This is a genomic window from Algoriella sp., assembly GCF_036647415.1.
GTDB lineage: Bacteria > Bacteroidota > Bacteroidia > Flavobacteriales > Weeksellaceae > Empedobacter.
In genome coordinates this window covers 57,672-115,342 of record NZ_JAVXKG010000005.1, presented here as the reverse complement: position 1 = coordinate 115,342, position 57,671 = coordinate 57,672, and the positions used below count along the sequence as shown (strand labels likewise).

General features: G+C 30.0%; 54 protein-coding genes and 2 riboswitches (1 of these 56 only partly in view). Of the genes, 25 read left to right on the top strand and 29 right to left on the bottom strand.

The window, feature by feature from the left end; genetic code table 11:
- Positions 1–82: 82 nt before the first annotated feature.
- On the top strand, positions 83–853 hold the full coding sequence (locus RSC72_RS03700; RefSeq protein ID WP_332546553.1) for an NYN domain-containing protein: 771 nt from the start codon (positions 83–85) through the stop codon (positions 851–853).
- A gap of 67 nt (positions 854–920) precedes the next feature.
- Here the strand turns inward: RSC72_RS03700 and RSC72_RS03695 are convergent, their stop codons facing one another.
- Positions 921–1,136 carry a heavy-metal-associated domain-containing protein gene (locus RSC72_RS03695; protein WP_332546554.1) on the bottom strand — a complete coding sequence of 72 codons (216 nt, stop codon included), beginning with the start codon at positions 1,134–1,136 and terminating at the stop codon, positions 921–923.
- 147 nt (positions 1,137–1,283) lie between these two features.
- Here RSC72_RS03695 and RSC72_RS03690 point away from each other — a divergent pair, with 147 nt between their 5' ends.
- On the top strand, positions 1,284–2,603 hold the full coding sequence (locus RSC72_RS03690) for a solute carrier family 23 protein (protein ID WP_332546555.1): 1,320 nt from the start codon (positions 1,284–1,286) through the stop codon (positions 2,601–2,603).
- A gap of 173 nt (positions 2,604–2,776) precedes the next feature.
- Here the strand turns inward: RSC72_RS03690 and RSC72_RS03685 are convergent, their stop codons facing one another.
- The gene (locus RSC72_RS03685; protein WP_332546557.1) at positions 2,777–3,826 is read right to left on the bottom strand and encodes a 2Fe-2S iron-sulfur cluster-binding protein; all 1,050 of its coding nucleotides are present in this window, start codon (positions 3,824–3,826) and stop codon (positions 2,777–2,779) included.
- A 98-nt stretch (positions 3,827–3,924) separates the two neighbouring features.
- Here RSC72_RS03685 and RSC72_RS03680 point away from each other — a divergent pair, with 98 nt between their 5' ends.
- Positions 3,925–4,290, top strand: a complete 366-nt coding sequence (locus RSC72_RS03680; protein WP_092905514.1) for a methylglyoxal synthase — start codon at positions 3,925–3,927, stop codon at positions 4,288–4,290.
- A gap of 127 nt (positions 4,291–4,417) precedes the next feature.
- Positions 4,418–4,828, top strand: coding sequence for a hypothetical protein (locus tag RSC72_RS03675; protein ID WP_332546560.1), 411 nt, complete (start codon positions 4,418–4,420; stop codon positions 4,826–4,828).
- A 131-nt stretch (positions 4,829–4,959) separates the two neighbouring features.
- Here the strand turns inward: RSC72_RS03675 and RSC72_RS03670 are convergent, their stop codons facing one another.
- From RSC72_RS03670 to RSC72_RS03660, 3 genes are all read right to left on the bottom strand, one after another.
- A complete protein-coding gene (locus RSC72_RS03670; protein ID WP_332566181.1) occupies positions 4,960–5,391 on the bottom strand; it encodes a hypothetical protein in 432 nt (143 codons plus the stop codon).
- Positions 5,392–5,484: 93 nt separating this feature from the next.
- Positions 5,485–6,141 (bottom strand): NAD(P)-dependent oxidoreductase, encoded by a 657-nt coding sequence (locus tag RSC72_RS03665; protein WP_332566180.1) that lies wholly within the window; start codon positions 6,139–6,141, stop codon positions 5,485–5,487.
- 64 nt (positions 6,142–6,205) lie between these two features.
- On the bottom strand, positions 6,206–6,613 hold the full coding sequence (locus RSC72_RS03660; protein WP_332566179.1) for an RrF2 family transcriptional regulator: 408 nt from the start codon (positions 6,611–6,613) through the stop codon (positions 6,206–6,208).
- Positions 6,614–6,727: 114 nt separating this feature from the next.
- Here RSC72_RS03660 and RSC72_RS03655 point away from each other — a divergent pair, with 114 nt between their 5' ends.
- The 3 genes from RSC72_RS03655 to RSC72_RS03645 all read left to right on the top strand — a co-directional run bounded on the left by RSC72_RS03655 (position 6,728) and on the right by RSC72_RS03645 (position 8,736).
- The gene (locus RSC72_RS03655) at positions 6,728–7,303 is read left to right on the top strand and encodes a Crp/Fnr family transcriptional regulator (RefSeq protein ID WP_332546979.1); all 576 of its coding nucleotides are present in this window, start codon (positions 6,728–6,730) and stop codon (positions 7,301–7,303) included.
- Positions 7,296–7,904: a hypothetical protein gene (locus tag RSC72_RS03650; RefSeq protein WP_332546980.1), complete on the top strand. Its 609-nt coding sequence runs from the start codon at positions 7,296–7,298 to the stop codon at positions 7,902–7,904. The genes RSC72_RS03655 and RSC72_RS03650 overlap by 8 nt, the downstream gene beginning before the upstream one ends.
- Positions 7,905–7,977: 73 nt before the next feature.
- Positions 7,978–8,736: a DUF4241 domain-containing protein gene (locus RSC72_RS03645; protein ID WP_332566178.1), complete on the top strand. Its 759-nt coding sequence runs from the start codon at positions 7,978–7,980 to the stop codon at positions 8,734–8,736.
- Between the two features lie 133 nt (positions 8,737–8,869).
- On the opposite strand, the gene RSC72_RS03640 is transcribed toward RSC72_RS03645, so the two are convergent.
- Entirely contained in the window at positions 8,870–11,491 is a 2,622-nt protein-coding gene (locus tag RSC72_RS03640; RefSeq protein ID WP_332566177.1) for a valine--tRNA ligase, read from the bottom strand.
- 287 nt (positions 11,492–11,778) lie between these two features.
- On the opposite strand from RSC72_RS03640, the gene RSC72_RS03635 reads away from it, so the two are divergent.
- A complete protein-coding gene (locus RSC72_RS03635) occupies positions 11,779–12,144 on the top strand; it encodes a DUF1573 domain-containing protein (protein ID WP_332546208.1) in 366 nt (121 codons plus the stop codon).
- An 18-nt stretch (positions 12,145–12,162) separates the two neighbouring features.
- Here RSC72_RS03635 and RSC72_RS03630 read toward each other — a convergent pair whose 3' ends face one another.
- A complete protein-coding gene (locus tag RSC72_RS03630; RefSeq protein ID WP_332546206.1) occupies positions 12,163–13,830 on the bottom strand; it encodes an LIC_10190 family membrane protein in 1,668 nt (555 codons plus the stop codon).
- A gap of 3 nt (positions 13,831–13,833) precedes the next feature.
- Positions 13,834–14,493, bottom strand: a complete 660-nt coding sequence (locus RSC72_RS03625) for a metal-dependent transcriptional regulator (RefSeq protein WP_332546204.1) — start codon at positions 14,491–14,493, stop codon at positions 13,834–13,836.
- 96 nt (positions 14,494–14,589) lie between these two features.
- On the opposite strand from RSC72_RS03625, the gene RSC72_RS03620 reads away from it, so the two are divergent.
- On the top strand, positions 14,590–16,623 hold the full coding sequence (locus RSC72_RS03620; RefSeq protein ID WP_332546203.1) for a TonB-dependent receptor plug domain-containing protein: 2,034 nt from the start codon (positions 14,590–14,592) through the stop codon (positions 16,621–16,623).
- Position 16,624: 1 nt separating this feature from the next.
- On the top strand, positions 16,625–17,074 hold the full coding sequence (locus RSC72_RS03615; protein WP_332546201.1) for a thioredoxin family protein: 450 nt from the start codon (positions 16,625–16,627) through the stop codon (positions 17,072–17,074).
- Positions 17,075–17,101: 27 nt separating this feature from the next.
- On the opposite strand, the gene RSC72_RS03610 is transcribed toward RSC72_RS03615, so the two are convergent.
- Entirely contained in the window at positions 17,102–18,283 is a 1,182-nt protein-coding gene (locus RSC72_RS03610) for a homoserine dehydrogenase (protein ID WP_332546200.1), read from the bottom strand.
- A 124-nt stretch (positions 18,284–18,407) separates the two neighbouring features.
- Positions 18,408–18,505: riboswitch (SAM riboswitch) on the bottom strand.
- Positions 18,506–18,959: 454 nt separating this feature from the next.
- Positions 18,960–19,062: riboswitch (SAM riboswitch) on the top strand.
- A 43-nt stretch (positions 19,063–19,105) separates the two neighbouring features.
- Here RSC72_RS03610 and RSC72_RS03605 point away from each other — a divergent pair.
- The 8 genes from RSC72_RS03605 (at position 19,106) to RSC72_RS03570 (ending at position 27,233) form a co-directional block, all read left to right on the top strand.
- The gene (locus tag RSC72_RS03605) at positions 19,106–20,092 is read left to right on the top strand and encodes a homocysteine S-methyltransferase family protein (RefSeq protein ID WP_332546198.1); all 987 of its coding nucleotides are present in this window, start codon (positions 19,106–19,108) and stop codon (positions 20,090–20,092) included.
- Positions 20,092–22,755, top strand: a complete 2,664-nt coding sequence (gene metH / locus RSC72_RS03600; RefSeq protein ID WP_332546196.1) for a methionine synthase — start codon at positions 20,092–20,094, stop codon at positions 22,753–22,755. Before RSC72_RS03605 ends, metH begins: the two co-directional genes overlap by 1 nt.
- A gap of 264 nt (positions 22,756–23,019) precedes the next feature.
- The gene (metF, locus tag RSC72_RS03595) at positions 23,020–23,976 is read left to right on the top strand and encodes a methylenetetrahydrofolate reductase [NAD(P)H] (protein ID WP_332544788.1); all 957 of its coding nucleotides are present in this window, start codon (positions 23,020–23,022) and stop codon (positions 23,974–23,976) included.
- Positions 23,977–24,039: 63 nt separating this feature from the next.
- Positions 24,040–24,345 carry a hypothetical protein gene (locus tag RSC72_RS03590; protein WP_332544789.1) on the top strand — a complete coding sequence of 102 codons (306 nt, stop codon included), beginning with the start codon at positions 24,040–24,042 and terminating at the stop codon, positions 24,343–24,345.
- A 178-nt stretch (positions 24,346–24,523) separates the two neighbouring features.
- Positions 24,524–25,492, top strand: a complete 969-nt coding sequence (locus tag RSC72_RS03585) for a fumarylacetoacetate hydrolase family protein (protein ID WP_332544791.1) — start codon at positions 24,524–24,526, stop codon at positions 25,490–25,492.
- Between the two features lie 11 nt (positions 25,493–25,503).
- On the top strand, positions 25,504–26,382 hold the full coding sequence (locus RSC72_RS03580; protein WP_332544792.1) for a flavin reductase family protein: 879 nt from the start codon (positions 25,504–25,506) through the stop codon (positions 26,380–26,382).
- A gap of 1 nt (position 26,383) precedes the next feature.
- Complete coding sequence (locus RSC72_RS03575) at positions 26,384–27,046, top strand: NAD(P)H-binding protein (RefSeq protein ID WP_332544793.1); 663 nt, start codon at positions 26,384–26,386, stop codon at positions 27,044–27,046.
- A gap of 1 nt (position 27,047) precedes the next feature.
- Positions 27,048–27,233: a YqaE/Pmp3 family membrane protein gene (locus RSC72_RS03570; protein WP_332544794.1), complete on the top strand. Its 186-nt coding sequence runs from the start codon at positions 27,048–27,050 to the stop codon at positions 27,231–27,233.
- Positions 27,234–27,384: 151 nt separating this feature from the next.
- Here RSC72_RS03570 and RSC72_RS03565 read toward each other — a convergent pair whose 3' ends face one another.
- The 5 genes from RSC72_RS03565 to RSC72_RS03545 form a co-directional block, all read right to left on the bottom strand.
- On the bottom strand, positions 27,385–28,692 hold the full coding sequence (locus tag RSC72_RS03565) for a DEAD/DEAH box helicase (protein ID WP_332544795.1): 1,308 nt from the start codon (positions 28,690–28,692) through the stop codon (positions 27,385–27,387).
- Between the two features lie 27 nt (positions 28,693–28,719).
- Complete coding sequence (locus RSC72_RS03560; protein ID WP_332544796.1) at positions 28,720–29,253, bottom strand: STM3941 family protein; 534 nt, start codon at positions 29,251–29,253, stop codon at positions 28,720–28,722.
- Between the two features lie 100 nt (positions 29,254–29,353).
- The gene (locus RSC72_RS03555; RefSeq protein ID WP_332544797.1) at positions 29,354–31,117 is read right to left on the bottom strand and encodes an AMP-dependent synthetase/ligase; all 1,764 of its coding nucleotides are present in this window, start codon (positions 31,115–31,117) and stop codon (positions 29,354–29,356) included.
- 134 nt (positions 31,118–31,251) lie between these two features.
- On the bottom strand, positions 31,252–33,018 hold the full coding sequence (locus RSC72_RS03550) for an AMP-dependent synthetase/ligase (protein WP_332544798.1): 1,767 nt from the start codon (positions 33,016–33,018) through the stop codon (positions 31,252–31,254).
- Between the two features lie 126 nt (positions 33,019–33,144).
- On the bottom strand, positions 33,145–34,911 hold the full coding sequence (locus tag RSC72_RS03545) for an AMP-dependent synthetase/ligase (RefSeq protein ID WP_332544799.1): 1,767 nt from the start codon (positions 34,909–34,911) through the stop codon (positions 33,145–33,147).
- Between the two features lie 216 nt (positions 34,912–35,127).
- Between RSC72_RS03545 and RSC72_RS03540 the strand changes: the two genes are divergently transcribed.
- Complete coding sequence (locus RSC72_RS03540; protein WP_332544800.1) at positions 35,128–35,709, top strand: DUF6642 family protein; 582 nt, start codon at positions 35,128–35,130, stop codon at positions 35,707–35,709.
- Between the two features lie 50 nt (positions 35,710–35,759).
- Here the strand turns inward: RSC72_RS03540 and RSC72_RS03535 are convergent, their stop codons facing one another.
- From RSC72_RS03535 to RSC72_RS03515, 5 genes are all read right to left on the bottom strand, one after another.
- Entirely contained in the window at positions 35,760–36,200 is a 441-nt protein-coding gene (locus RSC72_RS03535; protein WP_332544801.1) for a VOC family protein, read from the bottom strand.
- A gap of 41 nt (positions 36,201–36,241) precedes the next feature.
- On the bottom strand, positions 36,242–36,898 hold the full coding sequence (locus RSC72_RS03530) for a DUF2461 domain-containing protein (RefSeq protein ID WP_332544802.1): 657 nt from the start codon (positions 36,896–36,898) through the stop codon (positions 36,242–36,244).
- A 5-nt stretch (positions 36,899–36,903) separates the two neighbouring features.
- Entirely contained in the window at positions 36,904–37,368 is a 465-nt protein-coding gene (locus RSC72_RS03525; RefSeq protein ID WP_332544803.1) for a DUF1801 domain-containing protein, read from the bottom strand.
- 165 nt (positions 37,369–37,533) lie between these two features.
- Complete coding sequence (locus RSC72_RS03520) at positions 37,534–37,989, bottom strand: SRPBCC domain-containing protein (RefSeq protein WP_332544804.1); 456 nt, start codon at positions 37,987–37,989, stop codon at positions 37,534–37,536.
- A gap of 35 nt (positions 37,990–38,024) precedes the next feature.
- Entirely contained in the window at positions 38,025–38,435 is a 411-nt protein-coding gene (locus tag RSC72_RS03515) for an SRPBCC family protein (protein WP_332544806.1), read from the bottom strand.
- Between the two features lie 223 nt (positions 38,436–38,658).
- On the opposite strand from RSC72_RS03515, the gene RSC72_RS03510 reads away from it, so the two are divergent.
- A complete protein-coding gene (locus RSC72_RS03510) occupies positions 38,659–40,512 on the top strand; it encodes a CocE/NonD family hydrolase (RefSeq protein ID WP_332544807.1) in 1,854 nt (617 codons plus the stop codon).
- A gap of 32 nt (positions 40,513–40,544) precedes the next feature.
- Here RSC72_RS03510 and RSC72_RS03505 read toward each other — a convergent pair whose 3' ends face one another.
- Complete coding sequence (locus tag RSC72_RS03505; protein WP_332544808.1) at positions 40,545–41,561, bottom strand: WD40/YVTN/BNR-like repeat-containing protein; 1,017 nt, start codon at positions 41,559–41,561, stop codon at positions 40,545–40,547.
- A gap of 111 nt (positions 41,562–41,672) precedes the next feature.
- Here RSC72_RS03505 and RSC72_RS03500 point away from each other — a divergent pair, with 111 nt between their 5' ends.
- The 3 genes from RSC72_RS03500 to RSC72_RS03490 all read left to right on the top strand — a co-directional run bounded on the left by RSC72_RS03500 (position 41,673) and on the right by RSC72_RS03490 (position 44,533).
- Positions 41,673–42,560: an aminoglycoside 6-adenylyltransferase gene (locus tag RSC72_RS03500; RefSeq protein WP_332544809.1), complete on the top strand. Its 888-nt coding sequence runs from the start codon at positions 41,673–41,675 to the stop codon at positions 42,558–42,560.
- Between the two features lie 48 nt (positions 42,561–42,608).
- The gene (locus RSC72_RS03495) at positions 42,609–43,502 is read left to right on the top strand and encodes a LysR family transcriptional regulator (protein WP_332544810.1); all 894 of its coding nucleotides are present in this window, start codon (positions 42,609–42,611) and stop codon (positions 43,500–43,502) included.
- 71 nt (positions 43,503–43,573) lie between these two features.
- Positions 43,574–44,533 (top strand): YeiH family protein, encoded by a 960-nt coding sequence (locus RSC72_RS03490; RefSeq protein WP_332544811.1) that lies wholly within the window; start codon positions 43,574–43,576, stop codon positions 44,531–44,533.
- Between the two features lie 51 nt (positions 44,534–44,584).
- Here RSC72_RS03490 and RSC72_RS03485 read toward each other — a convergent pair whose 3' ends face one another.
- Complete coding sequence (locus tag RSC72_RS03485) at positions 44,585–45,397, bottom strand: WG repeat-containing protein (protein WP_332544812.1); 813 nt, start codon at positions 45,395–45,397, stop codon at positions 44,585–44,587.
- A gap of 134 nt (positions 45,398–45,531) precedes the next feature.
- Here RSC72_RS03485 and RSC72_RS03480 point away from each other — a divergent pair, with 134 nt between their 5' ends.
- Positions 45,532–46,569 carry a hypothetical protein gene (locus RSC72_RS03480; protein WP_332544814.1) on the top strand — a complete coding sequence of 346 codons (1,038 nt, stop codon included), beginning with the start codon at positions 45,532–45,534 and terminating at the stop codon, positions 46,567–46,569.
- A gap of 32 nt (positions 46,570–46,601) precedes the next feature.
- Here the strand turns inward: RSC72_RS03480 and RSC72_RS03475 are convergent, their stop codons facing one another.
- Complete coding sequence (locus tag RSC72_RS03475; protein ID WP_332544815.1) at positions 46,602–47,690, bottom strand: DUF3810 family protein; 1,089 nt, start codon at positions 47,688–47,690, stop codon at positions 46,602–46,604.
- The gene (locus RSC72_RS03470) at positions 47,671–48,645 is read right to left on the bottom strand and encodes a bile acid:sodium symporter family protein (protein WP_332578413.1); all 975 of its coding nucleotides are present in this window, start codon (positions 48,643–48,645) and stop codon (positions 47,671–47,673) included. The genes RSC72_RS03475 and RSC72_RS03470 overlap by 20 nt, the downstream gene beginning before the upstream one ends.
- 169 nt (positions 48,646–48,814) lie before the next feature.
- On the opposite strand from RSC72_RS03470, the gene RSC72_RS03465 reads away from it, so the two are divergent.
- A complete protein-coding gene (locus RSC72_RS03465; RefSeq protein WP_332546471.1) occupies positions 48,815–49,153 on the top strand; it encodes a hypothetical protein in 339 nt (112 codons plus the stop codon).
- Positions 49,154–49,683: 530 nt separating this feature from the next.
- Here the strand turns inward: RSC72_RS03465 and RSC72_RS03460 are convergent.
- From RSC72_RS03460 to RSC72_RS03435, 6 genes are all read right to left on the bottom strand, one after another.
- Positions 49,684–51,126: an MFS transporter gene (locus RSC72_RS03460; RefSeq protein ID WP_332546472.1), complete on the bottom strand. Its 1,443-nt coding sequence runs from the start codon at positions 51,124–51,126 to the stop codon at positions 49,684–49,686.
- Between the two features lie 126 nt (positions 51,127–51,252).
- Positions 51,253–52,104 (bottom strand): alpha/beta hydrolase, encoded by an 852-nt coding sequence (locus RSC72_RS03455; protein ID WP_332546474.1) that lies wholly within the window; start codon positions 52,102–52,104, stop codon positions 51,253–51,255.
- Entirely contained in the window at positions 52,104–53,858 is a 1,755-nt protein-coding gene (locus RSC72_RS03450) for a discoidin domain-containing protein (protein WP_332546476.1), read from the bottom strand. Before RSC72_RS03450 ends, RSC72_RS03455 begins: the two co-directional genes overlap by 1 nt.
- Before the next feature lie 2 nt (positions 53,859–53,860).
- The gene (locus RSC72_RS03445; protein WP_332546477.1) at positions 53,861–55,315 is read right to left on the bottom strand and encodes a glycoside hydrolase family 30 protein; all 1,455 of its coding nucleotides are present in this window, start codon (positions 55,313–55,315) and stop codon (positions 53,861–53,863) included.
- Between the two features lie 4 nt (positions 55,316–55,319).
- Entirely contained in the window at positions 55,320–56,156 is an 837-nt protein-coding gene (locus RSC72_RS03440; RefSeq protein WP_332546478.1) for an endonuclease/exonuclease/phosphatase family protein, read from the bottom strand.
- A gap of 90 nt (positions 56,157–56,246) precedes the next feature.
- On the bottom strand, positions 56,247–57,671 hold the 3' portion of the coding sequence (locus tag RSC72_RS03435; protein ID WP_332566093.1) for a glycoside hydrolase family 3 N-terminal domain-containing protein. The gene runs 822 nt beyond the window's last position; only the last 1,425 of its 2,247 coding nucleotides appear in the window; its start codon lies beyond the right edge, outside the window — the gene reads right to left on this strand; the stop codon is at positions 56,247–56,249.

Here is a 57,671-nt window from a genome sequence, read left to right as displayed (position 1 = left end):
TATTCAGTTTAATTTCTTATAAATTCTGGTTATTATCTTTACCTTTATAAAAATTGTTTAAGATTAATAATCATCAGAACCAATGAGTGAAAAAAAATTTAATATTGCTATTCTAATTGATGGAGATAACGCGCAAGCCAAATTATTAAAAGAAACGATAGAGGAAGTTTCGAAATATGGTAAAGCAACAATTAGAAGAATTTATGGAGATTGGACTTCTACTACTATGAATTCTTGGAAAGATTTAATTAATCAATTTTCGATTAATCCAATTCAGAAATTTTCATACACAACGGGTAAAAATTCAACTGATGGTGCATTAATTATAGATGCTATGGATATTTTACATGGTAAAAATATAGAAGGTTTTTGTATTGTTTCTAGCGATAGTGATTATACTGGATTAGCAAAAAGAATAAGAGAAGAAGGTTTATTTGTAATGGGAATTGGAGAAAAAAAGACTCCCGAAGCGTTTGTGAAATCGTGTGATATTTTTACATATACCGAAAATATTTCGCCAAAACCACCTGTTAAGACACAAGTTATTCCTAAAAAAATAAATACAAAAGCTACTCCTAAAAAAGGAACTGTATCTAGAAAAACAAAAAATAAGAGTTTTCTATCAGAAAAAGATCAAGAGACTATTTTTAAAGCTTTTGAAATTTCTACAAATGATAATGATATTGCACATATTTCTAAAGTCGGAGCTAATATTCGAAAAATAGATCCAAGTTTTGATGCTAGAACATACGGTTTTACTTCGTTATCTAAATTATTTGATAATTTAACAGATTTTGAAATTATTAAAAATGAAGTTGGAGAATTAAATCATCCTTTAGTAAAACGAAAATAAACGTATAAAAAAATTCCTTGCCAAATTTTAGCAAGGAATCATTCAAAATTAACCAAAAATATCTAAATTATTGTATCAATTCGGCTTTAAAACCAACTCCTTCTATTGTATCGATAATATCTTCATCAGCAATTTTTGTTTTTACTGTTAAAATTTTATCGACATTATCAGTATCAACTTCCCACGCCTCTACTCCTTCTAAATTGTCTAAAAATGGTTTTACTTTACTTACACAACCACCACAATTTATATTTGTTTTAAACTTTAATTCGTTTGTTTCCATTTGTTCTATTTTCTTTTACAAATTTCTACTTTTTAATGGATTACTTTCTTATATAATTAGTGGAAAAACTTACAAAATTTCAATTAAAAACTCTCTGTTTTAAACTACTTTTGCAAAACAAACACGACACAATCAATTTCTTTTAAAATGAAGCAAAAAAATGACAATAATATTGTCTTAGCAATCAATCAAAAACCCAAATTAGGACAAGGAATATTACTGAGTATTCAGCATTTATTTGCAATGTTTGGCGCGACTGTTTTGGTCCCAGCTCTTACAGGAATGAGTCCTGCAATAGCCTTAATTTCTAGCGGAATAGGAACTTTAGTTTTCATCTTGATTACAAAAGGAAAAGTACCTTCATATTTAGGTTCATCTTTTGCTTTTATTAACCCAATTATCGCAATGAAAGCTTTAGAAGCAAATCCCACAAGTGGAATTGAGGTTGGAAGTTTTCTTGTCGGAAGTTTTCTTGTCGGAGTTACTTACTCTATTGTTGCATTGTTAATTGCAAAAGCGGGTACAAAATGGTTAATGAATCTTTTACCACCTATTGTTGTTGGTCCTGTAATAATGGTTATTGGACTAGGATTAGCATCTACGGCAATCAGTATGGTTACAAATAATCCGTCAGGAAAATACGATTTAACCTATGTTACGATTGGCTTTGTAACGTTAATCATTACCATTATCACAGCAATATTTAGCAAAGGTTTTTTAAGTGTTATTCCTATTTTAGTTGGTATAATTGGTGGATATCTTTTTTCTATAACAATGGGTGTTGTCGATTTAGAACCTGTAAAACAAGCAAGTTGGTTTATGGTTCCGCCATTTACTGTTCCATTTATAGATTATCAACCATCATTATCATGGTATGTTATTTTCTTAATGATTCCTGTAACAATAGTTCCAATTGCAGAACATATCGGACATCAATTAGTTTTAAGTAAAGTTGTAAATAAAGATTTGATTGAAGATCCAGGATTAGACAGATCAATGTTAGGAGATGGTATTGCAACAATGATTGCGGCTTGTATTGGAGGTCCGCCAAATACAACTTATGGTGAAAATATTGGTGTTCTAGCCATAACAAGAGCTTTTAGTATTTATGTTTTTATTGGTGCTGCTTGTTTTGCTATATTATTTGGATTTTGTGGTAAAATTTCGGCATTATTAAGTACAATTCCTTCACCTGTAATGGGCGGAGTTTCTATATTATTATTCGGAATAATTGCATCAAGTGGTTTAAGAATGTTAATCGAAAATAAAGTCGATTTTAAAATCAAAAGAAACCTTATTATTTCATCTGTTATTTTAATTATTGGAATTGGAGGTGCAGCAATACATATCGGAAATATGTTTTCATTAGAAGGAATGGCTTTAGCATCAATAATAGGTGTGGTACTAAATCTTATATTACCTGGACGAGAAGTTATCTCGTTCAAAGATATGTTTGATGAGGAATAAAAGTTTATATTAAGTTTACTCTTGTAAATTTTAAATAAAATTCATCAGTTCTAAAACCTTATTCTCGATACAAAATTGAAAAAAAATAGCTTTATTTTCAAAATTTGGCTTTTCATAAAAAAAGACAGAAAATATAAATTTTCTGTCTTTTTTTATTTATTTAAAACATGTCTTTAAACATCGTCAAAATCTATTGCTAAAGTGGCTGTTTTGGGACGAGATATACACGCCAATGTCATACCATCTTCGTAATCAGAATCTGTCAAAACAAAATTGTCTCCAACATGAACCTCACCTTCTGTAATCTTACACATACAAGACGAACAAACGCCTCCTTTACAAGAATATGGTGCGTCAACATCAGCTTCTAACATCGCATCGATCAAATTTTTTCCTCTATCCCACGTTATTTCAGTTGTTTCACCATCTAATGTTACAGAAACTTTTACGGTTTGTGGTCCATCATCATGTTTTGTGAAAATATTTTCTGATTTGATAGATGGATTAAACAATTCGAAATGAATTCTTTTCTCTATAATTCCAGCTTCATTAATTTTTTTCGCTAAAGTCAAAATCATTTCTTCTGGTCCACAAAGCATCGCTTCATCAACTTCGTTGATATCTATAATCTGATTTAAAATTAAATCAAATTTCTTTTCATCAATTCGTCCGTTGTAAATAAAGTTTTCTTGTTCTTGTCTTGTATAAAAATGATGAATAAAAACATTGTTTGGATAGCGTTGTTTCAACTCTGTTAAACGCTCTTTAAACATGATTGAATTTTCATCTTTATTCACATAAAAAATATGAAAATTCACCCATTCTTCTGTCTGTAAAGTATACTCTAACATACTCATAATTGGCGTAATTCCACTTCCTGCTGTAAAAGCAATTAGTGTACGCTTCTCATTGGGTTTTGTAGGTATTGTAAAACGTCCATTTGGTGTAGAAACTTCTAATTTATCACCAACTTTTACTTCATTGAAAAGATAATTAGAAATTTTACCATTTGGTTGAGATTTTACTCCAATACTCCACTTTTTATCATTTGGTGAAGTACATAGAGAATAATCTCTACGTTCTCCATTGATATTTAACGTTATATATTGTCCTGGTAAAAAATTATAGGCTGTATGTAATTCTTCTGGAACATCAAAACTAATTTGTACGGCATCATCCGTTAGTTTGATAATCTCTTTTACCGTTAGTAAATTAAAATTCATGGTTTAATCAGATTTATAATCTTAATCGTATCTATAAATTAAGATTGTTCTTTTAAATTTGTACAAAAGTAAGATTTATCAGTCAAATAGAAAAAAATATGGAAATAGCATTAATCGCACATGATGGAAAAAAAGCTGAAATGGTTAATTTTTTAATGAAACACAAAGATGCTTTAAACAATAATAAAATTACTTTTGTTGCCACAGGAACTACAGGTAAATATGCAGAACAAACTGGGTTAACAGTTACTCGATACCTTTCTGGTCCACTTGGTGGAGATGCCCAAATTGCTGCTCGCGTTGTGGAAGGAAAAACAAATATGGTTTTCTTTTTTCGTGATCCTATGGGAAAACATCCTCACGAACCCGATGTAAATATGTTATTGAGATTGTGTGATGTACATAATATTCCGCTTGCTACAAATCCTGCTACGGCAGAGATGTTATTGGATCATTTGAAATAGAAATTTGCCTTAAGCTAATCTTAAGTTTACTTTTATCTTTTATAGCATGCTTTGGCACATCAATTGTGTTGTAGTGTTTAATATTTAAAAATTTTTATCTAAACAATCAAAATTAAAACGAAAAGCTATGAATTTAATTAAAAAAACAGCAATCGCATTTAGCTTATTTGCATTTGTAGGATCAACTGCAGTTTTAGCTCAAACAAAAGAACCAGTTAAAACAACTGTAAAAAAAGATGCGAAAAAAGTAGAACAAAAAGCCAATGCAACAGCTAAAAAAATGGATGCGAAAGCAACTAAAGATGAAAAAGCTGTAAAAACGGAAACTACTAAAAAAACAGACGCAGCGAAGAAAGATGTAAAGGCAACTAAAAAAGACATAACTTCTAAAGCAAACACTACAAAAAAAGAAGTTAAAAATACTAATGTTGCAAAAACTTCTAAAGCAGGCACATACAATGGTCACAAGGTTTATGTTGGAGAAAGAGGAGGAAAATATTACATAAACAGCAACGGAAATAAAACATATATCAAATAATACAAAATTATAATTCATAAAAAACACTTCGTAATGAAGTGTTTTTTTATGAATTTTATAAATTGATTAAGAATAAAAAAAGATATTCGTCAAAATGATGAATATCTTTTTTTATACGACATTAAGAAACTCTATACCAGATTTTTAAAATAAATATTATTTGGATTTTGAGGATCGATAATAATATCTATTTCTTTTCCCTTTTTTATTGATACATCATTTTTTACATCTCCAAAATACTCAAATTCGGTATAATACATTTGATTGGTATTTGGATGTTTATAAAATACTTCCACAATATATTCTGGAATATGATTAACACTTAACAAAGTTCTCTTAATTTCTACAATGTGTGCTTTTACTTTTAGTCCTTTTTTTATGATACGATTGTAATCAAAAAAACTAAAAATTCTTCTAACTCCTAAATAAGCGGTTAATAAACTGCTTATTAGAATTACAAAACCTAATAATTTGTCAAATAATTGATTAAAATCTAAAAAGTTACAAAGTAAAATCAAACTCAGGCTTAAGATGACTAAGCCAACTCCTACATACAACTTCATTTTACTTACATTTGATACATAAAATTCATAAATCGTACCAAATAATGTAATCTTTAGATTTTAATTACTTAATCTTATTTATTTAACTCTAAATTAGTAAGCTGCTGTAAATCTTTGTTTTATAAACTTCGCATTTTCTATTTCATCTGCAATTACCACTGCAAGATCTTCTACAGATAAAATACTGCGTCCATTTTCATCAAAAACAGGTACATCTGTTCCCAATCTATACGTTCCTTTTCTTACGCCCGAAGTTCCTTGGTGCATTTCTGGTGCTGGAGAGAAAAATGTCCAATCCAAATCAGTATTATTTTTCAATAAATTATAATAATCTCTTGCTGCCGTTGCACCTGGTTTTATTTCTTCTGGAAAATCTGGAGCGTCTACCAATTGCAACTCTTTTTGCTCATTTACATACAAACTTCCCGCTCCTCCTACAACTATCAAACGTTTTACACCAGCGCGTTGCGTAGCTTCTTCTATGGCTTTTACACCTTTCAAGAAATCAGCATACAAATTAGGATTTGTCCAACCTGCATTAAAAGCACTTACCACAACATCTGCACCTTGCAAATCTGTCGCAAGCGCTTCAATATCATTCACATCAACTTGTACGGGAGCCACATTTTTACTCTCCAAAACATTGTCTGTATTTCTTGCAAATGCTTTGATAGATTGATTTCTACTTACTAATTCTTTTACAATTTCTGAGCCTACAAATCCTGTTGCTCCTATTACTGCTACTTTCATGTTTATTATTTTTTTTTTAATTTATAATGTAATAATTTTTGTTACAATTAAAGATAAAAAATTTTTACTGAAATTGATCAGAAAATTCTTTTAAAGTTTTATTATTTAACGTTTTGATTAATTCTGCTTCTGCGTTACTAAATAAACTATCTAAATTAGCATTCATCTCAAGACCAATCGGACAATTCGGATTAGTATGATTCATTTTACCAAATACATTTTCTTGATTTACCAACTTATATACATCTCCCAATAGAATATCGCTTGCATTTTTTATTAAAAAACAACCTCCTTCTTTGCCTTTTTTTGAATCAATAAAACCTGCGTCTTTCAAAAATTTAATTTCACGACGAACCACTACTGGATTTACATTTATACTTCCTGCAATAAAATCCGATGTAATTATCTCATTTTTAAATTTATCTGCTAATACCAAAATATGTATTGCTGTTGCAAATCTTAAATTATTCATCATAATCTATTTAATGATGCAAATATAAAAAACAAAATTTTAATTGTAATAACTTTTGTTACATTATTTTTATTCGATAAAATCTAGTAAATTTGTAGATATACAACCCTATGTATGGAAAATTATAAAAAACATTTATTGAGCATTGTCCATTTAACAGAAGAACAATGGAATAAAATAGAAAACGCTTTAGTTGTAAAAAAGTTTAAAAAGAATGAATTTATTTTAGTTCCAGGCGAATATTCTGAAGATTATTTTTTTGTTGAATCTGGCGTTATTCGTTCATACACAATAGATGAAAATGGAAAAGAACATGTTTTGCAATTTGGTACAGAAAACTGGATTGTAAGCGATAGAAATAGCTCTTTTTGTAAACAACAATCTAAATTCTATATACAAGCAATAGAGGATTCTACAGTTGTTTTATTAAATGAAAAAATCGTTAATTTAATTGTAAGTCTTAATCCTGATTATTTGATAGCGGAAAATAAATTGGTCCAAAATCATGTTCGTAGTCTACAAGACCGTATTAATTTACTTTTAAGCGCTACTGCAAAAAAACGTTATTTAGAATTTATACGCCTCTACCCTAACCAACTTTCACGAATTCCACAATGGATGATTGCATCCTATTTAGGTATAACACCAGAAAGTCTAAGTCGAGTTAGAAAAGAAATTGCACATGGATAAATATAGTTTTGACATTTTCGTCAAAGAAAAACCGAAAAAAAACCCGAAAAGTTTTATTAAATTAATTGTTTCATTTTTGGCGGTTTCGTTAATTAGTTATGTTTTTTTAGAGTTTAAAATTTTCAAGAATGATACATTTTATTACATTTTTATTGGAGTTTTAGCTACAATTGTTGCTTATTTGAATGGATATTTCAAAAAACCCGAAACTAAATTAGAAGGTCATTTTGATGGCAAATTAACTTTTTCTACAGAAGGAATAAAAATTAAAGACAATTTTCATCCAATAAATACTCTTCTTTCTATCGTTATTGATAACAATGATTACGAGGGTAAAAAAGTGAAAGATTTTGGAGAATTTGAATCTCAGAATGGTTCTCATGGTGTTAATAATCGATTAACTTTAAAAACAAAAGATGACCAATTTATTGAGGTTGATTTCAAACAAAAATCGTTAGACGAGTTTACTAAAATTCAGCCAATTTTAATTTCATATTACAAAAATAATCTCCTAACAGAGGATGATTTAATTTATATTATGAAATTTGAATATGATATTGATAAAAACGAATTAAGAAAAAAACTCCGAAAAATAATTTAACCAATCACTAACATTTAAACCTCAACTCCTATTATTATTTAGTGTATTTTTGTAACAATTAAAACGAAATATTATGCAACCAACAGCAGAATGGTTAAAAACTTGGGAAGCTAAAAGAGAATTAACTTTGGCACCAAACGATTTAGAAAAATATTTTACAGATAAAGAAATTGGAGGTGTAGAAATTGACCAAATTAACATGGGAGATGTTTCTTTACCATCAGGAAAAATTTTTGTTAATGATCCTCTAGGTGAATATCTTGCCGTAGATAAAGATCCTTATTTTTTAGAAACTCCAAAAGGTAATTTTCCTGTTACAGCAAGTATAGTAAAATACGAAGATGATGGTGAAGTAGAAAACCTTATTGGTTGTGTAAAAATCTCTTTTTCTAACGAAAAACCTGTTCGTTACGAAGAAGCAATGAAAGGTATCGAGCTAATTGAAGAATTACAAGAAGGAGAATATTTTGGTTTTTCAATAGAAAGTGGTTTGGCTACAATTGTTGATGCTGAGGTAAAAGATGATTTTGTGAAATTTATTGACGAATTCGAGAACAAAGGAAATGATGTAAATCTTTATGATGATTACTTTAATGCTTTGTTTATAGAAAACGCTAAAAATAACCCAAAATATCAGTCAGAAGAAGGAGATTGGATTAATTGGACGGTTCCTGGAACTGAGTCTAAAGCACCAATTTTTCAAGCTGGATTTGGCGAAGGAATTTACCCTGCTTATTTCGGATATAATGATAAAAATGAGATCATTGCATTCTACATTCAGTTTATTGATGCTGAATTAGAAGATTCTGAAGATGATGAAGAGTGGTTATAAGACTATTTTAATATAAAACATTATACAATACCCTCAAAAAGTTAAATCTATTTGAGGGTATTTTTATGAATGAAATAAAAAATCACTCCAAATTTGGAGTGATTTTTCTATATAAAATTTGATTAAATCTTATTTATAATGCTGCTAATTGCTCTTCTATTTGAGCTATTTTAGCCAAAGCATCTGCTTCTTTTTTACGTTCATTCGCGATTACTTGTTCTGGTGCACCAGCAACAAATTTTTCATTCGATAATTTTTTACGAACTGAATTTAAGAAACCTTGATTGTATTCAATTTCTTTTTGTAATTTTTCACGCTCAGCTTCAACATCAATATTATCTGACATCGGAATCATAAATTCTAACGTACCAACACGAAATGCAAAACCTTTTTCGGGCTTAGCTCCTACATTGAAATTAGAAACATTTCCTAATTTTGAGAATACATCTACAAAAATTTCATTACTAGCATTTGTATCAGCAAAAACTTCTAAAGCTTCTTTTGGCGACATTCCTTTTTCTGAACGTAAACCACGAATTGCAGTAGTTGCTTCTTTTGTATTTTCGAAATGTTGAATTAATACTTCATCAAATGCTTTAACTTCTGGATATTCTGCAATAATTAATGCATCTTTCTCTGTACGCTCAGCTATTAAATGCCAAATTTCTTCTGTTAAGAATGGCATAAATGGATGAAGAACTTTCAAAACATTTTCTAAATATCCGATTGTCGCATCAAATGTTTGACGATCTATTGGCTCTCCAAATGTTGGTTTGATTGCCTCTAAGTACCATGAACAGAAATCGTCCCAAACTAATTTATAAATTCCCATTAACGAATCTGACAAACGATATTTTTCGTAATTCGCTTCGATATCCGCTAATTGTGCATTAAATTTATTCTCGAACCATTCAACTGCCTTTGTTTGTGTAGTAGAAGGCTGTAAGTTTTCATCAATTTCCCAACCTTTAATCAAACGGAAAGCATTCCAGATTTTATTGGCAAAATTACGTCCTTGTAAACATAAATCTACATCAAAAGGCAAATCGTTTCCAGCTGGTGCAGTCAACAACATTCCCATACGTGTTGCATCAGCTCCATACTCGTTCATCAACTCGATTGGATCTGGTGAATTTCCTAAAGATTTCGACATTTTACGACCTTGTTTATCACGAACAATTCCTGTAAAATATACGTTCTCAAATGGTAATTCATTTCTATATTCATATCCAGCAACAATCATACGTGCAACCCAGAAGAAAATAATATCTGGACCTGTAACTAAATCTTGTGTTGGATAATAATAATTGATTTCTTCATTCTCTGGCTCATTTATTCCATTAAAAACTGAAATTGGCCATAACCATGACGAAAACCACGTATCTAAAGCATCTTCGTCTTGACGTAAATCCTCAATTGTTAATGTTGCATTTCCTGTTTTCACTTGTGCTAATGGTAAGGCTTCTTCTTTTGTCATTGCAACAACAAAATCTTCGTTTCCATCACCATAGAAAAATGCAGGAATTTGGTGTCCCCACCAAAGTTGACGAGAAATGTTCCAATCTGTTACATTTTCCATCCAATTACGATACGTATTTTTAAATTTCGCTGGATGAAATTTAATTGTATCATTCATTACATTATCTAAAGCAGGTTTTGCTAAATCTGTCATTTTTAAGAACCATTGATTTGAGATTTTAGGCTCAATAACAGCTCCTGTTCTTTCAGAAGTTCCTACTTTATTGTTATAATTTTCTACTTTCTCAAGTAAACCTTTTTCTTCTAACTCTTTCTCGATTTCTTTACGTGCTTTGAAACGATCTAACCCAGCATAGTTTAAACCTTGCTCGTTAAGTTTTGCATCATCCGTAAAAATATCAATAAAATCTAAATTATGTTTCTTTCCTAACTCATAATCGTTAACATCATGCGCAGGTGTTACCTTAAGACATCCTGTTCCAAATTCGATATCAACATATTCGTCTTCAATAATATTGATTTTACGACCAACGATTGGTACAATAACTTGCTTTCCTTTTAACCATTCGTAGCGCTCATCATTAGGATTGATACAAACGGCTGAATCTCCAAAAATTGTTTCTGGACGAGTAGTTGCAACAACAATATATTTATCTGTACCTTCTACTTGATAGCGTAAATGATATAATTTACCGTTTTTATCAACGTGAATAACTTCTTCGTCAGAAATATTGGTTTTCGCTTCAGGATCCCAGTTTACCATACGGTAACCACGATAAATTAATCCTTTGTTGTAAAGATCGATAAATACACGTTGAACAGATTCTGACAAATCTGCATCCATCGTAAATTTTGTACGATCCCAATCACAAGAAGCACCTAATTTTTTTAATTGATCTAAAATAATCCCACCATGTTTGTGTGTCCATTCCCATGCATGACCCAAAAATTCTTCACGACCAATATCAAATTTAGAAACACCTTGTTCTTTTAATTTCGCAACAACTTTAGCTTCTGTAGCAATTGAAGCATGGTCTGTACCAGGAACCCAACATGCATTGTAACCACGCATACGTGCACGACGAATTAAAACGTCTTGAATCGTATTGTTTAACATATGTCCCATGTGTAGAACACCTGTGACATTGGGCGGAGGAATTACAATTGTATATGCTTTGCGTTCGTCTGGCGTAGATTTAAAATACTGATTATCCATCCAGTATTTGTACCATTTGTCTTCAACCTCTTGAGGCGTATATTTAGATGCGATTTCCATTCTCTATTTGTTAAAAATAAATTTGGGCAAATTTACAAAATATACGCAACTAATCCTTATTAATAGTCAGATTTCCCAAATTAAGTTAATATTCTTAAATTAATGGGAATAACTTCTCTACTAAAAAATAAATTGCAATTACTATAATTCATTTTAAATGGAATGAATATTGCTTTTATCCTAAATATTATATCTTTAAATAAAATTAGAGAAATAGATTTTTAAAAAAATTAACGTCAAAACAACAAAATGTTTTGTAGATTTGAATTAGTAATTTATTTATTGTTATGAAAAAAATAATGTTTGTAGGTGCTTTTGTAATGGGATTAACAAGCCTTTTTGCTCAAGAACTTAAATTAGAAAAAGAAGAAATTGCTTTCGGAAATTTAAAGTTAAATACAGAAGTAACTTCTAAAATGAAAGTGACAAATACAGGGGACAAACCATTAATCCTAAAAAGTGTAGTTGGTTCTTGTGGTTGTACTGTGCCAGAATATCCAACAACTCCTATTGCTCCTGGAGCATCTGCTGATATTACCGTAAAATATTCGACAGGTGGTGTTAAAGGTGACTTCAACAAATCTGTAACAATTACATCTAATGATCCTGTATCATCAAGAAAAATCTTCAGAATAAAAGGTTCTGCTGAATAATAAAAATGAAAAAGCAAGTTATTTAACTTGCTTTTTTTCTTGTTCTATAATTAGATTTTCTAAATATTTTTTCTCAACCGAATTCATTTCTTTCCAATAAAATCCTTTTTTGACATTCTCGCTATCTATTTGTTGTGGATAACCATTATTTAAATAATATAATCGCAAAGAAAAGGAACTTATTGCAGGAACTTTTGTAGAATATGTTAATGTATAATTTATAGGGTAATTATATTTAAAATTGCCAATCTTATTCGATTTATACTCTAAATCATCATATTGTCCTGGTTTTAAGAAAAATGGAGTTTCAAATCCTCTTATATAACTAAAAGAGCGAATACCTTTTATATATTTTGACCATATATTTGGCGTAATAACACCTATCATTAAAACAAATAAAAGAGCAAGATTAAAAATTTTCCATTTTTTACTAAAAAACTCTTTCTTTAACATTAGTAAAATTATCAACGTATCTACAATCAAAACATCTAACAAAAAACGAAATTGTGGTGATGTGAATATGACAAAAAAAACTTTTATCAAAACTGAGAATAGTAAATAATAAATAGTCTTATTTTTCTCTTTTTTAAAAACTTGCAATAGTATTAATCCAATCGTAAAACTTAAAATAAATAATAAGATTATTGATCTTAAAGTTGAACTGAACAACACATATTTATAATAAGTAAGCGTATTCATTTCCTGTACTTGTTCTCTGATAAATAAATCCTTCAAAGGAATAAATTTTGCATTAACATCAGAAAGTATATACATCGATTTTGGCGAAGCCCAAGATAAATTTTCTAAAGTTGTAAAACTTAAAGGAAACAAAGGATTTCCAGCTAAAACAATTCCTTTTAAGCAAAACAATATTGCTAATCCGATTATCAGAAATAAATTAAAATCTTTTAAATTTTTGTATTCCTTTTTTCTAAAATATTCTATCAAGAAAAATACAATTAATAGAATACTGATTGGTTTTATGACAAATACAATCGCAGCAAAAAATAAATATGTAGAAACATTTTTTTCTGATTTCAAGTATTCATTTAACAAAATTACACTCAAAACAAATACGGGTAAATCTGGCGATGGAATATTTAAAAAAAATAAAAAAATCACGTTAAAAGGTAATAATCGAATAGATTTAGATTCGATTAAATACAAGTTGAAAACGATAAATAAAATAAAGTTTAAACGATAATAAATATCCGAAGTTTCGTTTATAGAAGCTTGTAAAATATGCCAAAAACTATTTTGAACAAAAACCCATTCAAGATTTGATAATCCTTTTACATATCCTGCAAAATCTAACCATTTTATTGTTGGAACATAATAACCAAAATGATCTAAAATGTAAGGATAAGTAACTGTAAAAACAAGTCCACAAACCAGTATTAGATAGAAATATAAAGTAATTTTTTTGAAGAATTTCAAAAACTCAATACTCCGTTTTTTATAATAAATCAACCCAAATAAAGCTAAAATAATCAAGCAAATTTCGTACGTAAAATTAAGTGGAATTACAAAAGCGAGAACAAAACTTATAAGCCCTACACCTATCATTCCGTTCAAAATTGTTAAACTAAAATAATGATTTATTTGTGGTAAAACCTTCTGAAATAACAAACCAAAAGCGTAAAAATAAAACAGTAAAAAAACAGATACAATAAGTTGATAAATCATAAATTAATTCAGTTTTTTTACTAATAATTTTTCTGAAATAAGCAAACTAAAAACTTCTATTTTATTAGAATAATCAACTTTCATATTTTTATCAAAACTCTCAATTTCAACAACTTTAAGAACAGAACCTAAGGATAATTCTTTTGTATTAAGAAAATTTAAAAACTCGTCTGAAGAATTAATTACTGCACAAATTTCCACAACATCTCCAGCTGTAAATTCGGACATTTTTTTGTAATTAATTTGTTCAAAATTCCCCTCTTTATCGGGAATTGGAGAACCATGCGGATCAATTTTAGGGAAATTAAGCAACTCATCCATTTTATCAAAGAATAACGGACTTTGTATATGCTCTATTTGCTCTGCAACTTCATGCACTTGCTCCCAACCGAAACCCATTTTATCTACCAAAAACATCTCTGTTAATCTATGTTTCCTAACAATTAGCGATGCTTTCAATATACCTTTATCAGTCAATCGAAGTGGTTTATATGTTTCATAAATCACCAATTCTTTTTCAGATAATTTTTTCATCATACTATTCACCGTTGGCATTTTTATGTTCAAATGCTTACTCAAATCTTTGACATTAACCTCACCTTTCCCATTTTCTGAGAGATGAAATAATGCTTTGATATAATTTTCTTCGACTAATGAATTCATTTAACAAATATAAGTTAAACATCTTTTATAATTAAAAATCATTTTGAATAATATTTTTGTTAGATTTGTCTAACTTTTAACTTCAAGTATTTTTATATGAAAATAATCAACTCCATAATTTTTATTCTAACAATTTCTTCGTCCGCCCAAGAAACTAATAAAGATTCTATCAAAAATAATCCTGAAAATTTGAATGAGGTCGTACTGACAGGAACTATGAAACCTGTTTTCAAGAAAGATTCTCCCGTCCCAATAGAAGTTTATACTTCAAAATATTTCAAGACAAACCCTAATCCTACTTTGTTTGAATCTATTGGAATGATAAATGGAATTCAACCACAAATAAATTGTAACGTTTGCGCAACAGGAGATATACATATAAATGGAATGGAAGGTCCATATACCATGATTTTGATTGACGGAATGCCTATTGTATCTGCTCTATCTACCGTTTATGGTCTGAATGGAATACCAAATAGTTTGGTTGATAGAATTGAAGTTGTAAAAGGTCCTGCGTCTTCACTTTACGGTACAGAAGCAATGGGCGGAATAGTGAATATCATTACAAAAGACGCTACAAAAGCAAATAAATTTAGTGCAGATTTATACACAACTTCTTGGTTAGAAAACAATATTGATTTAGCTTATAAATTCAAAATCAATAATAAAGTAAATTCATTAATAGGTATCAATTATTTTTTATTTGATAATAAACAAGATAAAAACAACGATAATTTTACAGATTTAACTTTACAGAATAGAATTTCTATTTTCAATAAATGGAATTTTGAACATTCTAAAAATAAAACCGCAAGTATTGCTTCTCGTTACGTATACGAAGACAGATGGGGCGGAGAAATGCAATATGACAAACGGATAGACAGAGGAAGTGACAAAATTTATGGTGAAAGTATTTTTACAAACCGAGCAGAAATTATAGGAATGTATCAATTGCCAACAACAGAAAATATCTACACACAATTCTCGTATAATTTTCATCAACAAAATTCATTTTATGGTACAAATTCTTACCAAGCAAAACAACATGTTGCTTTTTCACAAGCCTATTGGGACAAGATTCTTGGCAAGCACAGTTTGTTAACAGGAGCTACTTATAAGTATACTTTTTATGACGACAACACGCCAGGAACAGCAAATGAAAACAAAGAGAATAATCCCATGAAATCTCCTTTACCTGGTGTTTTTATTCAAGATGAAATCACATTTTCATCTAAACATAAACTTTTGTTGGGTTATCGATTAGATTATGACAAACACCATAAAGACATACATTCGCCACGATTTGCATATAAGTTTTCACCGAATAATAGACATATTTTCAGAGCAAGTTTTGGTACTGGTTTTCGTGTTGTAAATCTCTTTACAGAAGACCATGCTGCACTAACTGGTTCACGCGAAGTGATTATAAGAAATGATTTGAATCCTGAAAAATCTTACAACGGAAACTTAAATTACGTTTTCAATAAAACCTTCGATTTTGGAAATTTCAATTTAGATGCTACTGTATTTTACTCTTATTTTACGAATAAAATTGTTGGAGATTTTGAAACAAATCAAAATTTAATCATTTATGATAACTTAGACGGACATGCCGTTTCTAAAGGAATTTCAATAAATACGGATATTGTTTTTCGATTTCCTCTGAAAATAAATTTCGGTTTCTCCTATATGGATGTTTACAGAAAAGAGCGGGATAAAAACAATCAAATGCAAAAAAGTCAACAATTTCATGCGCCAAAATGGTCTGGTAATTATGTTATTTCATATAATTTTCCGAAACGATTTACAGTTGATTTAACTGGAAATTGGTACGGAAAAATGCGCTTACCTATTTTACCTAATGATTTTCGTCCAGAATATTCGCCTTTTTATATGTTGACAAATATTCAGCTAACTAAATCATTTAGAAAAATTGAAATCTATGGTGGATTGAAAAACATCTTCAATTTTATACCTAAAAATCCATTAATGCGTCCATTTGATCCTTTTAATAATAACATAAATGATCCAATCAATAATCCGTATAGATACACTTTTGATACTGCTTATAATTACGCACCATTACAAGGAATTAGAGGATTTATTGGTTTGAGATATACAATTAGATAAAATGAAAAAATTTGTATTAATTCTTTATTTATATTTTTCTGGAATAATATTCGGACAAATAAGCTTAGATAAGTTTAATCAAGAATTTCCGAAAAAACCTCAGCCAATTCTACTCTATTTCTATACAGATTGGTGTGCTTATTGCAAAATTCAAGAAAGGGAAATAGAAAATAATTTATCCTTAAAAAATGAATTGAACGACGAATTATATTTTCTGAAAATTAATGGGGAAAGTATTTTTGAATTAGATTTTCTTGGAAATAAATTTCCACCAAATAATAAATCTAAAACTCATGATTTTGTTAAACAATTTCTAAATAAAAATGAACAAGAAAATTATCCTTTTTGGATTATTTTGAATGAAAAACTTCAAATTATTGATAAAACTTTCGGTTTTTTAATGAAAAAACAACTTTCTGAAATTATCAATAAAATAAAAAATGGGAACTAAATTTAGTTCCCATTTTATTCACAAAAATTAGTCTAAAACTATCAGAGATAGATTTGGATTTTCTATTAACTCTTTATTTTTTAATGTATTTATATCTATTTTTCCTATAATATGACTGTAATCAGGGCTTTCATAACGTTCTTCAACTTCATCAAAATAAGAAACAACATCTAAATTTTTATCTTTAAAACCAATATAAACTTTCAATTGTCCAGATTGATTAAATACACCTTCTTCTTTTTCATCATACTTTCTGATTGAATATTTATAATCATAATTTAAAGCTGAAATATCACTCAAAACTGCGGAAGAAGTTGGGAAACGACCTGCGCCTTTTCCATATAAAAATTGCTCGTCTGACAACGAACTTCCAATCAAAACACCGTTATATTCATTGTTTACAAGCGCAATTGTTTTATTTAATTTCACAAAAGTTGGCAATACGGTCGAATTTATTTCTCCTGTTTGATGATTTATTGTAGAGTTAGCAATAAGCTTTATTGTATAACCTTTTTCTTTTGCATATTTAAAATCTTGAACTTGTAGCGACATAATTCCTTTGCGAATCACATCTTTTACATCAATTTTTTTACCATAAGCATGCAACGTTATAATCGCCAATTTACTCGCCGCATCAAAACCTTCCACATCTGCAGTCGGATCAGCTTCAGCAAAACCACTATCTTGAGCCGCTTTCAGTGCATCTTGATATGATTCATTTTCCTTCGCCATTTTTGTTAAAATGTAATTCGTCGTTCCATTTACAATTCCAGAAACATAATTCAATAAATCGTTATCAAAATATTCTTCTAAATTTCTAATAATCGGAACCGACCCGCAAACAGAGGCTTCATAAAGAAATGAAACATTATTTTTATATTGTAATTCTAATAATTCTTTATGATGTTCTGCAATCAATTTTTTATTTGCGCTTACCACATGTTTACCTTTATCAAAAGCTTTTACTATAATAGCATGCGCCGCATCAGATTCGGAAATTAACTCAACAACTACATTTATTTCATCATCTTCCAAAATATCATCGGCATTATCAGAAAATAATTCGCTCGGCGCATTTCTTGGTTTCGATAAATCTTTAATTACAATTTTTTTTATTGTGGCGTTAAGTTGCGGTTTTTCTTCTAAAACTTTGTAAATTCCTTCTCCTACAACGCCAAATCCGAATAAACCGATATTTAATTTTTTCATTTAATTAAGTTTAATTTTAGTGATTTTTATCAAAAAAGCAGAAGAAAAATTGGTTCAATTGCCAAATAAAAACAATTGAACCAACAAATTAGAAATTATCTGAATGATTGGTTGCACAAGTCTTTATTCATCTTCCCTTACGGATGGATTTAGCACCTTAATTTTGTTATTAGGTTGCTAAAGTTTCTTTGGGCCATTTCCCTCCACTTTTCTTGATAAACTGTAAATTTTAATGAACTATTTCTGAGGGCAAATTTAATGTAAAGCAATTCTAAACTCCAAATATAATTTCATTAATAATATTATATTTTTCTTAATATTAATCAAAAACAATATTTTAAATTAAAATAATTCTATAAAAACAATTAAAACAGAATTATTTTCTTAATTAATAATAATTTATAAGTATACCCTTATATATTTCTTTAATACAATATCAAAAATAGATTCAGATTAAAATATTATTCTTAATAAGTTTCTAATATTTTTAAAATAAAAATATTTTTTCTAAAAAAACACTATTTAATAGAATAAAATTCAAAATACACTTTAAAAACACAATATTTTTTAATTCAATTATATGTAATGATTAACTTATTTTATTGACATATAAATAATAATTCTTTTCTATCATTATCATTTTTTTATTTTATTGAGATTAGATACTTTTGTAGGTGCCTTATGAAGAAAAGATGGAGGGATTAGGCCCGCTGAAATCTTGGCAACCCAAAGCAAAGTTGGGTGCTACATCCTACTCTAATTTAAGAGAAAGATAAGGAGCTACTTCGCTATTCTTCCCCTAAGGTTTTTTAAAAAAATAAAATGAAATTAGACGATATACTAAAAGAACGTATAGTGATTTTAGATGGTGCTATGGGCACTATGATTCAAAAACATAATTTACAAGAAGAAGATTATAGAGGCGAACGTTTCAAGGATTTTCATACTTCTCTTAAAGGAAATAATGATTTATTGGTTTTAACTCAACCCGAAATCATCAAAAATATACACCGAGAATATTTGGCTGCTGGTGCAGATTTGATTGAAACAAATACCTTCAACGCCAATATTATTTCTATGGTTGATTATGATATGGTTGATTTGGTGGACGAATTAAATTACGAAGCTGTTCGTTTGGCAAGAGAAGCTGTCGAAGAATTTTCTACACCCGAAAAACCACGTTTTGTTGTTGGTTCTTTAGGTCCTACAAACAAAACAGCCTCAATTTCGCCACAAGTTAATGATCCAAGTTATCGTGATGTAGATTTTGATACTTTGGCAAAAGTTTATTATTCGCAAGCCAAAACAATGTTAGAAGCTGGTGTTGATGCATTATTAGTAGAAACTATTTTTGACACATTAAACGCAAAAGCAGCATTTTTCGGAATTCAAGATGCAATAGAAGATACAGGAATTAATGTTCCTTTGCTTGCTTCTGGTACAATTACAGACAAATCTGGACGCACACTTTCTGGACAAACTACAGAAGCTTTTTTAATTTCTTTAGAGCATTTAGATTTACTTTCAGTAGGATTAAATTGTGCTTTGGGCGCAACAGATTTAATTCCATATTTAGAAGTTTTAGCAGAAAAAGCTCCTTTTTATGTTAGTGCTTATCCAAACGCAGGGCTACCAAATGCTTTTGGTGGATATGACGAAACTGCCGAAATGATGCGCGATTATGTTCGTCCATTTTTAGAAAAAAAATTAGTTAATATAATTGGTGGATGTTGCGGAACAACACCAGACCACATAAGATTAATGGCAGAATTAGCAAAAGAATACGAACCAAGAAAAATAAACGCATAATGTCAGGTATAAAAATTCAACTTTCTGGATTAGAACCTTTAATTGTCCGTGAAAATTCAAACTTTGTCAACGTTGGTGAACGTACAAATGTTACTGGTTCTAAAAAATTCTTACGATTAATTAAAGATGAATTATTTGAAGAAGCACTTCAAGTTGCCCGCGATCAGGTAGATGGTGGTGCACAAATCATTGATATTAATATGGATGAAGGAATGCTTGATGGCGTTGCTTCTATGGTAAAATATCTTCGATTGATTGCTTCTGAACCAGATATTTCCAAAGTTCCTATTATGATTGATTCTTCAAAATGGGAAATCATCGAGGCTGGATTAAAAAACGTACAAGGAAAAGCAATTGTAAATTCTATTTCTCTTAAAGAAGGAGAAGAATTGTTTATAGAACATGCGAAAAAAATCAAACGTTACGGTGCCGCGACAGTCGTGATGGCTTTTGACGAAAATGGTCAGGCTGATAATTACGAAAGACGTATCGAAATTGTAAAACGTTCGTATGATATTTTGGTTAATCAAGTAAAATTTAATCCACACGATATTATTTTTGATGTTAACATTTTTCCTGTCGCAACTGGAATGGACGAACACAGACGTAATGCAATCGACTTTTTTGAAGCAACAAAATGGATCAAAGAAAATCTACCACATGCGTTAGTTTCTGGTGGTGTTTCTAATGTTTCTTTCTCTTTTCGTGGAAATAATGCTGTTCGTGAAGCAATGCACACTGCATTTTTGTATCACGCAATTCAACATGGAATGGATATGGGAATTGTAAATCCTGAAATGATTGAGATTTATGATGACATTCCAAAAGATTTATTAGAACACGTAGAAGATGTATTATTAGATAGACGTGATGATGCAACAGAACGATTAATCGATTTTGCTGAAGGATTAAAAGGAATTACAAAAGAGAAGAAAAAAGACGATGCTTGGCGAGAATTACCTTTAGAAAAACGAATTGAAATCGCTTTAGTAAAAGGAATTACAGAATATATTGACGAAGATACTGCCGAAGCTTTAGAAAAAATAAAATCACCATTAAAAGTAATTGAAGGTCCTTTGATGGACGGAATGAATGTTGTTGGAGATTTATTTGGAAGTGGAAAGATGTTTTTACCTCAGGTTGTAAAATCTGCTCGCGTCATGAAAAAATCTGTCGCTTATCTTACTCCTTTTTTAGAGGATGAAAAACTAAGAAATAAAACAGAAAAAGAACCTTCAAAAATCTTAATGGCAACCGTAAAAGGCGATGTACACGATATTGGTAAAAATATTGTTTCTGTCGTTTTAAGTTGTAATGGTTTCGAAATTATAGACTTAGGCGTAATGGTTTCTGCTGAAAAGATTTTAGAGGAAGCTCAAAAAAATAAAGTTGATGTAATTGGCCTTTCAGGATTAATTACACCTTCACTTGACGAAATGGTACATGTTGCCAAAGAAATGAAACGCTTAAATCTTGATATTCCATTAATGATTGGTGGCGCAACAACTTCTAAAGCACATACTGCGGTAAAAATTGCACCAGAATATGACAAAGCAATTCATGTTTTGGATGCTTCGCGTTCAGTTACAATTTGTCAAAAATTAATTGGTACGCAACAAAATCAACTTTTAGATGAAACGGTAATAGATTACGCTAAAATTAGAGAAGGCTTCTTGAATAGAGCTGTTTCAAAAGAATATCTATCAATAGAAGATGCACGTAAAAATAAATTAAAAATTGATTTCGAGAAAAGTAAACCTTTCAAACCAAATAAATTAGGCATTTTCACACACACGGCTACTGTAACGGATTTAAAAGATTTTATAGATTGGACGCCATTTTTCAAAACGTGGGATTTACATGGTAAATTTCCTGCAATATTAGAGGATGAAATTGTCGGAACTAATGCAAAAGAATTATATGTTGATGCATTAGCGATGTTAAATAAAATTGAAACTGAAAATCTTGCAAAACCAAAAGCAGTTTTTGGACTGTTTAAGGCAAATACAATAAAAGATGATACGATAGAATTGTTTGATGAAAATGACAAAAAAATCAATGAATTCTATACAATTCGTCAACAAGCAAAGAAATCAAAAGGTCAACCAAATCTCTCTATCGCAGATTTTATTGCGGAAAAAGAATCTGGAATACAAGATTATATCGGTGCTTTTGCAGTTACAACTGGTCAGGAAATAGAAGATGTCGCGAACAACTACGAAAAAGAATTGGACGATTACAATTCTATCATGGTAAAAGCTCTTGCAGATAGACTTGCAGAAGCTTATGCAGAATATTTACACAAATATGTACGTACTGAAATTTGGGGATATGCAAAAGATGAAACGTTGTCTAATGATGAATTAATTGCAGAGAAATACAAAGGAATTCGTCCTGCACCAGGTTATCCTGCTTGCCCAGACCATTTAGAAAAAGAAACTATTTTCAAGATTTTAGAGGTCGAAAAAAATACTGGAATTAATTTGACAAGTTCATTGGCCATGTATCCTGTTTCTTCTGTTTCTGGTTATTATTTTGGGAATGAAGAGGCTAAATATTTTGGTGTTGGAAAAATAAAAATGGATCAAGTAGAAGATTTTGCTGAACGCAAAAATATGACTAAAGAATTAGCTGAACGTTGGTTGAGCCCGAATTTGGCTTAGAAATACTTGAGATCGTTGAAGATGCTTCGACAGGCTCAGCATGACAAAACTTAGAACTTAGAACTTAGAACTTAGAACTTAGAACTTAGAACTTAGAACTTAGAACAAAATTAAAAATGCGTTAGGGATTGTAGTGGAAATCCTTTGCTGAATAGCAAAGATTGTAACGAAAAGCCCGACCGAAGGGAACGCCCTAATAAATGGATGTAAGATTCTTGATATTAGATTTAAGATTTCATTAATTAGAATAAAAAATTAACTTAAATGAAAGTTACTGAACATATACACCGTGCGAATGGAAAACCTTTATTTTCTGTAGAAATTTTGCCGCCACTGAAGGGACAGGATGTGAATGCGACATTCAAAACTTTGGATCCTTTGATTGAGCTAAATCCGGCTTTTATAGATGTGACGTATCATCGTCAAGAATATATTTATAAACAGAAAGAGAATGGTTTGTTGAAACGTTATCAGGTCAGAAAACGCCCTGGAACTGTGGCTATTTGCGCTGCGATACAAAGTCATTATAAGATAGATGCGATTCCGCATTTGATTTGTGGTGGTTTCACGAAAGAAGATACGGAAGATGCGTTGATTGATTTGAATTTTTTGGGTATTGATAATGTTTTGGCTTTGAGAGGAGATCCGATAAAGACAGAGAAAAATTTTATTCCAGAAGCTGGTGGAAATGCCTACGCGTCAGAATTAATAGAGCAAGTAACGTCGCTAAATAATGGAAAATATTTGGATGATGAATTGCAAGAATCTCAAAAAATGGATTTTTGTATTGGTGTTGCTGGTTATCCTGAAAAGCATTTTGAATCGCCAAATCTTGGTATGGATATGCATTATCTGAAAGAAAAAGTTGATTTGGGTGCAGATTATATTGTGACACAGATGTTTTTTGATAATCAGAAATATTTTGAATTTGTGCGTAAATGTCGCGAAATAGATATTAACATTCCTATAATTCCAGGTATAAAACCGCTATCAACTTTAAGTCAATTAAAATCAATTCCTCAGAATTTTTATATTGATTTACCAGAAAGTCTTGCAATGGAAGTTTTGAAAGCAAAGGATAAAGAAAGTATAAAAGAAATAGGAATAGAATGGTGTATTAATCAGTGCCAAGAATTAATAGAATTTGGTGTGCCAGGTTTGCATTTCTACACGATGAGCAATTCTATCAATACGCAAAGAGTTGCGAATGCTATTTTTTAGCGTTACATATTTATATAAAAAATCTATTTTCTGTATATTTGGACCATAAAATAAATAACATTGATGATTCAAATTGAAAATTATTTGCAACGCGCTTGGTCAGATTCTGAAGATAATATAACACTAGATGATATTATTTTAGCGATTGACGAATTAAAAGAAATGGATGACGAAAATGACGCCATTTGGGTAAGTGTTATTGGTGATGATGAAAATATTGTAGAAGTCAGAAAAAATTTAACTCTTATTATTGATTTTGAAGATGATGAGTTAATAGAATCTAAGGCAAATTCTTGGGACGAAGTAATTGAATTATATAAATTATTACTAGAAAAAGATTTTGATCAAATTATTGAAAAAATTAAATAGTATCAACAATTAAAAAAAACGCACAATAAAAGTTCATTTGTTGTGAACAATATTTAACGCCTCGACTAGCTTCGAGGCTTTTTTCTTTCTACATACTACAATTTTATTCATCTTTAAGAATCAAATTTTATTTGTCATCAAAAACAAAATTGTATCTTCACATTTCAAATAACATGAAATGAAATTCGTTACCTTCTTAGATAACAACCTAGAAAAAATAGGACTTGTTGACCAAGCTACTATTTATGATTTAGAAAAAATAAATCCGAATCTTCCTAAAACTTTAACTGAATTATTAGCCGATGACGACTTCTCGTTTCCGATTTGTCAGCAAATAATACACGAAATCAATAGAGGATTATATAAAAATAAAATTGTTACCGAACCTCAAATTTTGGCTCCAATTCCACATCCTTCAAGTTTTAGAGATGCGTATGCATTTCGTCAACATGTCGAAACTTCTCGTATGAACAGAGGTTTACCGATGATTGAGGAATTTGATCAGTTTCCTGTTTTCTATTTTTCTAATCATCAAGCAATTCAAGGTCCAGGAAAAATTTTTGCAATGGAAAAACATTTTAATCGTATGGATTTTGAGCTAGAAGTTGCCATTGTTATCAAGAAAGAAGGAATGAATATAAATGCCGAAAATGCAGATGAATACATTGGAGGTTTCATGATTTTGAATGATTTGAGCGCGCGTGAATTACAAATGGAAGAAATGAAATTGAATCTTGGTCCTGCCAAAGGAAAAGATTTTGCTTCGATGTTTGGTCCATATTTGGTTACGCCAAAAGAGTTAGAAACTTATAAAGTCGAGCCAAAAGCTGGACATATAGGAAATTGTTATGATCTTGAAATGACTTGTTCTGTAAATGGAACAGAAGTTTCGAAAGGAAATTTTAAAGATATGCACTGGACTTTTGCTGAAATAATTGAACGTGTTTCCTATGGTGTAAAATTATTTCCTGGTGATATTATTGGCTCTGGAACTGTAGGCACTGGTTGTTTTTTAGAACTAAATGGAACAGGAAAACGTGAAAAATCAACATACGAAGAACAATGGTTACAGCCAGAAGATATTGTCGAAATGTCTGTAACTGGATTAGGAAAATTAATAAATTCTGTTCATCTTTATCAACATTAAATCTTTATTTCATGCAAATTACAAAATCATTCGAGCCAAATACTAAAACTTTTGACGATTTACTAAAACACGCTATTTCTCCACGCCCTATTTGCTTTGCAAGTACTATAGATAAAGATGGAAATGTAAATTTAAGTCCATTTTCTTTCTTTAATTTAATGGGACAAAATCCTCCTATTTGTGTATTTTCTCCATTACGAAAAATGCGAGACGGTTCTACAAAACATACGTTAGAAAATATTTGGGAACATCCGGAATGTGTTATTAATATTGTCAATTATTCTATTGTACAACAACAGTCATTAGCAAGTGTAGAATATCCAAAAGGTGTAAATGAATTTGTAAAAGCTGGCTTTACAGAATTGGCTTCGGAGATTGTAAAACCTCCTCGTGTTGCAGAATCTCCAATACAACTAGAATGTAAAATACGCGAAGTAATTTCGATTACAGATCAACCTGGTGCAGCTAATTTAGTAATTGCAGAAGTTGTAAAATTACATATTCACGAAGATTTATTAGACGAAGAAAACAACGTTTCACCTTACGATTTGGATTTAGTTGCACGTATGGGTGGTGATTTTTATTGTCGCGTAATTCCTGAATCTATTTTTGAAGTCGAAAAACCTACTCGTACAGTTGGTTTAGGAATAGATCAATTACCTGATGATATAAAAAATTCAAATTATTTAACAGGAAATCATTTAGGACAATTGGGAAATGTTGAAAATTTACCAACTGAAGAAATGATTGAAAATTTTAAATCTCAACTAAAAGATCGTTTAGATATTCAGAAATTCAAATCAGCCGAAGTACGTCATCAAGTTGCGAGTAAATTATTAGATCAAGGTGATGTAAATGGTGCTTGGTATTGGTTGTTAATGAATATTTAAAATGAAAACTGCATTAATTCTGGGTAGCACAGGTTTGGTTGGTTCTGTAATTTTAAAAGAATTATTGCATGATTCTTCCTATACTAGAGTTATTACACTTGTACGTAAACCTCAACCAATTCAACACGCTAAGTTATTAGAAATTACTACAGATTTTAATTCAGTACCCGATTTCAGTCAAATAAATCACATTGACACTATATTTTCATGTTTAGGAACTACTCGAAAACAAACACCAGATATGATTGCATATCGTAAAATTGAGATAGAAATTCCAATACTTTATGCTGAAATTGGAAAAACCAAGGGCATGCAAAACTTTCATTATATTTCTGCTATTGGCGCAAATAAAAATGCGTCTAATTTTTACCTAAATATAAAAGGCGAAGCAGAATATTTGTTAAAAAATTCGAACATTCCATCATTGCATATCTATCAACCTTCATTATTGACTGGAGAAAGAAAAAATTATCGTTTTGGAGAAAAAGTAGGTACTAAAATTTTTCCAATTATTGATTTATTTCTAATGGGAAGTTTAAGTAAATACAAAGCAATGAAAGTAGAAAATTTAGCAAAAGCAATGATAACTATTGATTCTAAAGATCAAATAAATTCAGTTTCCGTTTATCAATATGATGAAATAATGCAAAACTTAAAAAAATAAAATGATGATCTTACTAGCCATACTATTCCCTTCGATTTCATTTCTTATAAGAGGAAAAATACTAACTGCAATTTTATGTTTTGTACTTCAAATCACAATTATCGGATGGATTCCTGCAGCAATTTGGGCTGTTGCATCATTAATTGATTCTAGAAATAAATCTAGAATTAAAGATTTAAGAAGATAGATTTAAAACACTAAATTTCAATTAATTATAAATTTAATTAATTGTAAAATAAAAACCCATAAAGTAGTACAATATGTAAAACTTCATGGGTTATAATTTCTTACTTTTTTATATAAAGGATTATAAAGTATATTATAAAATCCTACTCTATTTAGTATGCAATTTGCATTTTAACTTTCTTATTCTTTACTTTTTCACCGTTTAGTTTTTTCAATAAATCAGGAACTTTTTGACGATTAATTGCAACATAAGACGTTGTATCTTTCACTTCTATAATTCCGACATCATTTTTCTCTAAACCTCCTTTTTTGAACAAAAATCCAACAATATCTACTTTATTTACTTTGTCTTTTTTACCAGCCGAAATATAAATTGTTTGATAAGGAGTACGTTCTGGTATTTTGTAAGTTCCACCTAAATTTTCTACAGGTAAATTCTCATTTACAAACGGAAAATGTTCTTCATTACTAATGATTAGATAAACAAATCCTTTCGCATTCATACGAGCTGTACGACCATTTCTGTGAATAAAAGCAGCTTCTTTTGGAGGTAATTGATAATGAATAATCGAATCAACTTCTGGAATATCCAAACCACGTGCAGCCAAATCTGTTGTAATTAAAACACGAACAGAATCGTTACGGAATTTCAATAAAGCACGCTCGCGCTCATCTTGTTCCATTCCACCATGAAAACTTTCACGTGCAATTCCTTTTTCTTGTAATAAATTACTAATACGGTCTACTGCATCTCGATGATTACAAAAAATCAACATACGTTTGTTACCTATTTTACAAATCAAATTAAACAAAGTATCTAATTTATCCTCAGAAATTGTATTAACCAATTTCATGTGTAAATCTGGTTTAACTTCGATATTTTTAAGATAACTTACTGTTTTTTCATCTTGTAAACCAACGAATTCTGGTATATTTTCCATTTCTGTTGCAGAAGTTAACATACGTTGTTGTAAACCTGATAATTGGTTCACAATAAAACTCATATCTTCTTGAAAACCTAACTCTAACGCTTTATCAAACTCATCTAAAATAAGTGTTTGAACAGTCGAAGGATCAAAATTTTCGTTACGTAAATGGTACGCAATTCTTCCTGGTGTACCTATCAAAACAGCAGGCGCTTCTAGCAACGTATTTTGTTCCACTTTTGTATTATGACCTCCGTAGCAGCACGTTACTTTATATTCTGTTTTCATTGATTTGAAAACTGATTCAATCTGTAAAGCTAATTCGCGTGCAGGAACCAAAATAAGGTATTGTACACCTTTTACATCTGGTTTTAAATCTCTGACAGTCGGAAGTAAAAAAGCCAATGTTTTTCCTGAACCTGTTGGCGATAATAAGATTAAATCTCGTTGATTTTCGGACATTTTGAATGCTGAACGTTGCATTGCATTCATATCTTTGATGCCCAAGTTTTTATAAAGTAAATCGATTTGCATGGTGCAAAATTAGGTGTTTATTACGAATTAATTCGTTTTTGTTTGAAGAGAAGTTTTATAATCATCCATAAATTCATCAAAAATATACATAATTTCGAAATGGTTTTTATCTAACGTATTGGCATCAAAGGAAACTACAGCGCCATACATTTGATTCCAGAATTTCATACGAGTTTGTAAAAATTTTTGATTTTCGGCATTAATATATTTTTCGCTATCTATAACTTTAATATTAATAATACGTTGACGAGGCAATTTTAACTCTTCTATTTCGGCTATATTTCCCCAAACTATGTAATTTAATTTTTGAGATGGATGAAATACAATTCCTTTTTTGTCAATCAAAACAATTAATTGTTTTTTAAGCAATTTCTTTATTGCAAAAACAACTAAAATTAAACTCGGTACAAACATAACAATACTAATTAGTTTTGCTGTAGCTGGCGAATTTACTTGATTAATATTAAGAAATAAATAAATAGAACAAAACAAAAAAATTAGACTTCCTATTAGAAGTCCCCAATTACTTCGTTGTTTGGCATAAATTTCGACTGAATTCAATTGTATATTTTTTGCAAAATTAATACTTTACAAGTTAAGATAAGGTTATTAAACACCAAAAGCTTTCGGATGAAAGCTCTTGGTGTTTTGATTGAAAATTTTATTCAAAAATTTCCTTGTATTTATTATTGTATTTTTGAAGTATAATTTTACGCTTAAACTTTAGTGTTGGTGTTAACTCTCCTCCTTCTACAGTCATTTCATTAGGAATAATTGCAATTTTCTTGATTTGCTCCCAATGCCCAAAGTTTACATTTAGTTTCGTTATTTCAGCTTCCAGTTTTTTCATGACAACATTACTTAGTTGAAATTCATCATGTGATAAATTATCTATTTCGGGAGCATTATTTTTTGCCCATTTTTTTAGATTTGGATAACTTGGAACAACAAATGCTGCAGGAAACTTTTCTCCTTCTCCAACAACCATCAATTGTTCTATAAATGGAGATTCTACCATTTTCATTTCAATTTGTTGTGGAACAATATATTTTCCTCCAGATGTTTTGAACATTTCTTTTTTACGATCTACAATCTTCAGAAATTTATCATCTACCCATTCGCCTATATCACCTGTATGTAGCCAACCATCTTTTATTTCTTCTGCAGTTTTTTCTGGTAAATTATGATAACCCATCATTACAGTATCTCCTTTTACCAAAACTTCTCCATCTTCGGCTAATTTTACTTCAACACCTTTCAATGGTGGACCAACTGTTCCTATCTTAACACCTCTTCTATAACAATTAACCGAAATAACTGGCGATGCTTCTGTTAATCCATAACCTTCATAAATTGGGATTTCGGCTGCTAAAAAAACACGTACAATTCGTTGCTGAATCGCTGCACTTCCCGTTACAATTGCTTTTAATTCGCCTCCTAAACCGTCATACCATTTACGTAAAACTAGCTTTCTGGCAATACTTAATTTTATATCATATAAAAGTGAACGTTGATCTTCCTCTAAAATAAATTGATCACCAACTTCTACTGCCCAATTAAAAATTTTATGCTTAAATCCTGTTAATTGATTTCCTGTTGCCATAATTTTCTCATATACTTTTTCTATAACACGAGGCACAGCGGTAATCATGTGTGGTTTTATCTCTTTTAGATTATCTCCAATTTTTTCCATTGATTCTGCAAAATAAATCGAGATTCCCATATAAACGTATAAATACTGAATTGTACGTTCGTAGGCATGACAAGCAGGTAAAAACGTTAATGCTCGATCATAAGCATCCAAAGGTGTTGAATATTCGCAAGCAATAACATCTGCAATAATATTTTTGTGCGAAAGCATTACTCCTTTTGGATTTCCAGTTGTACCAGAAGTATAAATTAAGAATGCTAAATCTTCATATTTTACTTGAGCAGAACGATTTTCTACTTCGATTATATCAATTTCTTGTCCTTTTTTGATCATCTCATTCCAACTAATTGTATTTTCAAATTCGTCGATTGAATACAATTGTTCTAATGATGGTAATTTTGTTTTAAGTAAATCAAGACGAGTATATAAATCTAAATTACTTGTAAAACATACTTTTATTGATGAGTCTTTAAAAATATATTCGTAATCATTGTCCGAAATATTAGGATAAATAGCGACTACAACAGCTCCAACTTGTTGTATTGCATAATCTATCATATTCCATTCTACACGATTTTCTGAGATTAAACCTACTTTTTCTCCTGGTTGAACTCCAATTGCAATCAAACCTTTTGAAATTTCATTCACACGGTCTAAAAATGTTTGGGTATTCATCGATTTCCATTCACCATTTTGCTTAGACACAAACATTGGTAAATTTGGAAACTTCTCCAGTTGACGTTTTGGTAAATCAAAAATTCTGGTTGCTTCCATAGCGCACTTATAGTTTTGTAATTTTGAAAAGAATTTGTCGAAAATAGATTAAAAAACTGAATTTTTCAAAATTTTATTTCATCGAGCCAGTAAAAATTAAAATCCCTCAATTCAAAACAAATTAAGGGATTTTATTATTTATAAATTTCTTCAAACTCAGTTTGATATTTTTTCAGAATAACTTTACGCTTCATCTTTAGTGTCGGCGTTAATTCATCGCTTTCTATCGTAAATTCATGAGGAAGAATAGCTGGTTTTTTAATTTGTTCCCAATTTCCAAAAAACTGATTGGCCTTTCGTACTTCTTGGTTAATTTTCTTATGAACTTCTGCTGTCGCTAAAAACTCTTCACGTGGAAGATTTACAATTTCTGGTGCATTCTGTTTTGCCCAATCTTTCAGATTAGCAAAATTTGGAACAATAAAAGCTGATGCAAATTTCTGAGAATCACCCACAACCATTGCCTGTTCTATAAAATCTGATTCTACTAATTTAGTTTCAATTGGTTGAGGAACAACATATTTACCACCAGAAATTTTGAACATTTCTTTCTTACGGTCAATAATTTTAAGGTAATCTCCTTCTACCCATTCGCCAATATCGCCTGTATACAACCATCCATTTTTAAGAACTTCGTCTGTCGCTTGCTGGTTTTTGTAATAACCTAACATTACATTTGGTCCTTTTACCAAAATTTCTCCATCGTCGGCTAATTTTATTTCAACATCTTTTACAGCATTTCCAACAGTCCCAATACGTGGACCACGATTATATAAATTTACCGCAATCAAAGGAGATGCTTCCGTTAATCCATAACCTTCATAGATCGGAATACCTGCGGCTAACAATACTTTTGCAATACGGTGTTGTAATGATGCACTACCCGATGCAATTGTAACCAATTCGCCTCCTAATGCATCATAAAATTTATCTAAAACTAATTTCTTAGCTACTTTTAATTTCAAGTTATAAACTAAACTTCTTTTCTTTGGATTTGGATCATAATCTTCGGCAACCGAAACTGCCCAGTCAAATGTTTTTTTCTGAATACCTGTTAATGAGCTTCCTGTTTTCATGATTTTTTCGAAAACTTTTTCCATAATTCTTGGAACAGCCGTCATGATATGAGGTTTTACTTCGTTTATATTTTCGCCAATTTTCTCAAAACCTTCCGCAAAATAAACCGTAATTCCAATATACAAATACGTATAAATTACCATTCGCTCATAGGCATGACAAGGTGGCAAAAATGTTAATCCGCGCGAATATTCTTTCAAAGGAGTTACTTCACGTGCCGATAAAAAATTAGAAACAATATTGTGATGCGACAACATTACACCTTTTGGTTTTCCTGTTTTACCAGAAGTATAAATTAGTGTTGCTAAATCTGAACCTTTAACTTTATTTTTGAAATAATCTAAATCTGAATCTGAAACAGACTCACCTACTTTCTCTAATTCTTTCCAATTACGAGAATCCTCAAATTCATTAATTGAAAAGATATAATTTAATGAATAAATTGAATCATTGAGTTTTGTAATACGTTCATACAAATTTTTTGTACTTACAATGCACAAATTAATCTCTGCATCATTAAAAATGAATTGATAATCTGCATCTGTAATATTTGGATAAATTGCTACAACAACTGCACCAATTTGCTGTATTGCAAAATCTATAACATGCCATTCGTAACGACTTTCTGCAATCAAACCAACTTTATCCCCAGGTTTTACACCTAAAGCTAAAAGACCTTTCGATATTTTACGTGTTTGTAGAATAAAGTCTTCCGTTTTTGTCGGAATCCATTTCCCATCAACTTTAGAAGAAAACATTTCTAAATTTGGAAATAAATCCGTCTGTCTATAGGCTAAATCAAATATTCTTGTAGGGTTATTCATCTTCTAACTATTATTCTCAAAAAAGAGTGCAAATTTGATGCAAATATTTCAGTTTTGAGGATATTTTTATAAAAAAAGCAAGATTTAGGATAATCTTGCTTTTTGTTTTCATCAAAAGGAATAAGTTTAAGAATAAATCTCGTTGATTTCTTTTTCGTATTTCTTCGCTATAATTTTACGTTTCATTTTTAGAGTTGGTGTTAATTCTCCCGTTTCTATTGTAAATTCATTTGGAAGAAGAATAAACTTTTTGATCTGTTCCCAATTTCCAAAATTTGAATTTAATTTATCTACCTCATCAGCTATTAATTGCTTTATTTTAGAGTGATTAATAAATTCTTCTCTCGTTACATTTAACAAAGAAGAATCATTCACTTTTGCCCAATCAAGACATGCATTAAAATTAGGAACAATAAGCGCAGCAGGAAATTTTTGTCCTTCACCAACAACCATTATTTGTTCTATAAATGAAGATTCTGAAAGCTTTGCTTCTATTTGTTGAGGAACGATATACTTTCCTCCAGAAGTTTTGAACATTTCTTTTTTTCGATCAATAATTTTCAGGAATTTTCCATCAATCCTCTCACCAATATCACCTGTATGTAGCCAACCATCTTTCAAAACCTCAGCAGTCGCTTCTGGATTTTTGTAATATCCAACCATAATATTTTTACCTTTTGCAAGAATTTCTCCATCTTCAGCAAGTTTTATATCAATATTAATCAATGGAATACCAACCGTCCCGATTTTCATTCCACGTTTAATACAATTTACAGAAAGACATGGTCCTGCTTCTGTCAAACCATAACCTTCGTAAATAGGAATACCTGCGGCTAAGTATAATTTCAATAATTTGGTTTGTAAAGTAGCACTACCAGAAGCTACTCCTTTTATATTTCCACCCAAAGCTTGTTTCCATTTAGAAAAAATCAGTTTTCGAGCTATTTTTAGTTTAAATTTATAGGTTGTAGAAAGCTTCGTTTCGTCTAAATCATATTGTTCGCCAAGAGCAATTGCCCAAAAGAATAATTTTCGTTTAACTCCTGTCAATTGTTCACCAGTTGCCATAATTTTTTCGTACACTTTTTCTAAAACACGAGGTACAGCTGAAAAAATTTGCGGTTGAACTTCTTTCATATCTTGACCAATCGTATCCATAGATTGTGCATAATAAATAGGCAATCCCATTTTTATATAAACGTACTGAAAAACTCGTTCGTATGCATGACAAGCTGGTAAAAATGACAATGCTTTATCATAAGCAACTACAGGAAAAGAATATTCTGAACTATCTACATCTGCCAATAAATTTTCATGCGTTAACATGACTCCTTTTGGATTCCCAGTGGTTCCAGATGTATAGATAATAGTTGCTAAATCTGTTGATTTTACATTATTCATACGTTCATCTAAAATTTCGTCTGAAATATCAATTCCTTTAGAAACTAGAGAAATCCAATTGGGTGTATGCGGATAAGTATTAAATGTATACACTTCGGAAACAGTTGGAATTTGATCTTTAATAGCTAACAAACGTTGATACAATTTATCATTACTTACAAAACAAAGTTTAATCTCTGCATTGTTTAAGATAAATTCGTAATCATTACCAGATATATTTGGATAAATCGCTACGACAACTGCTCCAATTTGCTGAATTGCAAAATCTAATAAATTCCATTCAAGACGATTTTCACTAATCAATGCAACTTTATCATTAGGTTGTATTCCACTCGCAAGTAAGCCTTTGGATATATTATTTACTCTATTTATGAAATCTTGTGTCGAAATTCCTTTCCATTCCTTGTTTTCTTTGTAATTAAAAATAGAAATATTTGGTGTATTTTTTTCTTGAAAACGAGGTAAATCGAATATTCTTTGTGGTATTGTCATACTCTTTTATTAATGCTACAAATTTCGACTATTTATCGGTGTTTTGAAAATTTCTGAATTTGTTTCTGAAAAAAATATTTTATATTGAAAATGAAAATACTAGAATACAAAATGGTTTATTTAGTTTGGAAATTTATTATATTCTAGAACTTGGCAACCGACATTGCTTAATTAAGTAACTAAAATTCGTAATTTTACAACTTAATTATTTGTAATATGGTGCTAACAACTTATCGTGAGGAAGATGAAGATTTCAAACTATTTTGTTTGGAAGGTGTTGAAGATATTGAGGAAGAAAATGACTCGCAAATTATTACTTTTCTAGAGCATCTTGCGCTAAATTTTGATATTGACAATGTATATAAAACCTGTGATGATATAGAAACTTTCGAAATAAGTTTGAGTAATTTATTATATCACGATCGCTTTTTTAAAGATTATAATATCATTTATTTAGTTTTTGAAGGTGATGATAATCTTTTAAAAATTGGTGATTATTACTATACATTAGAAGAAATTGCCGAATTTTTTGAAGGAAAATTAACAGATAAAATTGTTCATTTTGCAAATACAAAGATGTTGGATTTGGAAGACGAAACATTTCAGTATTTTTTAGATGTTACTGGTGCAAAAGCAATTTCTGGTTACATTAACCATTCTCCAGTTTTAAGTACAATTTTAGATCAATATTATTTTGCCTTAAACACAGAAATAGATGATGTTGTAGAATTGGTGCATATTTTGTTCGATAAACACGCAAATTTGTGTCAAAAAATGGGATTTAGATTATATCATTAAACATAAAATCTCTCTATTTGAGAGGTTTTATGTTTATATCTTTTTTACATCTATTGTGCCTTATTTCCTTCAAAATGGATCATCCAATTAATTCCAAATTGATCTGTAAACGACGTATATAATTCAGCCCAAAATTGCTCTGCCAATGGCATTTCAATTTTCTGAGCATTTACAGTTAATTTTTCATATAATTTATGTGCTTCATCTGCTGTGGCTGTGTCTAACATCAAATACGTGTTACTGCCTTGACTTGCATTTCCACCGCAATCGCCAAAAGTATCAGAGCCCATCAACATTGTATTTTCGTTAATTAATAATGCCATGTGCATCACTTTATCTTTTGCCTCATCGGGAATTACAAATTCGGGATTCGCAGGCATATCACCAAAACGATGAATTCCGATATTCTTTGTATCAAAAACAGTTTCATAAAAGGTAAATGCTTCTTCACAGTTTCCTTCAAAATTTAAATATGCGTGTAATTTTGCCATAATAGTTTATTTTTTGTGGTTATTTTATGTTAATCTATACTTTATACCAACGATTCTCCATTTGCATCGGTTGTTAAAATTTCTGTCATATAATCTAAAAAAGGTTGAAGAACTAATACTGATTTTGCTACTTTCTGAGGAAAGTCTTTTGCTAATGTTTCTTCTTCTGTAAAGTTTTTGATAAATAAATATTGTTTCTTTCTTAATAGATCAATTCGTTCATGTTCTTTCGAAAATCCTTTGGGAGCAGATTTTACTTCTTCTCCTACAATTTCTCCAAATTCTTTTTGAATTGCTTTAGAAGTAACAATTTTTTGTAACTCGTCCGAAGCTTCAATTTCTTTTCGAATTCGTAATAAATCATCTCGTTCTGGTCCCCAAAATCCAACTCCAATAAAACAATTATTTGGTTGAAATTGAATATAAATTCCTCCTCTATTATATGGCTTTTTTCGACCAGTTTGCGCAGAAAAATGATTTTTATAAGGTGTTTTATCGTTAGAAAAACGAACATCTCTATAAATTCTATAAATTTTGAGCGGTTCTAATTCTTCTTTTTTCGATAATTCTTGATAAATCGCATTAAAAATAAGATCTGCTTCTGCTTTAGCTGTATCAAATTCGGCTTTGTGTTCGTTAAACCATTCTCGGTTATTGTTTTTTTCTAGTTTTTTTAAAAACGTATATATTTCTGACATTTTTATTACTTTTTTCGATTAACTAAGACACTTTCGTACAAATTAATCCATTGTTGTGGTGTTACTTTTTGAGCTAATTCTCCAATCAATTCAAACGGAATATCTTCTGGTTTTTTAAAACGAATACAACTTTTTCCCATGTCCAATTTCTTTTTTGAATGTTTAGGATACTCCGCTACAAACCAATTGTAAATTTCTTCATTCATATATAATCCCATGTGATATAGCGCTATAAAATTCTTCTGAGAAGCGATATTGATAAAAGGTAACGGCGATTTTGGATCGCAATGATAGCCATTCGGATACAAGGAATGTGGAACCACAAAACCAACATGACCGTAGCTTAATTCTAAAGAAAAACCATCTGGTAAATTGATTCTAAGAACTTCTATCAATTGTTCTATTGCTACTTTGCGATCAACAGGAATATTTTCTAAATATTCTTGTAAACTTGAGACATCGTACTGCATTATTTTTTGTATTTATCATGTACACCTTTTCCTTCTAAAATAAGTGATATTATTTTTTGTGAACGACTTATTTTTATCTTTTCTAGTTTTCCTTTAGTTAAAGTATTGAATGAAGTATTCAAATTATTAAACTGATTTAAAACACTTTAAAGAAAATATAATTTATTATTCCTCGCAAATTTCTTTTAATAATCGCAAAGCTTTTGTCCACATTTCTTTGTATTTTACTTCGTTCGTTTCAGAATCTTCAATTTCAATTGTACAAACCAAACGCGTATGACCTTCTACATCATTCAGTTTATAGGTTTCTAAAGTATTTTTCCATTTGTCAACTTCTGCTCCAGAGAGAATTTCTTCATTATTTTTTAAGATACCAATATGACGGATTACAATAGATTCGCCTAATTTATTTTCATCGATTATAGAAATCAATCCTGCAACTCCACCTTTTCCGTCGTCGGAAGTAAAGTAAATTTTAGAACCTTCGCTCCAATCACCTTTAAAATCTGAGGTTTCATTAAAAGGTTTTGTCCAAATTTTATACGAATCTTGCGATAACATAACTTTATGAACGTGTTTAGGTAGTGCGTAAATAATCTCTGTAAACGATATTTTTTTCATATTATTTAATTTAATTAAGTCATTATTTTGCTTTTTTATTCATTTTTAGTTTCAATGTAATGCTTAAAACTATTTAAAATTGCTTGCCAACCTTCTCGTTGCATTTCTTCAGAATTTTGATTTTCTGGATCAAATTTTTCTATGATTGTAGTAGAATTATTTTCTTCATTAAAATTAATTTCAACTTTACGACCATCAGCAAGATAATATCGAATAAATTGATTTGGTATAATTTCATCATATTTTGCTTCAAATTCAAACTGAAAACTACCATCTTTCGCTGCCATTGTACTTTTTAATGTTCCTCCTATTTGCAAATTATTTTCTGCTTTCGGACAATGCCAATCTGGTGAAGCCTGATTCCATTTTACAATATCATCTGGATTATTAAATGCAGACCAAACTTTGTCTAGCGGCGCATCAATTGTTATATCTACTGTAATCATATTTGTTTGGTTGATGGTTTTATAAATTATAATATGGTGTTTCTAAGTTTAATAGTTATTCATCGTAACTAATTTAATCAAAAAAAGTGTTCGAATTTTCGAATTCATAAAAAATAATTGAAACTTTATTAAATATTAATTTATCTGTAGAAAAAATTTCATTTTATATTAAAAAAAGCCAAAACTTATTTACTTTTATACTATTGTAAAATTTATTGAACAGGTGAAAAAATTAACATTAAAAATAACTCTACTTACACTTCTATTGGGAAGTACAGCTGGTTTTGCACAAGATGCAAAAGCTGATTCGGCATATGTGCGTAACAATTACGAAAAAATAGAACAAGTAATTCCTATGCGTGATGGCACAAAATTGTTTACAGCTATTTATCAGCCAAAAGATAAAACAAAACAATATCCCGTTTTGCTAAACCGAACTCCTTATACTGTTGCGCCTTATGGTACAGATGCATACAAGAAAACATTAGGAAATTTTCCTGCAGAAATGCACGAGGGATTTATTTTTGTATACCAAGATGTTAGAGGGAAATGGATGAGTGAAGGCGAATTTGAAGATGTTCGCCCTATCAATTCTTCAAAAAATAAAAAAGCTACCGATGAAAGCACAGATACGTACGACACACTAGAATGGCTTGAAAAAAATCTGAAAAACTACACAAAAAAAGCTGGAATTTATGGTATTTCGTATCCTGGTTTTTATTCTACAATTAGTTTAGTAAATTCTCATCCAACTCTAAAAGCAGTTTCACCACAAGCACCAGTTACTGATTGGTTTTTGGGTGACGATTTTCATCACAATGGTGTTTTATTTCTAAATGATTCATTCAAATTTATGTCTTCCTTTGGTGTAAAACGTCCACATCCAATTACGCCAGATAAAGGTCCAAAATCTTTTGATTATCCAGTCAAAGATAATTATCGTTTTTATTTAGAAAGTGGTTCTGTAAAAGAATTAAAGGATAAATACTTTCAAGATAATATCAAGTTTTATAATGATTTATTCGCTCATCCAGATTATGATCAATTTTGGCAAGATCGTAATGTACTTCCACATGTTACAAATGTACAACCTGCTGTGATGACAGTTGGTGGTTTTTTTGATGCAGAAGATGTTTATGGCGCTTTCGAAACCTATAAAGCAATTGAAAAACAGAATCCTAAAACGACAAATATTATTGTTGCCGGACCTTGGTTTCATGGCGGATGGGTTCGTAGCAATGGAAGTACTTTTGGTGATATGCAATTTGCATCGAATACAAGTGAGTATTATCAACAAGAAATAGAATTACCTTTTTTTAATTATTATTTAAAAGATAAAGGAAATTTTAAACCAACCGAAGCAACAATTTTTATAACAGGTTCTAATGAATGGAAAAAATTTGACACTTGGCCTCCTAAAAATATTACCACACAAAAAATTTATTTACAACAAAATGGTAAAATAGCTTTTGACAAAACCAATACTACCGCTACTTTTGATGAATATATTGCAGATCCAAATCATCCTGTTCCTTATCAAGGTGGCGTTTTAGAAACACGTGCCAGAGAATATATGGTAGATGATCAACGCTTTGCTTCTACTCGTCCTGACGTAATGGTTTACCAATCTGATATTTTAACAGAAGATATTACGCTTGCTGGTCCAATAATCAATCATTTAGTTGTTTCTACAACAGGAACTGATGCAGATTATGTTGTAAAATTGATTGATGTATATCCAGAAGATACGCCAAAATTTAATGAGAAATTAATGGCTGGTTATCAAAATTTGATTCGTGCAGAAATTATGCGTGGAAAATATAGAAATAGTTTCTCTAAACCCGAAGCTATGGTTCCAAATATAGAAACAAATGTTACGTATACAATGCCAGATATTGGACATACATTTAAAAAAGGACATCGTATTATGATTCAAGTTCAGAATAGTTGGTTTCCTTTGGCAGATCGTAATCCACAACAATTTATGAACGTTTACGAAGCAACTTCAAAAGATTTCTTGAAACAGACACAACGTATTTATCATACTTCTTATATCGAAATTCCGGTACTGAAATAAAAATAATCCAGCTAAATAGCTGGATTATTTTGTTATAATGTTATTTTTCCTATTTTTCCTTTATTACCCACTAAAATCACATACTTTTTATCAGGTGAAACCGTACATGTATTGTAACTATCTGTTGTAATATTTTTCCAATTATGACCACCATCTACAGAATAATCAACACCAGAATAACCACAAACCATTACTTTATCTTTACTAATTATTGTTACACCAGACTTATATCCTGTCGGATAACTCCATAAATCTTGAAAAACCAATTTCCCGTTTGTAATTTTAAATTTAAAAAAATTGTATTTTGAATCATTCGGTTTAGTAAAATCTCCACCAACCAAATATCCTAAATTATTCGTTGCATCATACGCCAAACCGTTAATTCCAGAAGTAGAACTTTTCGTTTTCTCTAACCCATACATTTGCCCTCCTTTTGGAGTATAATAATATACATTAGACAATTCTCCACCTGTTACAATCAACGCTTGCTTATCATCAACATACAAATTACTTCCACTTGATGCAAAAAATGCTTCTTTAGGATTTTTTAATCGCAATGGTTGTCCAAATAATGCTTTTGCAACATCCCATTTGCTTGTTGTAGTAGTCGATGAAGTCAAAATAAATGGCTTATCTTTTTCCATTGGATCACCAACAACAGTAATCTTTTTAGATTTTGAATCTACATATATCGCATCCAAAAACATACCTTTCTCAGTGTTTTCATAGACTTTACTCCATGATTTTCCACCATCTTTTGTTTCGAGAATATAAGCAGGAGAATCTATTCCTAAAGCCAAATAGTTATTTTTACCAATGACTTCTATATCTCTAAAATCTCGATTTTCGACAACTTTTGGATTAATCCAAGTGAATTTTTTTCCACCATCAGTCGATTTTCCTATCGTATTTTTAGAACCCGAAATAACAAAACTTGTTGAGTTTTCGAAAGCTAAACCACGGTAACTTACATCCGTTTTATCAGAATTTATAACTTGATACGTTTGTGCAAAAGAAAAAGAAGATAAGAATAAGAATAAATGTTTCATGTGTTAATTTTTCTCTACTAAATTAGCTTTAATTTTAATTATTTTAGCAATTATTTAATCAGAATTTATAAAACAAAACCAGAATTTATCTAAAATACAATATATCATTCAATGAAAAATAGAGAGCAAAAATTGAATCAAATTATTGATTGGGCAGAGCAAAATCCTGATGTAAGAGTCATTTTATTGACCAGCTCTTTGGTAAATCCACTTGCGAAGGTTGATGATTTTAGTGATTTGGACATTGAATTAGTTTTTGAAGATTTAACACCATATAAATACAATGACAATTGGTTGTCTTATTTTGGAAATCCAATTGCAAAAATGATGGATAATGAAGAGGCTTTTGACGGTTTTAATGCAATAAAAATGGTTTTATATGATGATTTTGTCAAAGTTGACTTCAAAATCTATCAAAAAGAGAAATTTGTTGAACTAATAAATCAAACAAATTTGCCATACGATTGGGATATTGGTTATAAAATATTAGTTGATAAAGATGATTTGACAAAAAATTTGAAACAACCAACTTACACTGCTTCTCTTATAAAGAAACCTACAGAAAATGAATTTGAAAAACTGAATGAAGATTTTTTTTGGGATGTTACTTACGCTGTAAAATCATTGGCTAGACAAGATTTATTTTATGCAAAATTTATCATCGAAAATAATTTGAGAACAGAATATTTTGTTCCGATAATTGAGTATTATATTGGATTAGAGAATGATTGGAAAGTGACAACGAACAAACATGGACGATTTTTCGAGAAATACTTATCACCAAATGATTGGCAAAAATTAAAATTAACTTTTGCAGGAAATGACATACAAGAAAATTGGAATTCTCTCGAAATTATGATTCAATTATTTAGTGAATTTAGTGAGAAAATTGCGTTACATTTTAGCTACAATTATCCCGAAAAATTAGCACGCGATATTTCCACTTATTTTATGACAATTCGAAATAATTCGTATCAAAAATCTGAAGATAAATTGTAAATAATATCGATTATTATTACTTATTTTTGTCTTGAAATACCATAAAATATGTTCGATTTTAGACTAAAGGTTTTTGATACTGTTGCACGACGTTTAAATTTTACGAAAGCTGCAAATGAACTTAATATTACGCAGCCAGCGGTAACAAAACATGTCAAAGAAATTGAAAACTACCTGAATATAAAGCTTTTTGATCGTAATGGAACCAAAATAAAATTGACAAAAGCAGGTGAAATTTTACTTCAATATACCGACCAACTTTTTACTGTTTATCGTGATATGGAATTTGAAATAGCTCAATTAAAAGAACATCAAAAAGGTAGTCTACGAGTGGGTGCAAGTACTACAATAGCGCAATATGTTTTACCCACAATTTTAGCAAAATTTCATCAACGATATCCCGCAATTAAAGTTTCTTTGGTTATTCAAAATTCAGAAAAAATTGAAGACTTATTATCTCAAAATAAAATTGATTTAGGTTTAATAGAAGGTCAAATTAAAAATAGAAATTTTCATTACTTTCCATTTCTCAAAGATGAAATTGTCTTAGTTGCTCGTTATCATCATCTTTTAACAAAGAAAAATACGTTAAAAATAGAACAATTAGAAACAATTCCTTTCGTTATGCGAGAGCCTGGTTCGGGAACTTTAGAAACAATTGATCTAGCCTTGAAAGAAAAAGGTGTTAAATTAAACTCTCTAAATATAGAAATGCAATTAGGTAATACAGAAAGTATAAAAAATTATCTTTTACACTCAGATGCATTGTCTTTTCTATCAGTTCAATCTATTTTACAAGAGCTTAAAAATCAAACATTGGCAATAATTGATGTCAAAAATCTAACAATTAAGCGTGATTTTAATTTTATTTTACCAGAAGGTGAACAATCTTCTATTGGAAATTTATTTATTCAATTCACAAATAGATATAACTTAAAGTAATAACAAATTACTTTTTATGATTTCTTTTAGAATAATAACTGTCGGAAATTTGTCCTATAAAATTATTCATAATGAAATTCATTCAATCAGAAAAAAATCCGCTACCAAGTTTTACATCTAAAAAAATAATCTTTATAATTTGTGCTATTCTTTGCGCTTTACCCGTTGTTTCTTCTCCAGTAGCTTTAATAATTGGTTTTATCGTTGCACAAATTATTGGTAATCCTTACGAAATACAATCTCGAAAATTTTCTGGTATTTTACTTAAATTTGCTGTTGTTGGATTAGGTTTTGGAATGAATATTTTTTCTGCAATAAAAGCTGGTAAAGAAGGTATTATTTTCACAATAATCAGTATTATTAGCTTGATGTTTTTAGGATATTTATTAACTAAATTCTTCAAAATAGAAAAAGTAACAGGTTATTTAATTTCTGCTGGAACAGCGATTTGTGGAGGAAGTGCAATTGCAGCAATCGTTCCAATTACAAATGCAAAACCAAATCAAATTTCGGTTGCATTAGCAGTCGTTTTCACATTAAACTCTATTGCATTACTAATATTTCCTGCATTAGGACATCTATTCAACTTGTCTCAACACGATTTCGGGTTATGGTGCGCAATCGCAATTCACGACACAAGTTCTGTAGTTGGTGCAGCAAGTAAATACGGTGAAGAAGCCCTACAAGTCGCTACAACAGTAAAATTAGCACGTGCATTATGGATTATTCCATTATCATTTTTAACCTTATTATTTTTTAAAAATTCAGCTTCTAAAATTAGTATTCCTTGGTTTATTGGTTTATTTCTAGTCGCAATTTGCATCAATACTTATGTTCCGTTTGTACATAAAATAAGTCCATTTATCATTAGTTTATCAAAAGCTGCATTAACATTAACGCTATTTTTAATCGGAACTAGTTTATCGTTTAAAATGATGAAAAACATAGGATTTAAACCTCTTTTAATGGCAATTCTTTTATGGTTTTTTATTGGTATTGGAAGTTTAGTAATGATTATGAAATTTGGTTAACAATATATTATTTACAACAAAGAGCTTCAATATAAATTGAAGCTCTTTGTTTTATTTCATTACACCTATTTGCTTAAGAATTTTTTCTTCATAGGGATCAATTGAGAATTGCTCGAATTTTACAAAATCTTTTCCATTTTTTAAATATCCTTGTTGATAATTTTGACGAATTACAGGTTGATTTTCATAACTTTCAAGAATTGGCAATTCTGAAATCGCGTCTAAAATCAATTGATTTTGTGTAGAAATCAATCCAAAATGCATCAAATTATTATCTTTTGATAGGAAATAAGGAAAATAAGCCAAAATATCTGGTCGCTCTACTTGATGAGTTGTGATTTGTCCAAATGTTGCAAAATTTTGATCTACTGGCGTCAAATAGTCGTATTTATAATCAATTATTAATTGATTATTTTTATCAATCATTCCCCATTTTCCATTTTGTTCTACTCCTGCCAAACCTGCTTTAAAATCTGTACAACCATCATATAAAAATGGTATAATAACGTGATTTATCAAATCTATAAAACCCCATTTTCCGTCTTTTTTTACGGCACAAATATTTTCTATAAAATCGCTTGTTATCTCATAATCAAAAGGAATTAAAATTTGGTTAGATTTTGTCACAAATCCCCACTTATCATTTAGTTGTGCACTGTAAGCATTTACAGTTGTTAAAACTAATTTTTGATATTCGAAAGGAATAATTACATTTCCTTCTTTATTAATAAGTCCAAATTTATTTTCTATAGAAATTGGTGCCAAACCATTGCGATCAAAAACTGTTAAATCGTCAAAAGTGGTTATTTCTTTATGAACAGAATCATTAAACTGATCGGTATCTTTTGGTGCTATTTTCTTCATCTTTTTCTAACTGTTTGCAAAGCTAGTTAAACGTTACGAAAATTGATAAACATTTATTTACAAAATATCCGTTTGTAATCGCCTTTTGAAATAATAATTCTTATTTTTGTTGAATAACGCTTAAAGTACAACCTATGAATATTTTTACTAAACTGTTTTTTACTGCAAGTTTTATTACAAGTAGCTATGCTGTAGCCCAGCAAGATAGCATACACATTATTGATTTACCAACTACAATTAATAAAGATTTTTCTTTTGATGGACTTTGGAGAATTTCTAATGATGGTAATACAGTAAATTACAAAATTTCTGGTGGAAAATTAACCAACAATACACCAAAAATAAGTGATCCACTTTACTTAGACTTATATTTTGTTCCTTCAAATTCCACTGTCAATTTGTATAATTTGCCTAATAAAATTAATACTACAGCAGAATTAGGTACGTTAGAAGGAAATGGTACAAGTTTTAATAATGTAATTATTACATTCAAAAATTCAGACATTCGAACTTTGAGTAAAGGAAATTACACACCAGTTTTATTACTAAAAGAAAAAACAACGGGCTCGATTATAAATTATAAAATCTTGAGTAATAAAATTACTTTAGAGCCTAATGAGACTATTCCGTTAGAACCTAATGAAATTATTATTAATAAAGAAATAGTGACTGAACCTATACCAGTTACTACTCCAAAAGAAGAGGAAGAAACTTTTTTTTATACTGAACCTTTAGATGCATCTTTGGCTAATATCTACACAAGTGTTGGTAGTACTTTAGATATCGAAGATTCAAATAAAAAGCTTAAACTAGTTGGAATTTGGCGACTAGAAGTTAATTTCCATGATTTAACAGTAAAAATTGATGGAATAAACAATGCAATTCAGAATTTAAATTCTGAATCGACAAAGAAGTTAAAATTATTAGTTTATTTTTCTAATCAACCAATAAAAGACAATAACCAAGTTGATGGTTATGAATTATTGAATATTGATGTTTTATCTATTTCAGGAAATACTAAAATTGAAAAACCCGTTTTCACTTCTAATATTACAAAATTAATTCCTTCTGGAGAATATTATCCAATCTTAGTTTTAACAGAGCAAAATGACGAAGGAAAATATATCATCAAATCAACATTGAGTTTCGGTGATAAATACATTTGGGAATAAAATTATCTTATCAAATATAAAAAAGGAACTGATTATTCAGTTCCTTTTTTTGTTTGGTACAAATAGTAAATTAATTCTACATATTTGCTATAACTTATAGTACCTTCTTGATCATTTACTTTTAGAAATTGATTATTTAATTCGCTAAATGTATCACTTGTTTTTCCTTCATATTTTGCATAATAATCTATCTCAGCTTTTCTATCTGCTACAATTTTTGGGTGCATATTATCTAACTCCATTTTAACGAAATATGGATCAGATTTATAAATAGCTCCTAATAATGAGTAAACACTTTTGTAATAAACAGCGTAATTTATTTCTGGATTTTTAGATTTACTTCCTAAATAATAAGCCAAAAAATTTGCTTCACTTTCCGAAGCGAATCCCATTTGATGCCCATATTCGTGAAACATCGTAGAAGGTTGTTTTAGGTTTGTATTATATTCATTTAGATTAGCTTCCACAGAAAAAGGATTGTAATAACCCAAAATTCCTAAATAGTTTTGAAGCATCGAAATATTAGATAATTTATAATGTGCATGCTCTAAAAAGCGATAATTTTTTAACCAATTTAACTCTTTTACATGAACTTGTAATTTAAAAAACGCTGTATTATAATCATTTAAATTCGATTCAAATTGAACTGTTTTCTGACTTGAATGATTAATCTGATTTCTAGAATAAATTGCTTTATTCAATTCCTCACAATAAATAGTTTTCAGAGTTTTTGGATCAATTTTAATCTCTTTCAAGTTAAAACTCAAGGTTTCTTTTTTATACATAATTCCCCAAGCAAACATGTAAACAAAGTAAATTACATTAATAAAAATGAATATTTGAGTAAGTAATTGTGGTAATTGTTCTCTTTTCTTGAACGAAATTTTGATCAATTTCACTAAAAAATAAATAGCTATAAAAGCTAAAAATAAATAAAAAATTTCGCCTACAGGAAAAGATACCTTATTTGTAATTCTTGCAACAAAACCAGAAATTGGAAAAGTGATGTAATGAATAATAAAATTATTTACTTGCTGAAAGGAAAATAAAATTGAATAAGCTATAATTTGTAAAATAAAAACACATAAAACAATAACCGTTCTACTCCACTTCTTTTGCATATTGATTTGCAACATAACTAACATAAATTAACTGAAACGTGTGATATAACATAATTGGAATTAAATAAATTCCGAGATCACCTGTAAAAAGTACAGCTGCAATAACTGAACCATGAACCAATGATTTTTTGGTAGAACAAAATTGAATTGTAATATCATCTTCTCTATTAAATTTCATTTTTATCGCAATCCATTTAGAAAAATTAAAGACAACAAAAAATAAAATAATAACAATAACTAGTACAATAAGTAAAGGATAAAGACCTATTTTATTGAACAATCCGTCCAAAAATGTATGACTAAAACTATTATAAACAATTAGAATAATTGTAAGCTTATCCAAATTAGAAAATTGTTTTTTATACTTATTATAGAAATTTCCTAAAAAAGGCTGCGCAAGAGCACCTAAAATTACAGGTAAAATAATTTTTAAGATTAAATCTAAAAATGTTGACATTAAATTGAAATCTCCCCCATTTTTAGATAAGAATAAACTCATCCACAAAGGAGTTACAACAATACCTATAATACCAGAAATACTTGCATTAAAAATAGCGCTTGGTATATTTCCTTTTGCGATAGAAACCATAACAACTGATGAAGAAACGGTACTTGGCAAAGTTGCTAAATAAAAAATAGCAACAAATAAAGTAAAATATGTCGAGTCTAATTTTACAATTGGATAGCCCAACAAAACCAATAACGGAAATAAAATAAATGTAATTGATTGAATTAAAATATGCATTCGCCAATTTGCTAAATCTTTGAAAACTTCTTTCCAATTTAATTTCAATCCATAAAAGAAAAAGACTAAAACAATACCGATATCTATAATCGTATTTAGGTTAAATGATCCATAATTCCATAAACTAATTTTTGGAAAAAAGTAAGCGACGAGAATTGCTACGAACAGTGAAATGATAAATGGATCGGGTATTTTTTTCAGGAATCTCAAAATTAAATATATTTAAAAACAAAAATAATAAATCCTATTAATAGAAAAACTTTGAAAGACTAATATTTTGATTATTAGATAATAAATCGTCTTTAAATAATTGTTATTTTTTTTTTAGATAGAAATGTTTTTATTATTATATTTGTGTTTCAAACCTAAATCTAATCTTATGAATACATGCCTGCAATGCAACCAAACATTGTTTGGTCGTAAAGACAAAAAATTTTGTAACGATTTCTGTCGAAACTCGTACAATAACAATCTTAACAGGGATAAAGTAGAAGTTGTTCGAAATGTCAATAATCGGTTAAGAAGAAATAATCGTATCTTAAAAACTTTATTGGAAGAAAGTGCGCGTTCAGTTTCTAAACTTGAACTTAATTTGCGTAACTTTGATTTTAAGTACATTACAAATGTAAGTGATACAAAACATGGTACAATTTTTTATGTGTACGATATTGGCTATCAAAAATTAGACGACGAAAATTATTTATTATTTCAGGAATAAATTTTTATTTTTTTATTGAATAAAGCGTGTTAACTTAGTTAATGCGCTTTTATATTTTATAGATGATTTGAACTTATTTTAAAGAAAAAATAAGCGCTTATCAAAACATAAAAAAATATCCGAAGAAAATGAATTCCTTCGGATATAAATATTATTTAATTCCTGTTAATTTGTCTTGGAACTAGTCACGTATTTACTCTTATTAAAAATATAAATGAGATAACTACCTATAATTAAAACAACCGAAGCTCCTATCAACCAAAATGTTCGGTACAATTTCAAGGGTTGTTCTATTATTTGGATTTCAGATAGATAATGATCTACTAATCCCGAATTAGGATTAATTTCTATTAATTTCTCTAACTCTATAATTTGTAATGCACTAACATTTCTGTAGCTGAAAAAAATATTGACAGCTATTACTAGTAACAATACAAACATTACAAATAAAGTAATCTGAATTCGAGTTAATCTAATCATATTCTATAAATATAAAAAAGCCTAATCTCGCGATTAAGCTTTTGTTAATTTTAATGTCCTCCTTCTGATTTTACTTCATCAAGATTGATTCCTTGTTTTTTTAATAAAATTGGAGATATAATTGCATAAAATACTAAGAATGCAAAACAGATAACTCCTACTATATAACTAAAGTGAATAGATGTTGCGTCTGCCAACATTCCTTGTAAATAACTTACAACTCCTCCTCCCATAATCATCATAATCAAAAAGCTACTTCCTTGCGATGTATTTTTTCCTAAACCATTAATTGCTAAAGCAAAAATACATGGCCATAGTGTGCTACAAAATAAACCTACACTTGTTATTGCGTATACAGAAACTAAACCTGTTGTATTCATACCAATTAATAAAGCAATAATTCCAATTGCAGAGAATGTTAGTAACATACGTGCTGGATTTCCCTTTGTAGAAATATCTGCAATAATTAATACTAAAATAAATACAGCATAAAATAAAAATGGTTTTAATTCATGACCAGCCAAAAAGTTTACCAACAAGAAAACTCCGAAAGCTAAATATGGTGCTACAAATTTCAAAACCATTGTTTTAGATTTGTCTAAACCAAAAGCTTCTGCTGCACCACCCCAACGACCAATCATCATACTTGCCCAATAAAGCGAAACATACGGTGTTACCTGTGATATTGTAAATCCTAATTCGTTTTCCATATATGCTGGTAAATTACTTGCTGTAGAAACCTCTACACCAACATATAAGAAAATAGCAATCATTCCTAAAATTAATTGTGGATATTTTAATGCAGAAGAACGATCTTTATGAGAAACCGTGTCAACACTATCTTCTACTTCTTGTTCTGGATGACTTGGTAACGAAGAAAATTTCAAGAAAATAGCAACTGCTAAAAATGCTAATCCTAAACATAAATAAGGTGTTTTTACTGCTTCGATACTCAAATTAGAATCTCCGTTAGATGCACTTCCAAAAATTGCATACGCAACAATTAAAGGACCTATTGTTGTTCCTAAATTGTTAATTCCTCCAGCTAATGTTAATCGCTGTGAACCTGTACTTGGATTACCTAATGCAATAGCTAATGGATTGGCAACAGTTTGTTGCAACGAAAATCCTAAAGCAACAGTAAATAATCCGGCAAGCATCAATGGATAAGACTCCAAATTTGCTGCTGGTATAAATAATAAAGTTCCTAAGGCTGATATTAATAGACCTAAAGACAAACTATTCTTATAACCAATTTTATTGATTAAATCTTTTCCCATAATAGCAGATACAATCATATAAATAATTGATCCAACTGTGTAAGCAATATAAAAAGCTAATGATACAAATTGACTTTCTCCTTGCGATAAATCAAAGGCTTTTTTGAATACTGGAATTAGAATATCGTTACTTGACGCTACGAATCCCCAAAAGAAAAAAACCGTAACCAAGGGAATAAATTGTCCCCAATTTGTTTTTTGTGTTTGACTCATGTTTATGTTATAAAATGGTTTAATTGTTTACTAATTTAATTATCAACTAGATTATAAATATATGTTAATTAAAATTTAAATTACAAATAGTTTATTGTTTTTTATCCAGAAAACCTTCTGAAATTGCTAATCTACTATAATTCTATTGTTTACTTTTTGAGATTGAACGATGGATTGATTGATAAACTCAAAAATTTGATTCAAATATTCTTTTTTTAACCCAGACCACTCATGTTTTCCCGAATTAGAAAAGATTGATAAAGATGCTTGACGATAATTTCGACTCAAATTTTCTAAGGTTTGAGAACCTGCCAATGGTAAAAATCCTGGTTGATTATCTAAACAACTTCTATGTGGTGCATTATTAGATGGCACAACATCATCACTCAAACCATGTATAAAAACCGTTGGTAAAATGTTCGACTTCGTCACATAACGATCATCCACAATAGCTCCTGCGTAGCTTACCAAACCATCAATTTTTACTTGATCGAATTGATTTCCGTACCATAAATCTCTCAAATAATATGCATTCAGAATTGCTTCTGCTCCTGCACTACTTCCACCTAAAATTAACTTATTGATCGAGAATTTTAAACTTTTTTGATTATTCTGAATATAAGACAGTGCACTCAAAACATCAAAAGAGGCTTCTTTAAAAATCGACAACTTTTCTTGTTTCGGCAAATCACAACCAAAACCAGCCGACGAATTCGCTAACAATCTATATGAAATAGATATTGCTATGAAACCTCTTTCTTGAGCATCTTTCATTCGTTCAACTTCCTGTACATCTGCTCTTGTTCCTCCCGAAAATCCACCACCATGTACCCACGCAAATACATTGTATGATTGGTTTTCTTTATAATTTTTGGGATAATAGATATCAAAAGCCAAATTATTTTTTGTATCGTAAGTGATTGTTTTCTGACCATAAGCAAAACTCATTGTCATTAACATCGAAACTATGTATTTCATTATTTTACATTTTGTATTTTAGTTCGCTCACTAATTCCGTTTTCATTAAATGCTTCAATTTGAAAGAAATATTCATCAGAAAAATCCATTCCTGTAAAATAATATTCGGTATTATTATAAACCATAATACTACCATATAATTTATCCGATTTTTTTCCGAAATAGATGACATAACCGTCTGCATCTGCATTCTGTTTCCATTTCATCCAAGAACTTCTTCTTTCTCCTTTCTTCTCTGGATCTGTTCGTAAAACCACAAAATTCTCTACCATATTTGGTTTTTCACCGTTTCCTTTTCCAAAAATTCGGAAACCTGAAATAGCAAATTTACCTGTCGGCATTTTATGATTTTCTAATTTAACGTAACGATATTTGACCGGTTTTTGAAATTCAATATAATCATGTGGAACATCTTTTGTATTTTTTGATTTATCTAAAATGATATTCCAATTCTTTAAATCATTAGAACCATACACAACATATTGATGACTTTTATTCAAAGTTTTTCCTAAAAATTCAGCATCTTGATCTGCATAATTAATTTGTATTGCATGAATTGTTAATTGATCTTCTAAATCAGAAATAATAAATTCGCCTTTATTAGATGTTTTTGCCGACCAATATGTTTTTATATTTTCATCAACAGAATTATTTGCTTTATAACCTCCTAAAGTTGAAGAAACTTGTATTGGTTTATTGTAATTTAAAAGCATCCAACCTGGTGTATTATTTTTTGTATGATCTACAGTTTTAGTTGGTAAAAACGTTGGGTAATCACCATAAGCTGTGTTAGAATATAAAACTCCATCTTGATCAAAACCTGAAGGAAATAGTACATTTCGACGTTCAAAATTATTTTTCAAAGAAATTATTCCGGTTGTTACATGCCACCAATTTTTGTAATTATCCATAAATGTAGCGCCATGCCCTGCTCCTCGTATAAAACCACCCGGTTTATATGAAAATGGGTTGTGCGATTGATACTTAAATCCACGTAAAGGATGATCGCTCACATAAACACCATCTCCATAGCCAGAAAATTCTGTTCCGGGTGCTCCATACTGTAAATAATACTTCCCTTTGTATTTCGTCATCCAAGCTCCCTCCATAAAAGGTTGCAAAAATGTATTGTCATTATATTCTCCAAAACGTTCCCAACCGTGAATATGGTCACTCAAACCAAATAATTCGATTTTTTCTCCAATCGGTTGAAATGTTTTTCTATCTAATTCTTGACCATATAAGGGATATAAATTACTTGATCCCCAATAAATATAAACTTTATCAAATTCTTCATCATAAAAAATATCGGGATCCCAAGCGCCAACTTGAAAATCATCAACCAAAGGTTCCCATTGATTATTTTTAGGATCAGAACTTTTCCATAATGTAAATTCTTTCGTGTGTGTAGAGCCAATTACAACTAAATCATCTCCAATTGATCTTACTGCCGGAGCGCAAAGTTCATCATACACTTTATTTTTATCACGTAAAAATTTACGCGAAATAAAATGCCAATCTGACAAATCATCACTCCACCAATATCCCCATTGATTGGTAGAAAATAAATAATATGTTCCTTTATGATTTACGATAACAGGATCTGCTGTAGCACGATGTTTTCCATTCTTAGCAAACTCTGGAATTGGCGTATAACCATAATCAATATTCATGGGATTGGCATATGTTTTATTTTGAGCGAATCCCAAAATTGCACACTGAATAAAAGCGAGTGTAAGAATGTTTTTTTTCATGATTACGAAATAATTATTGTACTGATAGAGTGTTCTTGCGAGTTAACTTCTACCGCTTCACCTTCTATCCACAAATTATAATTATATGGTTTATCTGTTTGATTCATTACAACCACTACAACTTTTCCGTCTTTATTCACAAACGAAGTCGTCATCAAATCTGAGCGATTAGAAGAAGCCGCAATTCGTTGCGCACCTGGACGAATAAATTTAGAAAACTGACCTATGTAGTAAAATGAATTGGTATACGTTACTTTTCCATTTCTTGTATCACCGTGAACAGGCGCAAAACAGAAGTTTCCTACGTGATTTGGTCCACCTTTTTCATCTAACAAAACATTCCAATCTGTCCAAGCAACAGTTCCAGAATTGAAATCATTCATCATATTATAACCATATTTTTCACCCAAAGTCCAATTTCCCATTTGATCATAATCAAATTGTTCTTTACAACCTTCTGTAAAAATTAGATTTACATTAGGAAAAGCTTCGTGAGTTAAGGCTACATTGTTGAATAAATTTGCACTTCCATTCCATGTTTCATACCAGTGAAAACCTACTCCCCAAACATATTTCGCTGCTTCAGGATCATTCAGAATTGTAGAAGCACGTTGATAAATTAAATCGCGGTTATGATCCCAAACAATGATTTTTTTATCTTGAAAACCATTTTTATGAAATGTTGGTCCTAAATTATTTTTTAAGAAATCGCGCTCTTCATCTGCCGTATAAATACAAGATTCCCAAGTTTGCGTTGCCATTGGCTCATTCTGAATTGAAACACCCCAAATTGGTAAACCAATTTTCTCATAATTCTGAACAAATTTTACAAAATAATTTGCCCAAGTTTGATAATATTCTGGTTTCAGAGAACCACCTTTCAGCATGCTATTATTTGTTTTCATCCACGCTGGCGGACTCCACGGACTTGCATACAAACGGTAATTTTCTTTCATTTCGGCTTTCGCCATTTTTATCATCGGAATTTTATAATTCAAATCATGCGTAATGTCAAACGATTTCAATTCTTTATCATTATCTTTTACATACGTGTAACTGTCGCTGGAAAAATCGCTCGAATTTATCGTTGTTCTAATCAATGAATATCCAATTCCTTCCTTGTCGCTATAATATGCTTTGATAATTTCTTGTTGTGTTTTCTTTGGTAATTTTGCTAAAACCTCAGCCGAAGCATCTGTAATTGCACCACCAATTCCTTCAAATTTCTGAAATTTACGTTTCGGATCTATAAAAATCGCAATATCAGTTTCTTTTGGTTGAGGAAACTTTTTTACAGCAAATTTTTCTGTTGATTTCGAAATACGTTGATTGGTATTTTTAGCTGTTGTATAGATTTCAATTTTTTTGTTAGATAATTTAAAATCTTGTGCATTTACTGCCAAATAATTGAACAATAAACACGTAATAAGTGGATATTTTAAGTGTGATTTTGTCATAATTTTATTGAATTAAGAATTTTGCTAAAATTGGTAAATGATCTGATGGATATTTGAAATCGTAGAAATCATCAATTGTATTGAAACTTTTACAACTTACTTTTTCGTTCTTTTTATAAAAAATATAATCTAAAACTTCAGTTCCTTTTACATTAAATTTGAAATCTTCCCATGTAAAATCTGGTCCATAAACCATTTGCGCATTAAGGCGAGTATCTAAATATTTGTTTTGAATATATTTTACAGAAGCATCATCATGATTCATATTGAAATCGCCCATAAAAAATGTTGGAACGTTTTTCTCTTTTGTTAATTGTTGAATTAAATTATCAATCATTTCCAACGATTTTTGACGTGCAACTTTTCCTACATGATCAAAATGTGTATTAATTATCCAAAAAGATTTCTTTGTTTTCTTGTTTTGAAATAATCCATAAGTGATAATTCTATTGTAGGCTGCATCCCAACCTTTCGAAACTTTTTCTGGTGTTTCTGATAACCACAATGTCTTATTTTGCAAAACATTGTATTGGTCTTTTTTATAAAAAATTGCTGAATATTCTGCATTAGAATCCTCTGAACGAGGTTTACCTATAAAATCTAATTGCGGATTATTTTGTTTGATAAACTCTAATTGTGGAATCTGCGCTTCTTGTACGCCAATAAAATCGGCATCGTAATAATTGATTAAATCAACTAATTTTTGTTTGCGAATATTCCAATGATTTGCTCCATCGTCAACAGAGGCTAATCGAATATTATAAGACATGATGTCTAAGCTTTGTTGTGCAAAACCTATTATCATCATCAAAATGAAGCTTAAACTTAAATATTTTTTCATTGTGTGTGAGTGTGTAAAAAACCAAGCAAATGCGCTAACACTTACTTGGCTGAGAAATAAAATTAAATTTCTAACTTATAAATGAGGAATTTAATCAACTAAAGTGAAACTTGTTTTTAATGTAGCGTTAGAATTTCCTCCAACAAAAACATCAAAATCACCAGCTTCTGCAACATATTTCATGTTGATATCGTGAAATTTCAAATCTTCTGGAGTCAACGTAAACGTTAATGTTTTTGTTTCTCCTTTTTTAATCATCACTTTATCAAATCCTTTCAATTCGCGAACAGGACGAGTTACACTTCCTACTAAATCGCGAACATATAATTGTGCAACTTCTTCTCCATCATAGTTTCCTGTGTTTTTTACATCCACCGAAACTTTGATTTCATCTTTACCATTTTTCATTGTTGATTTGTTCAACTTTAAGTTACTATAATCAAACGTTGTATAACTTAAACCATAACCAAATGGATACAATGGTGAATTTGGAGAATCTGTGTAGCGTGACTTATATTTTTGTTCTGCATCTTCTGCACCTAAATATGGACGCCCTGTATTTTTTTGGTTGTAATGAATTGGAATTTGACCAACTGAACGAGGAAATGTCATTGGTGTTTTAGCTGAAGGATTGTATTTTCCGTACAATACATCTGTAATCGCTAAACCTCCCATTGTACCTGGATACCATGTGTACAAAATTGCATCCATATTATCATTTTCCCACGTCATTGTTAACGGACGACCAGCCATCAAAACTAATACGATTGGTTTACCAAGTTTTTTTAATTCTTTTAGTAATTCTTTTTGATTACCAGGTAAATCGATATTTGTTTGAGAAGCAGCTTCACCAGTTTGGTTTTCGTTTTCGCCCATTACAGCAACAATCACATCCGAATTTTTCGCAATATTAATGGCTTCTTGAAAACCATCTGTTTTAGTCGAATTAATTTCTGTTCCTTGGGCATACGTAATCTTTGCATTTTTGCCTAAAACATCATTCAAACCTTCCCAAACAGACCACGCTTTTCCGTAACGATCTCCACGAGCAGCCCAGTTTCCGATAATATTTTTTTCATCTTTTACCAATGGTCCAATTACCGCAACTTTTTGCGATTCTTTAAGTGGTAAAATTTGTTTATCATTTTTAAGTAGAATCATCGACTTACGTGCAACATCGCGCGCATCATCTAAAAATTCTTTTTTCATTACCGTTTCTTTTTCACGCTTTGTATCTGAATAACGATAAGGATCTTCGAATAATCCTAAATCATATTTTGCCTCTAAAATGCGACGAACAGCAACATCAACTACTTCTTGTTTTACTTTTCCTTCTTTTACTAATTTTGCAAGATGATTAAGAAAAGCACCACTCATCATGTCCATTTCGATACCAGAATTAACAGATTTTAATGTAGCTTCTTCCAAATCTTTTGCAATTCCATGTGGAACCAATTCCTGAATTGCTGTATAATCTGTAACAACAAATCCTTTGAATCCCCATTCTTTACGCAA

Excerpts from the sequence above, each read along its gene's own strand:
- RSC72_RS03700 (WP_332546553.1), top strand. The coding sequence starts at position 83 with ATGAGTGAAAAAAAATTTAATATTGCTATTCTAATTGATGGAGATAAC.
- RSC72_RS03695 (WP_332546554.1), bottom strand. The coding sequence starts at position 1,136 with ATGGAAACAAACGAATTAAAGTTTAAAACAAATATAAATTGTGGTGGT.
- RSC72_RS03690 (WP_332546555.1), top strand. The coding sequence starts at position 1,284 with ATGAAGCAAAAAAATGACAATAATATTGTCTTAGCAATCAATCAAAAA.
- RSC72_RS03685 (WP_332546557.1), bottom strand. The coding sequence starts at position 3,826 with ATGAATTTTAATTTACTAACGGTAAAAGAGATTATCAAACTAACGGAT.
- RSC72_RS03680 (WP_092905514.1), top strand. The coding sequence starts at position 3,925 with ATGGAAATAGCATTAATCGCACATGATGGAAAAAAAGCTGAAATGGTT.
- RSC72_RS03675 (WP_332546560.1), top strand. The coding sequence starts at position 4,418 with ATGAATTTAATTAAAAAAACAGCAATCGCATTTAGCTTATTTGCATTT.
- RSC72_RS03670 (WP_332566181.1), bottom strand. The coding sequence starts at position 5,391 with ATGAAGTTGTATGTAGGAGTTGGCTTAGTCATCTTAAGCCTGAGTTTG.
- RSC72_RS03665 (WP_332566180.1), bottom strand. The coding sequence starts at position 6,141 with ATGAAAGTAGCAGTAATAGGAGCAACAGGATTTGTAGGCTCAGAAATT.
- RSC72_RS03660 (WP_332566179.1), bottom strand. The coding sequence starts at position 6,613 with ATGAATAATTTAAGATTTGCAACAGCAATACATATTTTGGTATTAGCA.
- RSC72_RS03655 (WP_332546979.1), top strand. The coding sequence starts at position 6,728 with ATGGAAAATTATAAAAAACATTTATTGAGCATTGTCCATTTAACAGAA.
- RSC72_RS03650 (WP_332546980.1), top strand. The coding sequence starts at position 7,296 with ATGGATAAATATAGTTTTGACATTTTCGTCAAAGAAAAACCGAAAAAA.
- RSC72_RS03645 (WP_332566178.1), top strand. The coding sequence starts at position 7,978 with ATGCAACCAACAGCAGAATGGTTAAAAACTTGGGAAGCTAAAAGAGAA.
- RSC72_RS03640 (WP_332566177.1), bottom strand. The coding sequence starts at position 11,491 with ATGGAAATCGCATCTAAATATACGCCTCAAGAGGTTGAAGACAAATGG.
- RSC72_RS03635 (WP_332546208.1), top strand. The coding sequence starts at position 11,779 with ATGAAAAAAATAATGTTTGTAGGTGCTTTTGTAATGGGATTAACAAGC.
- RSC72_RS03630 (WP_332546206.1), bottom strand. The coding sequence starts at position 13,830 with ATGATTTATCAACTTATTGTATCTGTTTTTTTACTGTTTTATTTTTAC.
- RSC72_RS03625 (WP_332546204.1), bottom strand. The coding sequence starts at position 14,493 with ATGAATTCATTAGTCGAAGAAAATTATATCAAAGCATTATTTCATCTC.
- RSC72_RS03620 (WP_332546203.1), top strand. The coding sequence starts at position 14,590 with ATGAAAATAATCAACTCCATAATTTTTATTCTAACAATTTCTTCGTCC.
- RSC72_RS03615 (WP_332546201.1), top strand. The coding sequence starts at position 16,625 with ATGAAAAAATTTGTATTAATTCTTTATTTATATTTTTCTGGAATAATA.
- RSC72_RS03610 (WP_332546200.1), bottom strand. The coding sequence starts at position 18,283 with ATGAAAAAATTAAATATCGGTTTATTCGGATTTGGCGTTGTAGGAGAA.
- RSC72_RS03605 (WP_332546198.1), top strand. The coding sequence starts at position 19,106 with ATGAAATTAGACGATATACTAAAAGAACGTATAGTGATTTTAGATGGT.
- metH (WP_332546196.1), top strand. The coding sequence starts at position 20,092 with ATGTCAGGTATAAAAATTCAACTTTCTGGATTAGAACCTTTAATTGTC.
- metF (WP_332544788.1), top strand. The coding sequence starts at position 23,020 with ATGAAAGTTACTGAACATATACACCGTGCGAATGGAAAACCTTTATTT.
- RSC72_RS03590 (WP_332544789.1), top strand. The coding sequence starts at position 24,040 with ATGATTCAAATTGAAAATTATTTGCAACGCGCTTGGTCAGATTCTGAA.
- RSC72_RS03585 (WP_332544791.1), top strand. The coding sequence starts at position 24,524 with ATGAAATTCGTTACCTTCTTAGATAACAACCTAGAAAAAATAGGACTT.
- RSC72_RS03580 (WP_332544792.1), top strand. The coding sequence starts at position 25,504 with ATGCAAATTACAAAATCATTCGAGCCAAATACTAAAACTTTTGACGAT.
- RSC72_RS03575 (WP_332544793.1), top strand. The coding sequence starts at position 26,384 with ATGAAAACTGCATTAATTCTGGGTAGCACAGGTTTGGTTGGTTCTGTA.
- RSC72_RS03570 (WP_332544794.1), top strand. The coding sequence starts at position 27,048 with ATGATGATCTTACTAGCCATACTATTCCCTTCGATTTCATTTCTTATA.
- RSC72_RS03565 (WP_332544795.1), bottom strand. The coding sequence starts at position 28,692 with ATGCAAATCGATTTACTTTATAAAAACTTGGGCATCAAAGATATGAAT.
- RSC72_RS03555 (WP_332544797.1), bottom strand. The coding sequence starts at position 31,117 with ATGGAAGCAACCAGAATTTTTGATTTACCAAAACGTCAACTGGAGAAG.
- RSC72_RS03550 (WP_332544798.1), bottom strand. The coding sequence starts at position 33,018 with ATGAATAACCCTACAAGAATATTTGATTTAGCCTATAGACAGACGGAT.
- RSC72_RS03545 (WP_332544799.1), bottom strand. The coding sequence starts at position 34,911 with ATGACAATACCACAAAGAATATTCGATTTACCTCGTTTTCAAGAAAAA.
- RSC72_RS03540 (WP_332544800.1), top strand. The coding sequence starts at position 35,128 with ATGGTGCTAACAACTTATCGTGAGGAAGATGAAGATTTCAAACTATTT.
- RSC72_RS03535 (WP_332544801.1), bottom strand. The coding sequence starts at position 36,200 with ATGGCAAAATTACACGCATATTTAAATTTTGAAGGAAACTGTGAAGAA.
- RSC72_RS03530 (WP_332544802.1), bottom strand. The coding sequence starts at position 36,898 with ATGTCAGAAATATATACGTTTTTAAAAAAACTAGAAAAAAACAATAAC.
- RSC72_RS03525 (WP_332544803.1), bottom strand. The coding sequence starts at position 37,368 with ATGCAGTACGATGTCTCAAGTTTACAAGAATATTTAGAAAATATTCCT.
- RSC72_RS03520 (WP_332544804.1), bottom strand. The coding sequence starts at position 37,989 with ATGAAAAAAATATCGTTTACAGAGATTATTTACGCACTACCTAAACAC.
- RSC72_RS03515 (WP_332544806.1), bottom strand. The coding sequence starts at position 38,435 with ATGATTACAGTAGATATAACAATTGATGCGCCGCTAGACAAAGTTTGG.
- RSC72_RS03505 (WP_332544808.1), bottom strand. The coding sequence starts at position 41,561 with ATGAAACATTTATTCTTATTCTTATCTTCTTTTTCTTTTGCACAAACG.
- RSC72_RS03500 (WP_332544809.1), top strand. The coding sequence starts at position 41,673 with ATGAAAAATAGAGAGCAAAAATTGAATCAAATTATTGATTGGGCAGAG.
- RSC72_RS03495 (WP_332544810.1), top strand. The coding sequence starts at position 42,609 with ATGTTCGATTTTAGACTAAAGGTTTTTGATACTGTTGCACGACGTTTA.
- RSC72_RS03490 (WP_332544811.1), top strand. The coding sequence starts at position 43,574 with ATGAAATTCATTCAATCAGAAAAAAATCCGCTACCAAGTTTTACATCT.
- RSC72_RS03485 (WP_332544812.1), bottom strand. The coding sequence starts at position 45,397 with ATGAAGAAAATAGCACCAAAAGATACCGATCAGTTTAATGATTCTGTT.
- RSC72_RS03480 (WP_332544814.1), top strand. The coding sequence starts at position 45,532 with ATGAATATTTTTACTAAACTGTTTTTTACTGCAAGTTTTATTACAAGT.
- RSC72_RS03475 (WP_332544815.1), bottom strand. The coding sequence starts at position 47,690 with ATGCAAAAGAAGTGGAGTAGAACGGTTATTGTTTTATGTGTTTTTATT.
- RSC72_RS03465 (WP_332546471.1), top strand. The coding sequence starts at position 48,815 with ATGAATACATGCCTGCAATGCAACCAAACATTGTTTGGTCGTAAAGAC.
- RSC72_RS03460 (WP_332546472.1), bottom strand. The coding sequence starts at position 51,126 with ATGAGTCAAACACAAAAAACAAATTGGGGACAATTTATTCCCTTGGTT.
- RSC72_RS03455 (WP_332546474.1), bottom strand. The coding sequence starts at position 52,104 with ATGAAATACATAGTTTCGATGTTAATGACAATGAGTTTTGCTTATGGT.
- RSC72_RS03450 (WP_332546476.1), bottom strand. The coding sequence starts at position 53,858 with ATGAAAAAAAACATTCTTACACTCGCTTTTATTCAGTGTGCAATTTTG.
- RSC72_RS03445 (WP_332546477.1), bottom strand. The coding sequence starts at position 55,315 with ATGACAAAATCACACTTAAAATATCCACTTATTACGTGTTTATTGTTC.
- RSC72_RS03440 (WP_332546478.1), bottom strand. The coding sequence starts at position 56,156 with ATGAAAAAATATTTAAGTTTAAGCTTCATTTTGATGATGATAATAGGT.